Origin of the sequence: Zooshikella ganghwensis DSM 15267 (genome assembly GCF_000428585.1) — a bacterium.
In the GTDB taxonomy this organism is placed as follows: domain Bacteria; phylum Pseudomonadota; class Gammaproteobacteria; order Pseudomonadales; family Zooshikellaceae; genus Zooshikella; species Zooshikella ganghwensis.
Genome location: NZ_AUAF01000018.1, coordinates 1 through 57,671, shown reverse-complemented (window position 1 = coordinate 57,671; position 57,671 = coordinate 1). Strand labels below are relative to the sequence as shown.

General features: G+C 41.1%; 47 protein-coding genes and 1 pseudogene (1 of these 48 running past the window's edge). 33 read left to right on the top strand and 15 right to left on the bottom strand.

What is annotated here, in order from left to right:
- On the bottom strand, positions 1 to 690 hold the start of the coding sequence (locus F607_RS28420) for a sensor histidine kinase (protein WP_051311002.1). Its footprint begins 1,215 nt before the window's first position; 690 of the gene's 1,905 nt are visible here — the first part of the coding sequence; the start codon lies at positions 688 to 690; the stop codon falls past the left edge of the window.
- A 298-nt stretch (positions 691 to 988) separates the two neighbouring features.
- Here F607_RS28420 and F607_RS33980 point away from each other — a divergent pair, with 298 nt between their 5' ends.
- From F607_RS33980 to F607_RS0106420, 9 genes are all read left to right on the top strand, one after another.
- The gene (locus tag F607_RS33980; RefSeq protein WP_157365392.1) at positions 989 to 1,135 is read left to right on the top strand and encodes a hypothetical protein; all 147 of its coding nucleotides are present in this window, start codon (positions 989 to 991) and stop codon (positions 1,133 to 1,135) included.
- A 2-nt stretch (positions 1,136 to 1,137) separates the two neighbouring features.
- On the top strand, positions 1,138 to 2,541 hold the full coding sequence (locus F607_RS28415) for a cytochrome ubiquinol oxidase subunit I (RefSeq protein WP_338112610.1): 1,404 nt from the start codon (positions 1,138 to 1,140) through the stop codon (positions 2,539 to 2,541).
- 9 nt (positions 2,542 to 2,550) lie between these two features.
- Positions 2,551 to 3,552 carry a cytochrome d ubiquinol oxidase subunit II gene (cydB, locus tag F607_RS0106455; RefSeq protein WP_027707436.1) on the top strand — a complete coding sequence of 334 codons (1,002 nt, stop codon included), beginning with the start codon at positions 2,551 to 2,553 and terminating at the stop codon, positions 3,550 to 3,552.
- Positions 3,552 to 3,686, top strand: a complete 135-nt coding sequence (locus tag F607_RS35750; RefSeq protein WP_267910734.1) for a hypothetical protein — start codon at positions 3,552 to 3,554, stop codon at positions 3,684 to 3,686. Before cydB ends, F607_RS35750 begins: the two co-directional genes overlap by 1 nt.
- A gap of 614 nt (positions 3,687 to 4,300) precedes the next feature.
- Positions 4,301 to 4,555 carry a BufA2 family periplasmic bufferin-type metallophore gene (bufA2, locus tag F607_RS0106445; RefSeq protein WP_027707435.1) on the top strand — a complete coding sequence of 85 codons (255 nt, stop codon included), beginning with the start codon at positions 4,301 to 4,303 and terminating at the stop codon, positions 4,553 to 4,555.
- Between the two features lie 317 nt (positions 4,556 to 4,872).
- Positions 4,873 to 5,787 carry an MNIO family bufferin maturase gene (gene bufB, locus F607_RS28410; protein ID WP_084611136.1) on the top strand — a complete coding sequence of 305 codons (915 nt, stop codon included), beginning with the start codon at positions 4,873 to 4,875 and terminating at the stop codon, positions 5,785 to 5,787.
- Positions 5,780 to 6,541, top strand: a complete 762-nt coding sequence (locus tag F607_RS0106435) for an HvfC/BufC N-terminal domain-containing protein (RefSeq protein ID WP_027707434.1) — start codon at positions 5,780 to 5,782, stop codon at positions 6,539 to 6,541. The genes bufB and F607_RS0106435 overlap by 8 nt, the downstream gene beginning before the upstream one ends.
- Positions 6,542 to 6,779: 238 nt before the next feature.
- Complete coding sequence (locus tag F607_RS0106425) at positions 6,780 to 7,796, top strand: hypothetical protein (RefSeq protein WP_027707433.1); 1,017 nt, start codon at positions 6,780 to 6,782, stop codon at positions 7,794 to 7,796.
- Positions 7,797 to 7,913: 117 nt separating this feature from the next.
- Positions 7,914 to 8,447 carry a GNAT family N-acetyltransferase gene (locus F607_RS0106420; protein WP_027707432.1) on the top strand — a complete coding sequence of 178 codons (534 nt, stop codon included), beginning with the start codon at positions 7,914 to 7,916 and terminating at the stop codon, positions 8,445 to 8,447.
- Between the two features lie 88 nt (positions 8,448 to 8,535).
- On the opposite strand, the gene F607_RS0106415 is transcribed toward F607_RS0106420, so the two are convergent.
- On the bottom strand, positions 8,536 to 10,014 hold the full coding sequence (locus F607_RS0106415) for a DnaJ domain-containing protein (protein WP_027707431.1): 1,479 nt from the start codon (positions 10,012 to 10,014) through the stop codon (positions 8,536 to 8,538).
- A gap of 169 nt (positions 10,015 to 10,183) precedes the next feature.
- On the opposite strand from F607_RS0106415, the gene F607_RS0106410 reads away from it, so the two are divergent.
- The 8 genes and pseudogenes from F607_RS0106410 to F607_RS0106380 all read left to right on the top strand — a co-directional run bounded on the left by F607_RS0106410 (position 10,184) and on the right by F607_RS0106380 (position 23,293).
- Positions 10,184 to 11,359 carry a DUF5610 domain-containing protein gene (locus F607_RS0106410; protein WP_027707430.1) on the top strand — a complete coding sequence of 392 codons (1,176 nt, stop codon included), beginning with the start codon at positions 10,184 to 10,186 and terminating at the stop codon, positions 11,357 to 11,359.
- Positions 11,360 to 11,949: 590 nt separating this feature from the next.
- Positions 11,950 to 13,506, top strand: a complete 1,557-nt coding sequence (locus F607_RS0106405) for a condensation domain-containing protein (RefSeq protein WP_027707429.1) — start codon at positions 11,950 to 11,952, stop codon at positions 13,504 to 13,506.
- A 119-nt stretch (positions 13,507 to 13,625) separates the two neighbouring features.
- Positions 13,626 to 15,110 (top strand): annotated as a pseudogene (locus F607_RS35410) (amino acid adenylation domain-containing protein); the annotation flags it as partial.
- Between the two features lie 9 nt (positions 15,111 to 15,119).
- Positions 15,120 to 19,961: a non-ribosomal peptide synthetase gene (locus F607_RS0106400; protein WP_268967632.1), complete on the top strand. Its 4,842-nt coding sequence runs from the start codon at positions 15,120 to 15,122 to the stop codon at positions 19,959 to 19,961.
- 139 nt (positions 19,962 to 20,100) lie between these two features.
- Positions 20,101 to 20,742, top strand: coding sequence for an MBL fold metallo-hydrolase (locus tag F607_RS0106395; RefSeq protein WP_027707427.1), 642 nt, complete (start codon positions 20,101 to 20,103; stop codon positions 20,740 to 20,742).
- A 312-nt stretch (positions 20,743 to 21,054) separates the two neighbouring features.
- On the top strand, positions 21,055 to 21,960 hold the full coding sequence (locus F607_RS0106390; RefSeq protein WP_027707426.1) for a glycosyltransferase family 2 protein: 906 nt from the start codon (positions 21,055 to 21,057) through the stop codon (positions 21,958 to 21,960).
- A gap of 218 nt (positions 21,961 to 22,178) precedes the next feature.
- A complete protein-coding gene (locus F607_RS0106385) occupies positions 22,179 to 22,838 on the top strand; it encodes a hypothetical protein (RefSeq protein WP_027707425.1) in 660 nt (219 codons plus the stop codon).
- Positions 22,839 to 22,882: 44 nt separating this feature from the next.
- The gene (locus tag F607_RS0106380; RefSeq protein WP_027707424.1) at positions 22,883 to 23,293 is read left to right on the top strand and encodes a hypothetical protein; all 411 of its coding nucleotides are present in this window, start codon (positions 22,883 to 22,885) and stop codon (positions 23,291 to 23,293) included.
- Positions 23,294 to 23,438: 145 nt separating this feature from the next.
- Here F607_RS0106380 and F607_RS28405 read toward each other — a convergent pair whose 3' ends face one another.
- The gene (locus F607_RS28405; protein WP_051310999.1) at positions 23,439 to 24,842 is read right to left on the bottom strand and encodes a phosphatase PAP2 family protein; all 1,404 of its coding nucleotides are present in this window, start codon (positions 24,840 to 24,842) and stop codon (positions 23,439 to 23,441) included.
- Positions 24,839 to 26,608: a bifunctional alpha/beta hydrolase/class I SAM-dependent methyltransferase gene (locus F607_RS0106370; RefSeq protein WP_027707423.1), complete on the bottom strand. Its 1,770-nt coding sequence runs from the start codon at positions 26,606 to 26,608 to the stop codon at positions 24,839 to 24,841. Before F607_RS0106370 ends, F607_RS28405 begins: the two co-directional genes overlap by 4 nt.
- A 289-nt stretch (positions 26,609 to 26,897) precedes the next feature.
- On the opposite strand from F607_RS0106370, the gene F607_RS0106365 reads away from it, so the two are divergent.
- The gene (locus F607_RS0106365) at positions 26,898 to 27,506 is read left to right on the top strand and encodes a YiiX/YebB-like N1pC/P60 family cysteine hydrolase (RefSeq protein WP_084611135.1); all 609 of its coding nucleotides are present in this window, start codon (positions 26,898 to 26,900) and stop codon (positions 27,504 to 27,506) included.
- A 5-nt stretch (positions 27,507 to 27,511) separates the two neighbouring features.
- On the opposite strand, the gene F607_RS0106360 is transcribed toward F607_RS0106365, so the two are convergent.
- The 3 genes from F607_RS0106360 to F607_RS0106350 form a co-directional block, all read right to left on the bottom strand.
- Positions 27,512 to 28,324 carry a glycine/sarcosine N-methyltransferase gene (locus tag F607_RS0106360; RefSeq protein WP_084611134.1) on the bottom strand — a complete coding sequence of 271 codons (813 nt, stop codon included), beginning with the start codon at positions 28,322 to 28,324 and terminating at the stop codon, positions 27,512 to 27,514.
- A 922-nt stretch (positions 28,325 to 29,246) separates the two neighbouring features.
- Complete coding sequence (locus F607_RS0106355; RefSeq protein ID WP_027707420.1) at positions 29,247 to 30,011, bottom strand: substrate-binding periplasmic protein; 765 nt, start codon at positions 30,009 to 30,011, stop codon at positions 29,247 to 29,249.
- Positions 30,012 to 30,137: 126 nt separating this feature from the next.
- Positions 30,138 to 31,364: an EAL and HDOD domain-containing protein gene (locus F607_RS0106350; protein ID WP_027707419.1), complete on the bottom strand. Its 1,227-nt coding sequence runs from the start codon at positions 31,362 to 31,364 to the stop codon at positions 30,138 to 30,140.
- A 377-nt stretch (positions 31,365 to 31,741) separates the two neighbouring features.
- Between F607_RS0106350 and F607_RS0106345 the strand changes: the two genes are divergently transcribed.
- Entirely contained in the window at positions 31,742 to 32,107 is a 366-nt protein-coding gene (locus F607_RS0106345; protein ID WP_027707418.1) for a hypothetical protein, read from the top strand.
- Between the two features lie 29 nt (positions 32,108 to 32,136).
- Here the strand turns inward: F607_RS0106345 and F607_RS28400 are convergent, their stop codons facing one another.
- Positions 32,137 to 33,114: a LysR family transcriptional regulator gene (locus F607_RS28400; RefSeq protein ID WP_051310997.1), complete on the bottom strand. Its 978-nt coding sequence runs from the start codon at positions 33,112 to 33,114 to the stop codon at positions 32,137 to 32,139.
- Positions 33,115 to 33,252: 138 nt separating this feature from the next.
- Here F607_RS28400 and F607_RS0106335 point away from each other — a divergent pair, with 138 nt between their 5' ends.
- From F607_RS0106335 to F607_RS0106305, 7 genes are all read left to right on the top strand, one after another.
- A complete protein-coding gene (locus tag F607_RS0106335; protein WP_084611133.1) occupies positions 33,253 to 34,458 on the top strand; it encodes a multidrug effflux MFS transporter in 1,206 nt (401 codons plus the stop codon).
- Between the two features lie 287 nt (positions 34,459 to 34,745).
- Entirely contained in the window at positions 34,746 to 41,006 is a 6,261-nt protein-coding gene (locus tag F607_RS0106330; protein WP_027707416.1) for a transporter substrate-binding domain-containing protein, read from the top strand.
- Between the two features lie 118 nt (positions 41,007 to 41,124).
- The gene (locus F607_RS0106325; RefSeq protein WP_027707415.1) at positions 41,125 to 41,640 is read left to right on the top strand and encodes a chemotaxis protein CheX; all 516 of its coding nucleotides are present in this window, start codon (positions 41,125 to 41,127) and stop codon (positions 41,638 to 41,640) included.
- Between the two features lie 2 nt (positions 41,641 to 41,642).
- A complete protein-coding gene (locus F607_RS0106320) occupies positions 41,643 to 42,029 on the top strand; it encodes a response regulator (RefSeq protein ID WP_027707414.1) in 387 nt (128 codons plus the stop codon).
- 72 nt (positions 42,030 to 42,101) lie between these two features.
- Positions 42,102 to 43,037, top strand: coding sequence for a sensor domain-containing diguanylate cyclase (locus F607_RS28395; protein ID WP_084611132.1), 936 nt, complete (start codon positions 42,102 to 42,104; stop codon positions 43,035 to 43,037).
- 155 nt (positions 43,038 to 43,192) lie between these two features.
- A complete protein-coding gene (locus tag F607_RS0106310; RefSeq protein ID WP_027707413.1) occupies positions 43,193 to 43,699 on the top strand; it encodes a hypothetical protein in 507 nt (168 codons plus the stop codon).
- A 10-nt stretch (positions 43,700 to 43,709) separates the two neighbouring features.
- Positions 43,710 to 44,117 (top strand): hypothetical protein, encoded by a 408-nt coding sequence (locus F607_RS0106305; protein ID WP_027707412.1) that lies wholly within the window; start codon positions 43,710 to 43,712, stop codon positions 44,115 to 44,117.
- A 1-nt stretch (position 44,118) separates the two neighbouring features.
- On the opposite strand, the gene F607_RS0106300 is transcribed toward F607_RS0106305, so the two are convergent.
- Positions 44,119 to 44,601 carry an SUF system Fe-S cluster assembly regulator gene (locus F607_RS0106300; protein ID WP_027707411.1) on the bottom strand — a complete coding sequence of 161 codons (483 nt, stop codon included), beginning with the start codon at positions 44,599 to 44,601 and terminating at the stop codon, positions 44,119 to 44,121.
- Between the two features lie 352 nt (positions 44,602 to 44,953).
- Here F607_RS0106300 and sufB point away from each other — a divergent pair, with 352 nt between their 5' ends.
- From sufB to sufT, 6 genes are all read left to right on the top strand, one after another.
- Positions 44,954 to 46,402 carry a Fe-S cluster assembly protein SufB gene (sufB, locus tag F607_RS0106295; protein WP_027707410.1) on the top strand — a complete coding sequence of 483 codons (1,449 nt, stop codon included), beginning with the start codon at positions 44,954 to 44,956 and terminating at the stop codon, positions 46,400 to 46,402.
- A 12-nt stretch (positions 46,403 to 46,414) separates the two neighbouring features.
- Positions 46,415 to 47,155: a Fe-S cluster assembly ATPase SufC gene (gene sufC, locus F607_RS0106290; RefSeq protein ID WP_027707409.1), complete on the top strand. Its 741-nt coding sequence runs from the start codon at positions 46,415 to 46,417 to the stop codon at positions 47,153 to 47,155.
- An 89-nt stretch (positions 47,156 to 47,244) separates the two neighbouring features.
- Positions 47,245 to 48,606: a SufB/SufD family protein gene (locus F607_RS0106285; RefSeq protein WP_027707408.1), complete on the top strand. Its 1,362-nt coding sequence runs from the start codon at positions 47,245 to 47,247 to the stop codon at positions 48,604 to 48,606.
- A complete protein-coding gene (locus F607_RS0106280; protein WP_230400369.1) occupies positions 48,603 to 49,886 on the top strand; it encodes a cysteine desulfurase in 1,284 nt (427 codons plus the stop codon). The genes F607_RS0106285 and F607_RS0106280 overlap by 4 nt, the downstream gene beginning before the upstream one ends.
- Positions 49,883 to 50,329, top strand: a complete 447-nt coding sequence (gene sufU / locus F607_RS0106275) for a Fe-S cluster assembly sulfur transfer protein SufU (RefSeq protein WP_027707406.1) — start codon at positions 49,883 to 49,885, stop codon at positions 50,327 to 50,329. The genes F607_RS0106280 and sufU overlap by 4 nt, the downstream gene beginning before the upstream one ends.
- Before the next feature lie 12 nt (positions 50,330 to 50,341).
- Positions 50,342 to 50,977 carry a putative Fe-S cluster assembly protein SufT gene (gene sufT, locus F607_RS0106270; protein ID WP_084611130.1) on the top strand — a complete coding sequence of 212 codons (636 nt, stop codon included), beginning with the start codon at positions 50,342 to 50,344 and terminating at the stop codon, positions 50,975 to 50,977.
- Positions 50,978 to 50,985: 8 nt separating this feature from the next.
- On the opposite strand, the gene F607_RS0106265 is transcribed toward sufT, so the two are convergent.
- The 4 genes from F607_RS0106265 to F607_RS0106250 all read right to left on the bottom strand — a co-directional run bounded on the left by F607_RS0106265 (position 50,986) and on the right by F607_RS0106250 (position 54,397).
- Positions 50,986 to 51,339, bottom strand: a complete 354-nt coding sequence (locus F607_RS0106265; protein ID WP_027707404.1) for a hypothetical protein — start codon at positions 51,337 to 51,339, stop codon at positions 50,986 to 50,988.
- Between the two features lie 193 nt (positions 51,340 to 51,532).
- The gene (locus tag F607_RS0106260; RefSeq protein WP_027707403.1) at positions 51,533 to 52,027 is read right to left on the bottom strand and encodes a GNAT family N-acetyltransferase; all 495 of its coding nucleotides are present in this window, start codon (positions 52,025 to 52,027) and stop codon (positions 51,533 to 51,535) included.
- Between the two features lie 180 nt (positions 52,028 to 52,207).
- Positions 52,208 to 53,251 carry an SGNH/GDSL hydrolase family protein gene (locus F607_RS0106255; protein ID WP_027707402.1) on the bottom strand — a complete coding sequence of 348 codons (1,044 nt, stop codon included), beginning with the start codon at positions 53,249 to 53,251 and terminating at the stop codon, positions 52,208 to 52,210.
- Positions 53,252 to 53,929: 678 nt separating this feature from the next.
- A complete protein-coding gene (locus F607_RS0106250; RefSeq protein ID WP_027707401.1) occupies positions 53,930 to 54,397 on the bottom strand; it encodes a DUF6174 domain-containing protein in 468 nt (155 codons plus the stop codon).
- A 548-nt stretch (positions 54,398 to 54,945) separates the two neighbouring features.
- On the opposite strand from F607_RS0106250, the gene F607_RS28390 reads away from it, so the two are divergent.
- Complete coding sequence (locus tag F607_RS28390) at positions 54,946 to 55,752, top strand: substrate-binding periplasmic protein (RefSeq protein ID WP_051310992.1); 807 nt, start codon at positions 54,946 to 54,948, stop codon at positions 55,750 to 55,752.
- 7 nt (positions 55,753 to 55,759) lie between these two features.
- Here F607_RS28390 and F607_RS28385 read toward each other — a convergent pair whose 3' ends face one another.
- Positions 55,760 to 57,370: an LVIVD repeat-containing protein gene (locus F607_RS28385; RefSeq protein ID WP_084611129.1), complete on the bottom strand. Its 1,611-nt coding sequence runs from the start codon at positions 57,368 to 57,370 to the stop codon at positions 55,760 to 55,762.
- A 53-nt stretch (positions 57,371 to 57,423) separates the two neighbouring features.
- On the bottom strand, positions 57,424 to 57,671 hold a 248-nt coding region (locus tag F607_RS34560), incomplete at its 5' end, for a hypothetical protein (protein WP_038290350.1).

Genomic DNA, 57,671 nt, shown 5'->3' with positions numbered 1-57,671 from the left:
CACTACAAGCTGGTAGCGCACAATGCCATAGACCAGTAGTAAAACATAACTGGGCAGCAGTAACATAGGGTAGGGAAACCAGGCTATATCCAGTGATGGCAAGACAAAACTACTGGCGAGTACCAATCCCCAGCCACCAGCTAAAAATAATGCGACAATCGAGCGACGTTTATTGGCACTACTGATGTGCCATCCCCAGATTAAAATAGCATGGGCGATGACACCCACAACAATGGTGTAGAACAGGTTTAACCAACCTGGGGTATCTAGCACAATGAATGCAGGAAATACCAGCCAGGGAAGCAGAAATGCATCAGTTGTCTTAAAACTGACTAATGTGACAGCCAGGGCCAGTAAATACAATATGGCAATTGGCTTGCGCAAACGTTGCCTAAGTTGCTGAGGGTTATCTCCAGGCGCAATAAACAGCAAAGCAAAGTGTAAAAATGTGGTAGGTATAAAAGGATTTGCCAGTAGCCCCAAAAGGCCCAGTTGACTCATGACTGGATGGCTATGCTGGATGAGGACATGGCTTCCGCACCAAATAGCCATACCTAAACAAAACCCACCTAGTGGGCGAAGGGCGAGCTGTTGAGGTTCTTTAATACCCCAGCATAGCCAGCAACCAACGACAGTTCCTGCCAACGTTGTTATCAGCATCGCTGTGTTAAAAACAAGCAATAAAGACATTTGTTTTCCAGATTAAGTATTCCCTTAAACAAGACTATAGGCCGATCGCTATCAACACTGGGTGTGGCTGAAAGGTTCTGTGAGTCACTGTTATGGGTTGGACTGTGAACGGCGTTTACACTGACTAGTCTATCAAACTGTAAACAAGGTTTACAGATGGGTGGGTTTACTTTGTTGAAACTTGATATAAATCAGTGCAATTGGAGTATATAAGAGATATGGCATGATATTTGTATAAATGAAGAGTATTAAAACTTTTTCATTTATTACTTTGAAGTATAAGTTGTAGGAGAAGCATATGAGTTCTGCTCTTGTGTGGCAAGACCTGCTGACATTTGTTTGTATTATTAGTCTGGCACTCGTGCCTGGTGGTATAGCTCAGTGGCGCCATGGGCTGCAAAGTCGACGCGCTGATGTCGGGGTAGGTGAGCAAGGCAGGGGGTAACGATGATGGAAATGGATGGTGCATTGTTATCGCGTATTCAGTTTGCCTGGACAGTCAGTTTTCATATTTTATTTCCCACGATCACTATAGGCTTAGCAAGTTATCTGGCCATCATGGAAGGATTGTGGCTGAAAACCCGAAATCCCGTTTATCGTGCCCAGTTGTTGTTTTGGATAAAGCCATTTGCAGTAACCTTTGGTATGGGAGTGGTGTCTGGCATCGTTTTATCCTATGAATTTGGCACTAACTTTAGCGAGTTTTCTCAGGCGACATCAACCGTATTAGGCCCATTGTTAACCTATGAGGTTTTAACTGCTTTTTTTCTTGAGGCGGGTTTTCTGGGTATTATGCTTTTTGGCTGGAATCGGGTCAGTGAGCGAATGCATTTTGCGGCGACGGTTATTGTCGCAATAGGCACTATTATCTCGGCATTTTGGATATTGGCCGCCAACTCATGGATGCAGACACCTGCGGGTGCGGTATTGGATAAGCAAGGTGTATTTCAAGTAGTAAGTTGGATGGAGGTGATATTCAATCCTTCTTTCCCTTACCGTCTAGTGCATATGCTGCTGGCTTCCTTCTTAACAGTTTCGTTCTTGATAGCTGGTGTCTCAGCCTGGCATATACGTAAAGATCGACAAAATCCTGTGGCGCAGAAAGGCTTAAGTGTTGCTTTGTGGGCTGCCTTGGTACTTGCTCCACTGCAAGCTTGGGTCGGTGATCTTCATGGACTTAATGTACTTGAGCATCAACCTATTAAAGTCGCTGCTATGGAAGGCATTTGGGAAACTGAGCAGGGTGCAGGTTTACGCTTATTTGCGGTGCCAGACCAAGAGCAGGAAACAAACCACTTTGAAGTTAAAATTCCATACTTGGCAAGCTTGATTTTAACCCATGATGCACAAGGTACATTACAAGGTTTAAAGTCTGTGCCTGCGGATGAACGACCTCCAGTGGCAGTGGTTTTTTATAGTTTCCGAATCATGGTTGGCATTGGCATGCTGATGCTGTTAGCTGCTGTAGTAGGTGCATGGTTACGTTGGCGTGGTAATTTGTATAGTGCTAACTGGTTTCATAAAGGCTTGCAGTGGATGATTCCAGCAGGTTTGGTAGCAACACTGGCAGGTTGGTATGTTGTTGAAGTCGGGCGACAACCTTGGTTAGTCCATGGCTTCTTAAGAACTAATGACATGGTGTCAGCTCATCCGGAGCAGCGTGTGCTATTCACCTTGATTCTTTTTGTTATTGTCTACAGCCTGCTATTTGCTGTGTATCTTTATTTCATGCGTAAGTTATTAAAACGTTTGCCCTCAATAGATGCAACGGTTGATGAAAAAGAGTCCATAAAATCACAATCGGCTGAGTATTTAACAACTTCATCTACAACAACCGGCATACCATCCTAAGGAGTAATTATGGACTGGGCAATTGTTTGGTTTTTATTGTTGGGTTTTGGCGTCTTTATGTACGTTGTGCTGGATGGCTTTGATTTAGGGCTAGGGATACTTTACCCCTGGTATCAGCCTGATGAACGTTTGTTGATGATGAACAGCATTAAACATATCTGGGATGGTAATGAAACATGGTTGGTGTTGGGAGGCGTTTTATTGTTTGCTGCTTTTCCACCAGCCTACAGCTTAGTACTTAGCCATTTATACTTGCCCGTTATGATCATGTTATGGGCATTAATTTTTCGAGGGGTTGCTTTTGAATACCGGTTTAAAGCAACTACCAGTAAGCATTGGTGGGATTTTGCTTTTTTTGCGGGTTCTTCAATTGCAACATTCTGTCAGGGCTTAATGTTGGGCGTATTACTTCAAGGCTTAACATTAGAAGAAGGGCAGCTCACGATAAGCTCATGGAGCTGGCTAACACCTTTTAGTGTCTTTACAGGCTTTGCATTAATGGTGGGCTATGCCTTACTCGGTAGTTTATGGCTGGTGTGGAAAACATCGGGGGCTATTCAGCAGCACAGTCGTAAGCTTGCCATTATGCTGTTGGTGATTATTGCTGTTTTACTGTGTGTGGTGAGTGGTTGGTCCACTTTATTAGATGCACGCATTATGGATCGCTGGTTTAGCTTTCCCAACATGTTGTGGTTAGCACCTTTGCCTTTACTGACAGGTTATGCGCTCTGGCGTACATGGTGTGGCTTAAAACAGCCTTCTGAGCGTGAATGGCTGCCGTTTGCATGGGTTATCGCTGTTTTTGGTCTGTCATTTATTGGTTTGGTGGTGAGTGTCTTTCCATTTTTAATTCCCTGGCAGCTGACAATTTGGGAAGCGATTGCACCCGCCAAAAGTTTGAATTTTATCTTACCGGGAGTACTGGTATTAGTGCCGGTGATTTTGGCGTATACCTTGTTTGGTTATAAGGTCTTCAGCGGTAAACTGGATACCTTGGATGGGGGGTATTAATGATGAAAAAGTCCATTGAGCCTACTGCAGCAGATCAAATACGGCATCCTTGGGGGTGGTTTTTGTTGTTGTACCTTGTAGGAATAAGTGGCACCACATTACTGGCTTATGGTGTACGCTGGTTAATTTTCTAAATTGATACGTTACTCTACGGGTTAGCTGTCCAAGTTAAGGATAGCTAGCCTTTGTACTTTCCCTACCACAGTTACTATATCTTCACGTTGAAGAATTTTTTTTAGCTCACTGTTTAGACCATCCTAACGTTAACGATAATTATATATGAGTAAAACCATTGATTAATGGAACTAATTACATGTGTAAACAAAAGGGTATCTCTAAAAATACACAAACAAATTCAAGTATTGCCCACCTTCTTTTTGCTATACCCCAGTTTTGCTTAAGTCAGTAACAGTAATAGCTCAATATATTAAGGGCACTACAAAGGCTGGATTTAGTACCCTGTGTCGTAAAAATATTTTAAGTAGATATTAAACGTGCTCTCCAAAAAAAATCGACTATTTTCATAAGGAGAAAAAAATTGCTGTTACTAATGAAATTTTTTTCTTTCCTTAGCTGTCTTTAGTTGAAAGTCAATGTGAATGGCTTTTTACATGTGAACAAAAAACTGTAGCACAGCTTATTATGCCGTTTAGTCAGGATATAGACTCTGACTAAAGGAGGTCGAAAGTCTTGCTTTCTACATAAGTTGAGCTGCTAATGATTATTTGCAGAGTTTAGGAACTTTATTATGAGCACAATGAAAAAAGTGAGTGGTACTGCATTAGCCGTTGCTGCAGCAGGCTTGTTTACGATGGGCGCAGAGTTGGCTGTGGCGGGCCAAGCAGATCAGGTGAAATGTTGGGGTATCAATAGTTGTAAAGGGCACAATGATTGTGCGACAGCCACTAATGACTGTAAAGGTATGGGTTCCTGTAAAGGTCAGGGCTATCTGAATATGTCGGCTGAAGAATGTAAAGAAAAAGGTGGTACGGTTAAAGAATAAACGTTAGCGTTAAGCCTTTAATTTTTTGTGAGTGTTGAGTTTATGGTTTTTTGTTGAACTCAACGCTTAACTATACCCAATACGAATGGTTTTTAGGTGAGGCCATCGAGTGACGAAGCCCCATGAGCCTATATTAATAGGTGATTGGGCTGAGGAGTGAAGATAACAAAACCTATAAATCACTCGTGAAGGGTATATAACCGAAAAGTGATTTATGAAGGGTATAAATGTTTGCGAGTAAACCTGGATGTTATTTAATATCCAGGTATTTTTTACCACACCTGATTTGATAATGATAAAAATTGTGAGAGCATGCTGTGAAAAAAATATTCCATGGCTTCGGTTTAGGTTTGCGGAAAGATTATTATAGTGAAATTTTGGCCACACAGCCTGCTGTAGATTGGTTTGAGATTATTTCTGAGAATTACTTTGTTGATGGTGGCAAACCACTGTATTTTTTAGATGCTATTCGTGAGCAATATCCTATTGCTATGCACGGTGTTTCTTTATCGATCGGTAGTACTGATCCACTAAATAAGCACTACTTAAAAAATTTAAAATCTCTTGCAGATCGTATTAATCCTATCTTTATTTCAGATCATTTGTGCTGGACCAGTGTCGGTGGCATAAATAGCCATGACTTATTACCCCTTCCTTATAATGAGGCATCGATTAAACATATTGTTGAGCGCATAAACTTTGTTCAGGATTATTTAGGCCGGCAAATACTCTTGGAAAACCTTTCAAGCTATGTTTCATTTGCTGAATCAGATATGACTGAGTGGGACTTTGTAAGTGACGTGGTTGAACGGGCTGACTGCATGTTGCTACTTGATATTAATAATATTTATGTGAGTGCCCGAAACCATCATTTTGATCCCCTTGATTATTTAAAAGGTGTGCCTGCTCAACGTGTTATGCAGCACCATTTAGCGGGTCATAGTGATTATGGAGACTATATTATCGATACCCATGATGCCCCTGTGGTAGACCCTGTTTGGCAGCTGTATAAAGTGGCTGCTGAGTTATTTGGTCCCGTTTCTACGATGATTGAGCGGGATGATAACATGCCCACTTTTTCTGAATTGCTGGCTGAGTTAAATTATGCAAGGACACTCGCAGAGCCAATTTATAGCCAACAGCAAGCATCTGTCGTATTACCCGTAACCAGTCGTTATCAATTTACGAGTACAATACCATCAGTGGGTGTGCAGGAGCAGCACTATGGTTGAGTTGGCAGATTTACAAAAGATTTTTTTAGGGCATTTACAAGGTCAATCTACACCGATTACAAACTATGTGACAAAAGAGCAGCCTGGGTTGGCGATATATGCCAATGCTTATCAACAACGTTTAACAGAGGCGCTTGATGGAGATTACCCCTGTCTAGGTCTGTTGTTGGGAGATGCGCAATTCAACCAACTGATATCTGATTATATTGTACATCATCCGTCGTCAGATCCTTCTTTACGTTGGTTTGGTCAATATTTACCTGCATTTATTCGTGAACAAGTACATTATCAATCCATGCCAATTGTTGCTGAATTAGCGGAGTGGGAATGGCGTTTAAGATTAGCCTTTGATGCGGCAGGAAGTGAAATAGCCGTCATTGATCATGTACAACAGTTGACTGCTGAACAGTGGCCAACATTACAGCTTGAGTTAGTTCCTTCGCTGCAAATAGTATCCTGGCAAACAAATGCTGTTGCAGTATGGCAGGCCCTTGAGCAACAACAGACACCGCCAGCTATTGTCGAAGAGCGGACGGATTGGATTATTTGGCGTAAGGGGCTAGTGACAAACTTCCGCTCAGTCCATAAAGATGAACGTGTCGCTTTGGAGCTTAGTCTACAAGGACATAACTTTGCTTCTCTTTGTGAGCAGCTGTGCCAATGGCATGAGCCAGATGTGGTGGCTACACGTGTTGTACAACTCCTGCAGCAGTGGTTAAATGATGAGCTGATTCGAAAAGTGATTTCGCACTAACACTTCTCTCTTGCTTTAAGAGGGTGTCGCAAAAGGTTATGAGCGAAGCAAAGACAAGGCAAAAATCGGCGAAAAGGCGGAGTTTATACTTAATAAATGAGTACTTTGAGCCGATTTTTAACGCTGTATTTGCAAGCGCAGTAGTTTTGCGACAGCCTCTTAAGGTGGGGATGCTTGCTTTTGCCCTTTTAATCAGTAAAACTGCTCACATCTAAGTAATGGACATTACAGTGAGCTTATGTCTGGTCATATAACGACACCAAAATTTTCTGCTGAAGAGTCTTTTTTACGAGAGGCTGTCAGGATTGAATTTGAAAAATTATTGGCTATTTCCCAGACTGTGCGTGATCAGTTAGCCCATGATAGTGATTGGCGGGTATTCTGCGCTAGCCATATTCCCATTCGCGATCAAGCTGAAGTCCCTACCGCTATCCATGTTGAATCATTACCCCCAGAGTCGCATAATACGAAAGCGGCGATTATAGATATTTTAACGGATTTTTATAAATCACCTGAGCAAAACATTAATACTACGAAACGATTGACAGGGCTTGTAAACGTAAGTTTGCAAAGTTATCAGCAACTTCAGCTATTTAATATACAGAAAGAATGTTTACGCCAGGCTATGGCTGCGTTACCCCAACGAATACGACGTCATATGCATAAATATGTGAGAGGTCCAAGGCAAGAAACGGTCGTTTTTTTGCAGGCTTATCGTCAAGTGCCGTTGTTTTCACCAGAAGATGAAATAAGGCCTATGACAATTGCTAAAGTGCAATTCCATTGGCGTAGAAAAGGGGTAGGAGGAAGACAGGTTTCAGTAGGTGACTTTCGATCCAGACTCATTGCAGAAGCAGAAGCACACTATGGTAAAGGTGCTTGTAATAAGCCTTACTTTGATAACAATATAGCGCCTGGAAAGTTGGTGCGGTTAAGAATGAATGTAGAGGCTTTGGAAGGGTTAGCAGATAATGAGTTATTATTTGCGGATTATCGAGTTATCAGACCTCATCCACGAGGAAATATTTTTTATTATAAGGATAACACAACAGATAAAGTCCATCAGGTACCGTTGACGCCTGTTGCTGCGATGCCTTTTTTTGTGTGTCAGAAACAGTCTATAGCCGTTCAACCATTAGGTGATTTGATGCCTAAGGATTGGAGTAAAGAAGGCAAACAATTAGCAGATTACCCTATTTCTGAGTCGCCTTATGCATATCGTTACATAAAACCACGCTATGTCGTTAATGAATAGCAGCCACTTTCCCAAAAGATAATGCCACTTTATTTTGACACCTAAAAATGATTCATTATGGGTATACATGACAATTTAAGCAGTGGTATTACATTTGTAAAAAAGAGAAGTATGTAAATGGAAATTCCTATTATTGAAACATCGCGACTCCGCTTAAGAGGATGGTCATTAGCCGATGCGGATGCATTTGCTATGTTGAATGCAAACGCTGATTTTGCCAGATATATTGGTGGTGGCCAGCCAGTTAATAAAGCAGAAAGCTGGAGAGTACTTGCTATTCTTGCGGGACATTGGGTTTTAAAGGGATTTGGGTATTGGGTTGTTGAGGATAAAAAAACAAGTGACTTTTTGGGTAGAGTCGGAATTTGGGAGCCTGAAGGATGGCCGGGCATTGAAGTAGGTTGGGGGATTTCGCCTGATTATTGGGGTAAGGGGTATGCAACTGAAGCGGCACTGGCAGCAATTGAGTGGGGGTTCACTTATCTTGATACACCTGAGCTGATTAGTCTAATCCATCCGGAAAATAAAGCATCAAAGAGTGTGGCTCTAAAAGTAGGTGAAGTTTATAGCCATTTTCAAACCGTGATGGGGAAGCAGTGTGATATATTTAAGCTCACTAAAACTCAATATTTGCAAAATAAAAAGAGTTAAATATAAATACTTTGTCAATCTTTTAGTTAATTGTTGTAATTGAGAGTATTAAATTTGCTCTTGCTTGTCAGTAGCAATATCGTAAGCATTATAACTGTAGCTTTTGTTGGTTGCTAATAATGGTAAAGGGCTCTTTTCGTTCTTCTAAATTAGCAGTAAATGTGCGGCAGGCGTGGTTATAAAATTGACCATAGCGAATAATAATATTGTCAATTCGATTAGGTAAGCGTTGAACGTGGATTTGCTGCTGAGCGTAAATATAAACTAACTGAACGGTTTTATTTTGTTGTCTAAATAAAACAATTGCATCGTTTGTGTGTGGGTTATCGATGGATAAGCGTTTTTTTCCATTATGTTGTCCTAATAGCTCACCATTAAATGGGCGTGGACCAGGGTATTGCTGGCACTGGTAACGTTTTGCGATCGTATGATTGCCAAATCCTATAAGCTGTTCAGCAACAAACCCTTGCAAGCCTTTAGTTGTTGATAGTGTCACCCAGCCTTGAGGCCCTTTAGATACTACATTAACAGGTGCATATTGGCCTACTCGTGTAATAATGGCACTGTTAATATCTGGAGCAGAAAGTAAGGCGACAGCGTCAAGCGTATAATGACTTCCTAAGCGATGGCTGCGATAAAGAGCTTGATGTTGGGCTTCTGGTGCAATGGGATTTGCAGAAATGGGTGGTTTGCTGACTAATGCAAGTGGTTCAAAGGCCTGTTGCCATATAAGTATAGGTAGACTAATAAACAATATCATCAAGCTCAGCAAAATAAACTGACTTTTAAAGAAGTGAGTAGATTCTGGAGGCTGAGCGACAGCCTCGCTGGGATCACCCAGTTGATGCAATAGCTGATTGACTTTGTCTTGCATCGCTTGATTTTGACAATAGTGTTTCAACCAATACAAGTGACCGATTGCTTCATTAAATCGGCTTTTTGAAATATGCTGCAATGCCAGTCGATATTCTAATTTACTATTTTCGGCTAGCGGTGTTTTGCCTCCTAAAGTGTTTGTCCACCAGCTCCGAATGGTATGCCAAGGCCCGGTTATACTCCACCAACCCAGTAGTAAATTCCAAATATTAATTTTGAGTGCTAAGCGCAAGCTGCAATGCTGGCACCAAATACCTGACACCTGTTTGTGTTGAGTGATAATGATCAAACCAGTGACTTTTTGCCAACAGCGATAACGCAAACCTTGTCTATCTTTACGGCAATGCCGACAAACTATAGCTTGTTTGATGACAGGGTTAGGTATAGGTGGTGGCGGTTTGGGGGCCTGATTAGCAAATGATACAGGTGTGGTGATTTCTTCTTTCGTGTGATGAGAGGGCGGTTGGGCTGGCGGAGGCTGAGCTCCATACTGGTAGTACTGCACCAAAGTTTGGTAGGTATGTTGTAACTGTTGAAACGCTGCAGTCGTATCTTGCCCTGGGTTTTTATCGGGGTGTAATGATTTTACGCGTTGTCGATAAGCTTGTTTAACATCATGCAACGAAGCATCTGGAGATAGGCCTAATTGTTGCAGTAAGTCGTGAATTCTTTGCTTAGATTGCGCCGTCATGGCTTGCAATGGCTTCCAACTTAATTATGAGTTGTGAATGAGTATAGCAGTCTTAAAGTGTTGGCGGCGTATGCCGATAATGAGTATATAGAGAGGACTGAATCAGTACGTTCTTTAAGACATGTTCGATGGCGTCAGTGTCGTAGAGAGCGATCTGGAGGTTACATTAATGAATATCACACCAGGACATTTACTGAACTCAATGCGGCCAGAACATGCCGAACAATATCAGCAAGCGGCAACAAACAGTCAAGCTTTAATGCGGTCGTCTGCTGGGGGAAGTACACGTCAGCTGTTGCAGAATACGTTATTACAACGTGTAGGGCAGCAGCTAGGTGCTGAAGAACCATTAAAAGCTGAATCTTCCGGGTATCGACCAGAGCAGGTAGCCGATACTATTTTAAAATTTGTGGAGCAGCGTTTAGTCACAGAACAATCCGAAGGTGCTGATAATGAGCGATTACAAAATTTATTAGCGCAAGCAAGAGAAGGGGTTGCAAAAGGTTTTGCTCAAGCGCGTGAGGATCTTCAGGCTTTAGGCTTATTAAATCCCAACTTAGAAGCAGATATTGATACCAGCTTTGATCTGGTATCTGCAGGGCTTGACGAGCTACAGAGTAGGTTTACTGACTATGCGGATAAAATCTCGTTAAGTGATATTGCCCTAGGGGGAGAGCCTCAAACGACGAGTCTACGTAGTCATCAACAGTATTATCAGTTAGATAATCAGTTTTCCTTTCAGGTTACCACGAAAGAGGGCGATGTGGTGACGATAAATGCATTTAAACAGTTTTCAGCTGCAAATGGATACTTGCAACAAGGACAAGCAGCGGTCAGCACTAATCAAACACAGTACCAAAGTGGGTTTCAGTTGAGTGTTGAAGGGGATTTAAATGAGTCTGAGTTAAATGCGATTAATGCTTTATTAGCTGATGTAACAGCATTAGCTAATGATTTTTTTGAAGGTAATGTCAGCAGCGCATTTGATCAGGCTTTGTCGTTGGGTATTGATGCCTCTACGCTCAGTGAATTTTCACTGACATTGCAACAAACTGAAGTACAACAGATGCAGCAGGCATATGCCTCAGCTAACGGTGGAGGCTTTGAAGCGTTGAATAATCGCTCTCCTATTACCCAATTAGCTGATTTTGGTCAACAGCTCCAAAATACATATCAAAAGGTAGGGCAGTTGTTTGATCAACCAGGTAAACTGCTAGCCAAGTTACTGAGTCAGTTAGAACCTGTCAAATTAGAAAATAATAAGCGCCAGGAAAGCGTATTAAATGACGAGTTAGTGAAGTTGCAGGAAATAACAGATTATTTTCTATCTTCGTTAGAAAGTTGATACCACATGTAACCTATCTACCTATTGAAAAAGGTAGATAGGCTTTTACGTTTGTGAAAAGAAATGCAAACGCTTTATATCTGTAGCGTAGCCGCTACTACGACATTGCCTGATACATATCAATACGCAGTTTGATACATTTCGTATTTTACGGATGGAAATTCAGCTGATTTCTGATAGGCTTCACTTGTTTTATATGCCCAAAACGATGAGTTTTTAGCGGTGCTAGTCTAGTCTGTTAGGACTTACGAGCGCAACCATAGTTGTTTTATTAGTTGTTTTAATAGCGCTGACAACAAACCCTAAAAATTATTCGTAAAGGGTATATATGCCTTTCACCAAGGGCCACTTTTTGTCCAATAATTAAGCTTTTTTTAGGATTAGTGGTTACCTGTAGTATGCACAACAGGTGAGCATCAAGGAGTTGATCATATGATAGCCTTTTTCTTCTTTTTGCTAAAGAACACGTCAATTACTTTTTGTACCTATGAAAGTATGGCTGATTCAGCCATATTCGCGTTTTTGCTAAAGGTATAGCAAACAATCTTAACGTAGCTGTTGATTGTGCTTGAATTTATTAGGGAGTATTTATGAAGTATACACATTATCCACTTCACCCAGAGCAACAAGCTATTTATTTCGATCAGTGTCAGGAAACTGATTCAACAAAATATACCGTCGGTCTAATTATTGAGTTGCAGGGTTTATTGGATAAAGAAGCATTATCAAAAGCCGTTAATCAAGTATTTCAGTCATTAGATTTTGTGGGGCTTCGATTTACACTCGTTGATGGTGTACCAAAGCAGTATAATGTACAGCAATACCCTGAGCTTTCAACAATTGACTTTAGCCAAACCTTAGATCAGAGTCAGCAGTTACAAGCATGGTTAAAGAATGAACTCCCATATGCATTTTCTTTGGACCGCGGTGACTTGGTTCGTGTGGTGTTGTTAACTGAGTCAGATCAACGTCATGTTTTCGTTGTTTTAGCGCATCATATTGTGGTTGATGGTTATGGCATCGTAAAGCTTATTAATAAATTGGGTGATGCCTATATTTCTAATATAAAAGGGGTTGAGTGGAAAGGAAATACTCAGCAATATTTACCTTGTGTTATTGAAAGTACAGAATATTCAAAAACCGAAAACTACTGCAAAGTTGAAGCATACTGGAAAAAAACAGTCCATTTGCACTCGCCAAAAATTAACTTTTTACCTGCAAAGTATTTGGGTGAAGTAAGTAAAGGCGTGGCGAGTTATTGTTGTGCTATGCCTCGCTTGATGAAAGAAGGTATGTTTGAAGCTTCACAGAGATTAAATATTGGTGGGCTACTTGCATTATGTTTGGCTGGTTTAGCACTTCATTTTTCAATTTACCAGCAATCATCTACTGTTGCATTGGGTTCAGTATTACATAAACGGAAGGGAAAAGCACAACGTGATGTTGTTGGAATGTTCTCGGGTGTATTACCATTTTATATTACTGTTGACCAGGCAAAAACGTGTAGTGATTTAATCAAATACGTTGCCCAAGTCATTAAACATGTTTATCGTCATCAGTGTATTTCTACTGCACAGATCAAACATGCTAGTGGCCATAATGACCGATTATTTGATGTACTATTTTCTTATAACTCCTTTGCCCTAGATACAGACTTTAATGGGTTATTACATCGATTAGAGGATATATATACAGATGATTCATCCTATCCGTTAAATATTAGGGTTCTGGATCATGGTGACCGTTTTGGGCAGCAGCTTTCTATCACTTATCGTGAAGATTATTTTGCGCCCATGGAAGTCTCATTGTTGGCAAAAAGGCTGTTAAAAATCTGGGCGTTCATGATCGAAAATACTGATCAGCTACTTGAAGCGCTTCCTATTTGTAGTATTGATGAATATCAACAACTGCGCAGCTGGTCAGTTAACGATTTTGATCCAGTTAAATCACTACCAAATATAAATAAAAATAAGCTTCATCATTCAGAAGTTTACAGAAAGGAAGTTTGCAAACCTAAGGGCGACTATGTACATCAGTGGTTAGAGCATAATGCTGTGGTATTTCCCAATAATCCCGCTATGTACTTCTTGGAAAATACTATTACTTATACTCGACTTTGGCCATTATTGAATACATATGGCAGCTAAAAATAAGCTATTAGAAACAACAGGCTAGAATTAATTCATATCATGGTTTTCATTAGACATGAGTTAATTCAGGCTATAATCTCAAATAGTATTGCTCTACCTACAATGCCTTAGCTTCTAAATGGCCAAAGTCGAGTTATAAAGAGTTTAATGAACAAGCGAATCAACTTGCACACTACTTGATTCATCAAGGGGTAAAGCCTAATGAGTTAGTCGGTATTTATCTCGAGCGTTCTCCTGCTTTATTTATTTCAATAATGGCTGTAATGAAAATAGGTGCTGGATACTTACCCCTAAGCCAAGAACTACCAGAAGAACGTTTAAAATATATTATTAAAGATGGTCATTGTCAGTGTGTTATTTCGGAAAAAAACATTTCATATACGCTTGAACGACTATTAATAGATAACCATGATACTTTCCTTTGTGTCATTGACGATGATATTACCTTTGCCAAGATACAACAGCTACCCAAAGAAAATTTACAGTGTGAAAGGCCCATACCTGCAGATAATTATGCATATGTTATTTATACCTCAGGTACTACAGGGCTACCAAAAGGCGTATTGGTTTCTCATGCTAATGTGGTAAATCTCTTTAAATCAGCTTCGGTTTTTAATATTGACGCTAGCAGTCGTGTATTACAGTTTGCAGCAATAACATTTGATGCATCTGTACTTGAGTGGGGGATAGCATTTTATGCGGGTGCTTGTCTTTACTTACTGCCAAAGTCAATTAATTATGATCCAAAGTTATTAAACCAAAAGGTAAGGGAGTTATGTATAACCCATGCTTTCTTAACACCCGGTTTACTGCTTTCTCTGGATGTAGAATATTGGTCGGGATTACAACAACTGTTTATTGGTGGAGAAGCATGTAATGTTCAAGTAGCGGCAGAATGGTCCCAAAAAGTACCGTTAATCAATGTATATGGCCCAACAGAAATAACAGTGTGTGCGACGCTAGGAGCTTATCAGGCTCAGCAAAATAAGTTGCCCATTGGTAAACCATTAAAGCGCTACTCTCTCTATGTACTGGATAAGCAGCAGCATTTATTACCGATGGGGGCTATTGGTGAGCTATATATTGGTGGTGATGGTGTTACCCTGGGTTATCTTGGCCAACCTGCGTTGACCGCAAAAAAGTTTTGTTGGTTAAGCCCATTTGCAGAACTATCAATGTTTGATTGTGAGCAGGAGAAGCAGCGGTTATATGCAACAGGTGACTTAGTTCGTTGGTTACCCGATGGTAATCTTGAATACGTAGGAAGGATAGATGATCAAGTAAAAATACGTGGTTTTCGGATAGAGCTAGGAGAAATCAAATATCAACTGGAACAACTTGCTGGTGTTTGTCAGGCAGCTGTTAGCAGGGATATTGAGGATAAGAGTCGCTGTTTGGTTACTTTTATAGTGTGTGATGTCGACAAAATAGTAAATGACATTGAGGGAAATGAGTCACTGAATAGTAAAGATGAAAATCAAATTATTCAATTGTTAAGAGAGCAGTTACAACAGCAGTTACCAGACTATATGTTGCCAACGAAATGGTACATTGTTGATAAGCTGCCGTTAAACGTAAATGGTAAAATTGACTATCGTACCCTTTCACAAATGGCTGAAAAGAAACAGAAAGCATTAGACGTTGACGAACCTAATGTGTTTTTTAACTTGGTTGAACGCCAGTTGTGTGAAATTTGGAAAACATTATTACCTCATCAATCACGTATAAAAAGGATGGACAATTTTTTTCGTTTAGGAGGTCATTCTTTACTGGTCATGAAAATGGTGGCGGCAATACGTAATGCATTTTCGGTGGAGCTGGCTGTAAGTCATATTTTTGCCAAGCCTACAATAAAAAGCATTGCTGAGAAGATTCTTTGTGCTCGAAATAAAAAAACAGCTCATGGCGTAATCACGCCTGTTGACAGAAATGAGAAGCTTTATGCGTCTTATGCACAACGAAGCTTGTGGTTTCTTGATCATATGGAGCAGGGTAGTACACATTATAATATGCCTGCTGCTTACCATATTCGGGGGAAGATTGATGATGATGCTTTAAATTACGCATTGACTCAAATTATTACTCGTCATGAAACTTTACGTACTCGCTTTACCCTTGAACAAGGTGATGTTTTACAAATAGTGTCGCCTCCGCCTTGTCAAAATCTCATCGAAGTCATTAAGTTAGGAAGTTGCGACAGTTTTAAAAAAACGAATAATGAAGCTCTATGGGATGAAGTTAATAAACTTCGGTATGAAGAGATTTATCAGTCATTTAATTTAACGGATGATAGTTATTTAATTAGAGTGAAGCGTCTGGAGCTTGGCTCTGACCAAGGAAATATACTACTTATTACATTTCACCATATTGCCGCCGATGGTTGGTCTGTTGCACTCTTTGTGAAAGAGCTGCAGTTTTTTTATCAGCAATTTTATGAAAAACAAACACAAAAACAGTTACCGTTGCCTTATCAATATGTAGATTATTCGGCCTGGCAGCGGCAATGGCTAAATACTGATGAGGCTAAAATACAAGCTGATTTTTGGCAACAACAGCTTGCTGAATTACCTAAACTGCACCAGTTACCATTAGACTTTGCTCGACCTGATCGTTTACTGCATGAGGGGGGATTGTTTCGGGCACAGATCGCTTCAGATAAATTAACCCGCTTGCAAAAATTATGCGAGCAACAAGGCGTGAGCTTATTTAGTGGCGTATATGCGATATTTGCTGCGTTTTTATACCGTTTTACGGGTGAGCAAGATGTTGTGATTGGTACCCCTATGGCGAATCGTGATAACCCAGCATTCAGTGAGTTAATTGGCTACTTTGTGAATACAGTAGTTTTGCGCTGGCAAATAAATGGAAATCGCTCTCTTAACCAGCTACTTAATGATGCTATGTTGGTTGTGAAAAACGCATATACACACCAACACTTTCCTTTTGAGCGTGTTGTTGAGTTAGTACAACCAGAACGTTCTTTAAGTTTTCATCCGCTTTTTCAAATTATGTTAACGGTTGAAGATGATAATAATACGATGTTTACCCTGGGTGAGCAGTCTGCTACTGCATTACCTTACCCTGAACTGCCTGCTAAATTTGACTTAAGTTTACAATTTACCAAAAGTGATAAAGGTGCAGAGTTACTTTGGGAGTTTAATCGAGAGTTGTTTAAGGAAGGTACCATTAGCCAGTTTAATCGGTGCTTACTACAGTTATTCGAGCAATGGACTGTAGCACCTGACCTCTTACTAGACGAGTATTTATTACAGACTAATCGCCAACAGCAGCAGTGGTTAACCCAACATTTTGACCAATGGTTATTAGCTTATCCAAAAAGCATTTGCGATTTATTTAACTCACAGTGTCTTATTCAAAAAAATAATATTGCTGTACAAGCAGGCAACGAGGTAATCACTTTTATTCAATTACAAACCTGTGCTTTACGTTTAGCACGTAAACTTATCCTTGCTGGTATTCAGTCAGAAGACACGATCGGTGTATTAACACATCATTCGATAGACTGGGTAGTTACCATGCTGGGTATTTGGTATGCCGGTGGTGTTTATGTGCCACTTGATCCGAAGTATCCTGATGAACGATTACATTTTATGTTGAAGGATGCCCAAGTTAATTATGTTATTGCTGAGCCTGGGTTAATAGCTCGAGGTCATAATTTAATATCAATGTCTAATACAGTAATAAATACGCGTGATGTATTAGCGGGCTATTCATCCATTAAATGCGCTGATGAGGCAGGTGATTTACTGCGTGAAGTGAAGCAACAGGCTCAGCTGGCTACACAACAACTGGCTTATATTATTTACACTTCAGGCTCAACAGGTACACCTAAAGGTGTATTGATTGAGCACCATTCCTTTGCTCGACATATTCAAGAAGTGATTGATTGGTATCAACTGAGTAGCTCAGACTGCGTATTGGCCTTTGCTAATATTGGGTTTGATGCGTCACTAGAGCAAGCGTGGGAAGCACTTGGCATTGGTGCTAAATTAGTGATGCGAGAGGAATCATTATGGTCAGCAGAAGCCTTCCGGCAGTGGTTGATAACACACCAGATTACCCATATTGATATTCCACCTGTTTATGCCCAGGAAGTGTTTACGCCAGTATTAGAAGATGTTGGTTTTTGGCAACAACAAAGTTGTTTAATGCGCGTGGTTGTTGGTGGAGAAGCTCTGAATGCTAACTTTGCTCAGCAATGGGCAGCCAGTGCCGCAGTATGTCATTGTGATTTATTAAATGCTTATGGACCGACAGAGGCCACCATTGCTGCCAGCATATATAAAGTGCCAAGCGGTTTTAAAGGGGAGAATGTGCCTATAGGCAAGGGATTATCGCATGTTCAGCTTGTGGTCTTAGATAGCCAGCAACGGATTGTACCAGAAGGTGCAGTTGGTGAGCTGTACATTGGTGGAGAAGGTGTTGCTAGAGGTTACTTAAATCGGGCATCACAGAATAACACAAGTTTTATTTCCTATGCTGTTGCCGACCATCTAAAACAGCGTTTGTACCGAACAGGCGATTTAGTCAGGGTCCTCGCTGATGGCAATATTTGCTTTTTAGGCCGTGTTGATAATCAGGTTAAACTGAGGGGATATAGAATTGAGCTTGGCGAAATAGAATCAGCGTTGACCCAGCAAGATGTGATCAGTCAAGCCTGTGTTGTCTTACATGCTCCGAACACACAACAAGCACAGCTTGTTGCCTATATTGTTGTAAATAATGCAGCGAGTACTGAAAATCATAAGAGTGTGGTTGAAGACAAGGCTGCGATGATAACGGCATTGAGAATGAAGCTGGCTGAAACCTTACCTCGGTATATGGTTCCTGCTGCCTTTGTGACGATTGATGCTTTGCCGTTAACCGTTAATGGTAAAGTTGATCATCGCTTATTACCAGTGCCTGAACAGGCGGACTTTTATATTAGTCAAAGCTATGCAGCACCTACAGATGCATTAGAGGTTTCACTATGTGAAATTTGGCAACAGTTGCTGGGGTATGAGCAGTTAAGTATTACCGCTGACTTTTTTGAGCTGGGTGGGCACTCTATGTTAGCAGTTAAAATGGTGTCAGCAATAAAGCAACACTTAAATGCCCAGATTACAGTACAAATCGTTTTTGCGCATCCTACTATACAACAGTTAGCGCATTACTTACGTCTGCATGTTCAGAAAAACAGTAATCAGGACTTTACTAATAATAGCCGCCAGAATGCAGATAGGGTTACTGCAGACGACTGGTTACAACGTGTAAAAGATCGTTTACTCCCTCTAGCAAAAGTCGATAACAACTATGTGGCAGGCGCAATAAAATACGCACTATTAACGGGAGCGACGGGTTATGTGGGTGGTTATTTATTGCATCAGTTGTTAGTTCAGAATGAGCACCTGCACTGTTACTGTTTAGTTCGAGCAGAAGATGAGATTAGCGGCTTAGTAAGAATCAAAACACATTTACAGGCCTATGGCCTATGGCAACCACAATTTGCTGATCGTATAACAGTTTTACTAGGTGATTTATCGTTACCCAAGTTGGGGTTAAACGATATTCAGTGGAATACACTTGCCAAAGAACTGGATCTAATTATCCATAATGGAGCACGCGTTAATCACTTATTACCCTACACTTGTCTTGAGGCAAGTAATGTGGGATCAACTCTGGAGCTGTTGATACTTGCGGCAAACCGTCAAAAATGTCGTTTGGTCTTTATTTCTACTTCTGGTGTGTTTAACGCTGCAACTGACCACCCTTATGATGAGTTATCTTCAGTACAAGAGCAGCAGCATTGGCAAAATAATGGTTATTTAGCATCTAAATGGGTAGCTGAGCAGCTTATTGAGGAAGCGTATTGTCATGGCATGAATGTGCAATTAGTACGTTTAGGAAGAGTGGGTGCTCCTGCTCAGTGCCCTCAAAGAGGCAATACGACAGATGTGATAGCTCGCTATTTGCAAACCTGTTTAATGCTTAAAACTGTACCTAAACTGACGTTTAAAGAACATTTTATTCCTGTTGATTATACCGCAGCAGCCATTGCTACCTTGAGTTTGCAGCAAAGTTCTGAGCATAGTTTCCACTTATTGGGAAGCCAGCAAATCGACTGGAATTTATTACTGGTTGAGCAGCAAGGATTAAAAGAAGTGAGTGTGGCTGAATGGCAATCAAAAGCTGAGGCATGGATCGCCTCAGGAAAAGAATTACCTTTTGCACCTTATTTGTTTAGTGGGATATTTGATAACGAAGGGTATCAGGCTGTAGAGATAAAGGAACAGAATACTCGAGACAGGTTACATAGGTTAGGCTTACAACAGCCTATCTTGTCTAAAGAAGCCTTATCGGCTTATGTGGATTTACAATTAGCCGTTATCAAGCAACAACCACTAGAAAAAGACGCTGTTGTAAAAGTGGTAGAAGAAGGTCTGGTGTCATGATTTAACTTGATGTTTTAGCTGCTGTGTACTTGGGTAAAATTGCTAAACCTTACTGGATACAGTAAGGTTAGCGCTATGTGGATATTAACACAGCCTTTTTAGATATTGGATTCAGATGACCACTAAAGCATTAGCCCCGATGAAAGTTCTTACAATTCCTGTTACGCCTTTCCAACAAAACTGTTCGTTAGTGATTTGCCAACAGACAATGCGTGCAGCGTTAATTGATCCTGGTGGTGATACAGATATTCTAAAACAAGCCATTGAAGAAGCCGGTGTGACCGTTGAAAAGCTATTATTGACTCATGGTCACCTGGATCATGTGGGAGGCACCGCCAGTTTGGCAGAGTATTTTAATGTACCCATTGAAGGCCCTCATGAGGCAGATCGTTTTTGGCTTGATCAATTACCTATGCAAGCCTCAATGTTTGGCTTTCCACCTGTGCGCAGCTTTCAGCCTGATCGTTGGTTGCAACAAGGGGATGAAGTACTGGTAGGGCAATTGACGTTTCAAGTATTTCACTGTCCAGGGCATACCCCAGGCCATGTGGTCTTTTTCCAAGCGGATAGTAAGCTGGCATTTGTGGGGGACGTACTGTTTGCGGGCTCCATAGGTCGAACTGATTTTCCCCAAGGTGATTTTGATACATTAATCCACTCAATTAAATCTGTACTCTTTCCTCTGGGGGATGATGTAGAATTTGTGCCAGGTCATGGGCCAAACTCCACGCTGGGCAGAGAACGTCGCTCAAATCCTTTTGTGAGTGGCGAGTTTGGCTGAGTTGATACATTTTTCTTTGCGTGATGAGATGTTTGATTATTAGCTGAAGTAAGGTGTTTAACAGAAGGAACCTTTTGACACAACTTTTGTGATTTCTCTTGTTAAATTAACAACTTTTTCTAAGCTAGTTCACGTTTTAATAGGTTAAAGCTAGCCATAAATTCAATATTCTGGAAACTAACCGTACCCTTTAGTCGCTGATGCGGGATTGTGTTAGTTTTGGAATGTTTTGGGATAAAGTAGGATTACATAATTCATAGCCTAGACGCCTTATTATCATCACCTAATAGTAGTAATCACGGAATAAAATGCATGAAGGACTCAAATCCTGCCCTCGCAATTGCGGTTTTTGCTTATAATGAATCTGCCCGCATCACTGCTTGCTTAGAAAGCATCCGCGTTAGCATTATTAATTCACCTTGTAACGCATTACCTGAAGATTCATTCCAGTGTTTTGTATTGGCAAATGGCTGCTCTGATAATACTGCACAGGTTGTTGCGGAATATCAAAAGCAGTATTCATGGGTCAATTTAGTCGATATTAAGGAAGGTGATAAATCAAATGCATGGAACGTATTCGTGCATGACGTTGCTGCTGAGGCTGAAACCTACATTTTTATGGATGGTGATTGTGAGGTGGTAGGGGATTCGTTATACCAGCTATATCAATATCAAAAAATGCATCCTAACAAGAATGCATTGGCAGCCATTCCCATGGATATTGGCCGAGGTACCAAACAGCAAATTATTACGATGGTTACTCGCGGTGGTTTGGCGGGTAATTTATATGCCTTGCCCCATCAGTTTATTAAACGTGTTCGAACTGAAAATATTAAGTTACCTATAGGTACTATTGGAGAAGATAGCCTAGTGGGTGCGCTAGCTTGCTTTGATCTTGATGTAACGAAAGGTTGGGATCGAACGCGTATAGGCGTCTGCGAACAAGCACGTTTTACTTATGAGCCAATGGGGTGGCTATCATGGCGGGAGTGGAAAGTATACTATCGACGCAAGCAGCGTTACAGCATCCGCCACTGGCAAAACAAAATGATAAAAGCCATTTTAACGACTAAAGGTCCTCATTACTTGCCTGGCGATGTAAAGGATATGTATCAGCACTATTTGCAGGAAATTAAGTTAAGCTGGCGTGGGCTTGATACCTATTTTGATATGTTGGCTTGGAGACAGATTAATAAGGATACTGAACAAGTAAAATAGCGTTATTAATTTTACGTTATCAGCAAGCTTTGTTTCGCGTTTTCTAAGAATGGTTGACCTGAAAGTTATTGGGTCAGCCATTTTTTATATGTATAAATAATTATTTATTATAAAAAGCTTTTGATGAAGTTGTAATAATGCCTAAAGGTATTGATTGAGTAGGCTACGCTTATAAAATATTCTTACACAACAAATCATGTTTGAACGTTATGGTGTTGATGATAAACCTTTTGCTGGTTGGCAATGGAAGGCTTGAAAATAATCATTGGTGTTGTTTGATTCGAGTATTATGGTTTTTTATTTTAATACCTGCTTTTGCATACGGTAAGGCTGACATCCCAGCAGCCTGTCATGTTAGTCATTCCATTTCTCCTTATTTTGATTCAGTAACCTTTATTAAACAAGGACCTGACTGGGTTTTAATGCAAGGCGTTATTGATTCTTCTATTGTGAAAAAAGTTCAGGTAATACTGAATGATCCATCAATTAAGCTGGTAGTGATGGGGTTTGTTCCAGGTTCAATTGATGATGAGGCAAATCAGCGGGCGGGTATGTTCCTTAGAAAGTCAGGCATTTCGGTATGTCTAACAGAAAAGAGTAGCGTAATATCTGGGGGAGTAGATTTTTTTCTCGCGGGTAAACAACGTTTTGTTCACCCAAAGTCACAGTTGGGTGTCCACTCTTGGCAAGGTGTGAGTGGTAAGCAAGGTTGGGAGTTTACTGCTAAGGCCGTGGAGCATGAAAGATTTGTAGCATACTATCAATTTCTAGGGATAAATGAAGATTTTTATTGGTTTACACTGCGTTTCCCTTTTGAAACAGTCTATTGGTTAGCACCTGGTGATATTTATTATTGGTCTCTTGCAGAGATTATGTGATTCTTAACTCGTCGGGGGTACTTTATAATATGAAGGTGAAGCTAATGCAATTCGATTTCAGCCAATTAAAAAAGCAATCTTTAAGTTACATAGCATGTATTATTTTGTGTAGTGAAATAAATATAATTTATGCTAAAGAGGGTGAAGTTGCTGAACAAAAAATACAGAGCGCAGTTGCAGAAAACTATTGTAAACAAGCAATGAGTAATATGAAGCGTTTCATGCCTAATATTCTTAAGAAAGCAAAGCTGAGAGCTGCTGAGCAAGGAGTGGACTTGACCAAAGATAAACAAGTTCAGCAGCTAACGCAGGCTATTAATAACACTAATGAATTAAATAACTTGATTTTAGATTGCCAAATGCGTTGGGAAAAATATCAAGCCTCTGCTATTTGCATGTCGGGTGCCGAAAGTGAGTCTGATTTTGCATTATGTATTCCTAAATTACCTGAGTAGTAAAAAAACTAAATAATATACCCAATACGAATGGTTTTTAGGTGCAGTCATCGAGTGACGAAGTCCCATGAGCCTATATTAATAGGTGATTGGGGTGAGGAGTGAAGATAACAAAACCTAGAAATCATTCGTGAAGGGGATAACGTCAGCAGGGACTAGAGATTGTTTTAGATAATAATGCTGTTGAAGTTTCCATCTTACGGGATTGGTTGAATGAGTTGAGTGTATGGATAAAGTTTTGTTTAAGTACCGTGTTGGGGCGTAATTCTTGCAAAAAACGTATGGCTTCATCTGTTGTCTTAACACGTCCGGTTGCTAACCAGTAGGCAATAATTACAGCAGCACTTCGAGAATAGCCCAGGGCACAATGCACTAAGACATGATAGCCTTGCTGTTGATAGTGGTAGATAAACTCAGTAGCTTGAAGCAGCTGCTCCTTATTCGGTGGTGTCAGATCCATAATACCAAGTGACAGGTAAGGTATTTGGGAGTTTAAAAGCTGAGGATGCTCACTGTATTCGCTGGCTAAGTCTACAATTGCTAATGGTTTTAACGCCTCCAAATTGTTCAAGTCTGATGTTTTTACTCGGCGGCCTATGGATAACTGCTGATCAACTTCTTGATAAGCAGGTTGATTTTTTGTATACCAGTGCCAAGATAATAAAGCGCCTAAATGATAGGGAAGGAGTAACCAACGAGCTGCAGGTTGAGGTGCTCCTTGATTCTTTTGAAAAATATTAGCACCTAAGCCGGCATAACCAAGACTAATAATTGTCAGAGAACAAGCTGGCCATAATAAAATAAGTGTTAGCGGAGGGTTAATAAAAGACAACCCCACACATAGTAATGCAAATAATCCATAAATAATGCAATAGCCTGAGTGGATGAGTCCTTGCCACTGCCAAAAAGAAAAACATTTTGCGCTTTTAGAATGTGGGTTATTAATTGAACTATTTATAGTGGGAAACAGGTAGCAGCTGAACCAACCAAGTGCTAATCCAGTAGGAATATCAATAAAATGGTGCTGATAAGTAAATAATACAGAAACTAAGATTAAGCTAAACCAGATGTTGACTAAGCCTTTAAAAAGGCGATTACAAAGTGGTAAAAAGTGTACCCAGAGAATAACCAATAATACAATATGTAAAGAAGGCGCCTGATTAAAGGGTTGATCAAATGCATACAGTAAATTAAATAGGTCACCTAATAAGCCACCCATTTCTGGTCGAGGAAAAGCAAACTGCAATGGATATATTAGAAAGCAAAGGACTGCAATTAAAATGGCACTTGCCAAGCGTTTAGAAAGCGTAAAAAGTGCTTGTGACGACTTACAACAAAAGAGAGATAGGGCAAATAAAATATCGATGCTCCAATAAGGAATAATCATCCAAGGAATCACTGGAATCACCTTTTCCCACTCAAAATATACAGAGGACACAGGGGCACGCAAAGAGGTCACATAGTTGGCAAATCCATAGCTGATAAAAAAGAGTGGCCCTAAAAGAGCCAGTGAATAACATGCTTGTTTGAATAGGTGTTGATTTTTCATGGTAATTGCGGATGACACTGTGGTTTTTTTACAGCCGTTGAAACACTAAAAATACCATACTTCTCTATGGACATATTGACTTTATAAAACCCAGCTTTATGGACTAGTTGATCCATTTCTTGTTGCGTTCTCCGTCTCATAATCCATGGTTTTCCACCTTGATGACTGGTTAATATCCGTGCAATTGACTCTAGCTGAGGGTGCCAGGGTTGGTTTGTATAAATGAGTAGGCCTTGGGGGGCTAGGATAGAGTAGAGCGCGTGTAATGACTTCATTACTGCGTCATTATCACTAAATAGCTCATACAGTCCTGAGACAATAATAATTGAGGGACGGAAGCTGAGTTGCTCAATAGTTTCTGCATCAAAGGCATCACCACGCTGAAATTGCGCTTGGGCACTTAAGTTGAGTTGAGCTATACGCTGTTGGCCCTGTTCTACATTTGCTTTGGAGTAGTCTTGTAATAGCACATGTAATGGTTGGTCTTGATATTGTTGAATCACATCCAATACATAACGTCCATGACCTGCAGCTACATCAAGAATGGCTACTTCTTTAAGCTGGGTGAGCTGTTGTTCTATTGCATGATGTAATACCGCCTCAGTCAGTTTACGTCGTAGCCGAATACCTCGCCACCCTATGGCATTGAGATAAACCCAGTCTATCCACTTACCTATTAAAAATTTTCCTGAGGGTTTATTAGCGTAGACGTAGTCAAGCATATGGCCTGAATCAAAGCCATCTTGAATACCAATACGAATTCCATCACTGAGAGAGCCAATGGAGTACAGGAGTTTTTGTTGTAGCTTAAACCACCAGTATTTGGGGTTGGTTTTGGGTAATGGTTGCAGTAGTTTTTGGTACTCTTCATAGGTATAACCCTGTTTATCGGCCTTGGTAAGATCGACATCAGGGGTAGGCCGCGCTAATAAGTCCTGAATAAACATACGAGCTTTAGCAATAGGCAAATGGCGATTGACTTCGTTAAAGGTATCATGAAAAAAACCAGGAAAAACCTGCATTTCTTTGCGTAAATTCGGCAAATGATTATAGAAACGACGTTGTGCTTGTTGTTTGACCACAAAATCTGCACCAGAGCAAAGAAGCAAGGTAGGAACAGTAATTGCGCCAGCATCTTGCATTAATCGAGTACCTGCATCGTATAAATCAACCAGTACGTTGACTGCAATTGCAGGACATATCAAGGGATCATTGTCATATTGGCTTATTTTTTCAGGATCATGGGTAAGTAAACGCCCTTTGACATAGCTGCTGATAAACGATTTGGGGCGGTATTTTAAGAGAAGCCGCAGTGCAGGGATAGCAAAGGGAACATAGAGACGGACTCGAAGTGCAGGACTGCCTAGGATCAAACCCCGGATTGCTGGGGCATAGTCATGGACCCACGTACTGGCAATGACACTGCCTACACTGTGACCCAAAATAATCATTCGATCCATTGAAATCTGATAGTCTTTCTCGATATGACGGATAAAGCTATCAGCATCTTTGACAAGCTCATTAAGGCTATTCGCATAACCTCGCTCACCAGGTGATAGTCCATGGCCACGAGCATCCCAGGCAAACAGGTGAAGGGTAGGTATATTGAGTTGATCAACCATCTCTTGCCAACGCGCAGAATGCTCATGGCCTCGGTGAAAGAGGATAATGGCATAATGTCCTGTGGGATGGGGAGGCCAGTACCGATAAAACAGTTGAGTATTGTCCCAGCTGTTGAAGTTACGTTCTAACGGTGTGCGTGTCATGGGTGGATCTCCCTTTTACCGTTTTCTTTTTAGGGAAATAAATGTGAATGGAAATAAGTATGTGATGCCTTTCATTGTTAAGCCAGTTTCTCCTAAACTGACTGGAAGAACTACTTGGAATAGACACTTCTCATCTCATAGGGTCTTAAGTATCACTATATAATACCTTAATAGCGGTGCTGTGTTATAAGTGCTTTAGTGGTTACAGTAAATTTAACTTCTATGCCTCATTGATTGAGCTCATGGGGGGAGAAAGTTGGATTTATAGTAATCAAAAAGGAGAGGGCATATGCAGCAGGTACTTGGCAAGGCAAATGATTCACTGACTGATTTTCATGATCATGTAGCACGACATTTACAGGGAGGTGACTTAGTTTTTATATCGATAAAAAGTGCACTTTATAAGCAGGTTGCCCAAGCGACAAATACCTGGACATCCCATGTTGGTATTGCTATTAAAGAAAATAATGAGTGGTGGGTAGCAGAAAGTGCGGTTCCTTTTAGCCGAAAAACACGGTTAAAAAAATATTTAAAAAGAACGATAGGTACGCAAGTATGCATCCGTCGTCTTAAGGGTGGCGTAAGTGAAGAACAGTTATTACAGCTAAAAGCAAGCATAAACAGTCGTATGAGAGTTTTGTATCATTTAGGTTTTGATTTTGATGCTACGCGGCAATATTGCTCAAAGTTTGTTCATCATGTCTATGCTGAAGCATTAAACATGCAATTGGGTGAAGTGGTTACATTTGAAACGCTATTAAAAAGTAATCCTAATACTAAGCTATGGTTTTGGCGGTTGTGGTATTTTGGACGCATCCCATGGAATCGAAAAACAGTGACCCCGCAAAGCCAGTTAGTGGACCAGCAATTAGATACAATATTACTGTCTGAACATTAAGCGGCTTACTTTTTCACAATATTAATCAGAAAGTCAGGTTCATAACAATGGAATGTTTCTTTAAAATCGCCATATGTTTTTTGGTATTTGAATCCTGCTCCGCTCAGTAATTCCGTCATTTTACAAGAGCGGAGTGGATTGAGGTTTAGATGGTGTTGGGAGCCATCTGAAAAGGCGTAACAAAATCGAATTAAATGTTCATCAATATAGACTGGTTGGATTGTGACGCTTTTTCCACAGTAATAATGCTCATGTGTGACTCTGAAACCGGCATCTAAAATAGCGTCATAATTGCGTTGATCAATGATGAGTATGCCATTGTTTTTTAGGCAATAATAAAACTCAGTTAACGATTTCTTTTGATCTATTTCTGTAAATAGATGAGTAAATGAGTTACCTAAACATATAATAGCATCAAATTTTTCATGAATTATCCGACTTAACCACCGCCAATCAGCCTGGGCTGTTTTTATTTGAACACCATATTGGTTTGCATTCTTGTAGGCTTTTGTCAGCATATTGGCACTGCCATCAACACTGACGACATCAAAGCCAGCATTTAAAAGTTGGATGGAGTGAAAGCCTGTGCCTGTTGCAACATCAAGTACACGCTTTACTCCATATTTATGTAACGTTTTTATAAAAAAATTCCCCTCACTTTCCTGGCGACGTTTCCAGTCAATGATTTCATCCCATTTATCGACGAAATCATCTTTATACTCCTGTTGATAGCAATTAATGTAGCTGTCAGAAATGAAGGGAAGGCTTTTTTCAGTGATTGAATGAGCTGTAGCTGACTTTGTGGCTAGTTGAGACATTTGATACCTCCTTGGTATCTATGTATACCCATCACGAATCATTTTTATGCGCGAGATCCATAGTGCTTATCTTCATGGACCTACCAACGTGTTTAAAAAAACTGTGGTTGCTATCGCTCGTCTTAACAGAGCAGGTTAGCTCCACTAAAAACCCTTCGTGTTGGGTATAGCTTTCCTTGTAAAGGTTTTGCGGAATGCTATTTCAATACTGAATATTTTTGAATGACTGCGTCTAAAAGATACTGGCATGCGTGAGGAGGCTTTCTTTTGTGTTATATACCCTTCACGAATCATTTTTATGTGCGCTATCCATAGCGCTTACCCTAACGGGCCAGCGAAGCTGTTCTAATGTGTTCCCGACACATTAGTAGGGTTTGTTGTCAGCGCTGTTATATCAATTAAAGTGGCTACCGCAAGTTTCACAGCAGTAAACTTGCCCAGGGGCTTCATCGCTTGACGGCCGCACCCTTGTGCCCTTGGGGTATAAAAACCCTTCGTTTTGGGTATAGGCACCTTCGACTTATATACTCTTAAACGTATTTTAGCTAAAAGAAGGCGAATAGTATCGCTTACTTTATGTTAACTAATTATGAAGAAATATATGAAAGGAATTAGGTGATAAGTAGGTTTACTGAAAGAAAGGAAGTGTTTGCCATCCTTGGCTAACGGAAAATAATAAGCTTTATAATGTATGGAAATATAGCCTTTGCGAATCAGTTTTATGTGCGCTATCCATAGCGCTCACCCTAATGGGCCAGCGAAGCTGTTCTAATGTGTTCCCGACACATTAGTAGGGTTTGTCGCTGGCACTCTTGACCACTAAGGACGGTGGGAGTGTAGTTTATGCAGGCGCATTTGACAGCCGCCCCTAAAAATCCTTCGCTGTGGGTATAGTAATAATGTGTTATGTTTTTGCAGAGTATTAATTGATGCCATATTTAGTGAGTATTTCTTGATATTTTTCAGTTGTTTTGAAAGCACTCAGTGCCTTATTAAACTTCTCCATAAGTTGTAAACCACGTGTATCGTATTTATTAAACATTAAGTGAAGTTGTGCATGATTAAATGGCTTTTTTAGTGTAGCAAAACGTTGCTTTGCATCAGGGAATTTTTTAAGTAATAAATTCCAACCAACTAATTCTGCAAGTGGTAAAAAATCGTGCTTTCCTGCAGATAGCTCAGTAAAAGCAGTTTCTTCATCTTTGGCTAGGCTGACCTGTAGGTTGGCTGCACGTAACTTGTCTTCGTCTGCGTAGCCATTAGGAATTACCATACGGTATTGAGTAAAGTCTGACAGGGACTGCCAGTTATGAGGAGGGGATTGAATATTATCTTTTATATAAAAGAAAACCGTATTAGAGTCTGCTATGGGGTCAGAAAAAGCGAAGTGATTTTCCCGCTTTTTATTTCGATAGTAAGGGTAAATTGCCCTGACTTTACCGTAGCGTAAATGAGCTTCACAGCCACGCCATTTCATAAACTTTATTTTGGGTGTAATTTGCAGTTGGGTTTCTAACGTTCCTTTAATTATTTCAGTGATAAAGCCATTGCCGGGTTTTAATTCTGTTACATAGGGATCCCATTCACCTGAGGCTAACTGAATGGTATCGCTTTGGTAGCTATAACAAGCGAGCGGGAAAAGAAAAAAAAAGAGACCTAACAACGTATTTCGTAGCGAACAGCACATACTACAGCTCTCCTTTGTTAAGCACTTAAATATTTTTATTAATGTGTGCTGTTTCGGATAATACGTATACAGAAAGCAGTTTTCTATAAAGGTGTTAGAATAATTTGTAATAAAAAGTAATCAAGATTATGGCCTGCTGGCTACATGTAACCATTGGTTTGTTTCTTGAATCGCGTTGACGTAAGCCTGATTTAAGTCTGCAAGACCTGCTTGAATTGAGTCCAACGTTGACATCTGAATGTAGTCCCATAAAGCTTGTTGATAGTAAGAAACCGCTAGAATAGTTTGTCCAAGCTGGCCTTCGTAATTAAGGATGGCTGATTTCAGCTTGGTATCGATGGGTAATTTTTCGAGGACATCAGCCTTGGGCTGATCAAAAAAAGCGTCGATTAGGGACAGTAATCCTCCTAAGAAATAAGACGCTGAGGGTACGTTTAAATGGTGTTTGGCTAACCATTCACACATACTGGCTCGGGTTAATGCCATTTGACAAAGGATAGAAGGCTTTTCTTGTAAATCGCTTAACGATAATAAAGTGACAAAATTACGTACTCGATCAAGGCCCAGTTGTAGTATGGCTTGCTTTATGGACTCAATTTCTTTGCGACGACGGTATAAAGGGCTGTTTACCCACTTTAATAGTTTGATAGAGAGTGTAGGATCTTGCTTTATAATTTGTTCAATATCATCGATTTTACAGTTAGGATCTTGCAACTGTGCAATCAGGTTCATTACTGCTAGAGCGCTAGCATTAAGTTCTTTGCCTGATAAAAGTTGGGGCTTGCTGAAGAAAAAGCCTTGGAATAGTGAAAAACCTAAGGATTTACAAAAATGAAACACCTCGTGATCTTCAATTTTTTCGGCAAGCAGGGTAATGTCATAAGGCTTTAATTGTTGTATTATTTGTTCAATTTCATTTGGGCTTAAATGTAGTACATCAACTTTCACAATATCCACAAGTTTAAGTAGAGGCGATAGACGCTCTGTATCAATCACATCATCCAGTGCAAGTGTGAAACCTTGTTTTTTTAAGTCAGCTATGGATGCCAGCACAGCATCATCTAATGGCACTGTTTCGAGTATTTCTATAACTGTATTATCTGGTGATAAAGAAGGTGGGTTGAGTAGCCAAAAACGCGTAAAATTAATAAATGCTCGACTATTATCAGTAATTTCTTCAAGGGTAAAGGTTGTTAGTAAACGATCAATCAATCGAGACGTTGATTTATCGCCACTAATATCTGTAGGGCTTAGGTGGGCATCTCGAAATAATAGCTCATAGCCTTGAATTCGATAGCTTGTATCAATGATAGGCTGGCGTGCCATTAATATTTGTGCTGCTTCTTCATTCATACTACTAATCTCTAATACACGAAAAACTATAGCACATGAGGATTTTCAGTCTGGATAATGTGATCAGCAAGGGACAAGAGGTATCAAATTTGACTTTAAGCTTGCTGTTAATAGCTATAACCAAGACGAAGGGTTTTAGCTGAGATTGTCTGGCCTGTTAAAACTGGCCTCGCAAAAAAGATTGCAGAATGGTATAGCAGTGCTGTTTGGTAACGTTATGGAATAAATCCTAGCTATACTATTTACAGGCACCCATTAAATGAGCATGTTCTTCAGTTTTGCAGTAACCAGGGGGGGTCATATACAGAAAGCACCTCATCAATGATGTAGGGGGGGAATCAACAGTCCATTAGGGTGTGTGGCAAGGAGCTAAGAATATGACGACATTTCGTGAGTACTATCTAGAGCCACCACCTACGGGTTTGGAGGAAGCGGGAAGTATTCGTTACCCCACAAAAAATGAAATGGAATCACTCTTTGATCAATTTCAGCACTTGCCTAACCATCAAGCCCGGCAGCAGTTTCTGCAGCAAAATTTTCCCTACCACTGGCTACCTGATGATATTCTAGAGTGGTTGGTTGATGAGTGGCGGTATCGTCTTCCACCTGAACATCCTCTATTAGAAGCCTTCATGAATCCTAAGATCGACTGGCAGCAGTTGGCTACCTTGGCTCGATCCCATGGATTTAATCAGTTTTATGATCAACTGATGACGCTCCTTAGTTATCACCCTAAAAAATAGCGTAGTTTTATGTGTCAGTGGTTTTGTTTTCACTTTCCTTTCTGGTCAAAATTTAACGTTGATGCCTGATCTTCACGAATATGCCGATAAAGCATTTCACGTAGCCACTTATGACCTGGATCACACTCGAAGCGCTGATGCCAAGCCAACAGGTAGGTAACCGTATCCAATGCAATGGGTAGGGGGAGCAGTGTGAGTGGATAATTTTGAACAGCATGCCGGGCAAAAATCTGCGGGCAGGTAAACACTAAATCACTTTGTCGGGCGATTTCCAGTGCGGCGTGAAACTCGGGCACCTGAACAACGATCCGCCGTGATTTGTTTTGCTTCGCTAACGTGATATCCAGTGCCCAGCGGTCATGTCCTTCACAAGAAGCCTGAACATGGGAGAGTGCCAGGTAATCTGATATCTGCCACGATGCTTTGGATAAAATAGGATGGCCTTTGCGAACTAGACAGACAAAGTTATCTTCTAATAGATGTTCAAATTTCACTCCATGGGGGAGGGGATCTTGTTGATGTCTGGAGTCAGTGGCATTTTCTCTCGCAGTAATACCAAGATCAACTTGTCCCTGTGCAAGTCCCTGAAGTGAGTGCTCAGACCAGTCTTCGAAAGTTAACAGCATATTTGGGGCTGCTTGCATTAAGGGAGCAAAAAAGCTCGGCAAAAAGAGCTGGTAGGCACTATCTAATGTGACAATCTTAAAATCTCGTTGAGTTGTTGCGGGATCAAACTTGGGTGGCTGAATAAGTTGCTGAATATCTTGTAGTGCACTGGCAAGCTGGGGTTGCAGATTTTCAGCTCGGGGGGTGGGGCGCAAGCCATGGGCTGAGCGGATAAACAAGGGATCATCAAAGAGATCACGGAGCCGAGCCAGGGTTTTGCTCATAGCGGACTGTGAGACATGAAGGCGTTTAGCGGCTTTGCTGACACTTTGCTCTTCAAGTAACACTTGAAGATTAATTAGTAAGTTAAGGTCATATCGTGATAGTTTATCTAGCTTCATGGCTATGATATTCCATGGTGGAAATATTACCTTGAATATTAGTCATTTGAAATCATATCTTAATCATACTAAAGTGAACGCGCAACCACCTCGTGTGAGTTGATTTTTTTAACCTCTTTCTGCTTAAAATACTGCAACATGAAGTCTAAAGTTGTAAGTCAATTTTTTATAGCGGCCCTCGTGCCGCTTGTTTTATTTGGGCCAATGGGTATTGATATTTATCTGCCCTCAATGGCATCACTCGTCAACTACTTCCATACCAATACCAATCAGGTGCAATACACGCTAAGTGTATTTTTGTTTACGGTGGGTATTGGCCAGTTGGTTGTTGGCCCATTATGTGACCGTTTTGGTCGGCGTCCCGTCGTGCTTGTTGGAATTGTCTTGTATTTGCTCTGTAGTCTGGCGGCTGCTTGGGCACCGACGATTAACTGGCTAATTACTGCGAGAGCGATACAAGGTTTAGGTAGCTGCTGTGCGTCTGTTGTAGCCTTTGCTGTCGTTCGAGATGTGTTCTCTGCTGCACAAGGCGCTAAAATGTACAGCTACCTCAATGGTTGTGTTAGCGTCGCACCAGCACTTGCACCTATGCTGGGGGGCATTCTCGCCACACAGTGGGGTTGGCAAGCAAGCTTTTATTTTCTTGCTGGCTTTGCGGCTCTGGTAGGGGTGATGGTCTGGTTCTGGTTAGATGAAACTCGGCCCAGTGATACTGCCAAGGTACATTGGCATTGGCGACCTTACTGGGAAATCCTTCAACATCGTCGCTTTCAGTTCTATTGTTACTGCTGTATGGTCGCACTGGGCATGATTTGTAGTTATGTTTCAGTTGCCAGCTTTATCATGATTGAAACATTAAAGCTGACCCAAATTCAGTTTGCTCTTTGTTTTGGTGCGAATGCATTGGTCATTATGGCTTCTAGCTTTTTACTTGCGCCTAAGCTGATGACCTATTTGGGGCGCCACCGTTGTGTCATGTTAGGCTGCTTGTTGATTGTTATAGCAGGTCTGCTCATGCTGCTTGGGTTTATAATCCATGGCACAACGTTACTAGGATTTTTATTGCCAGTGATGCTCGCTGGTTGTGGTTTTTCTTTAATACTCGGTTCAGCTGCCAGCTATGCGTTAGCACCCTTTGGCAAAAGTGCGGGTACTGCTTCTGCGACGTTGGGCTGTTTACAGATGGTGATGGCGTCAGTGGCAAGTATTATCACGGTGCAGATGCCATTCTCACATTTGATGTCACTGTCACTGGTGATGATTACTTTAGCGATAATTCCATTACTATTAAGTAAAAGCTGGCTAGGTCATGCATTTCCAGTAGAAAATCATAGCTGCGCATAAATTATTGTTTGACAGAATGCCTTACCATTAAACCGTACTTTTATTCGTGAGTACGGTTTTTTTTGCCTTATTGAATGGGCAGAAATCACTCCATTCAAAAAAAACGAAAGCTCATTTATTAATTCAATGGCTCCAGCTATTACTTCGGCAGTGAGAAGGGAATCTGGCTATAATTTAGCCATATGCCAAGCATATAGGATAAGGCTACAGACCAAGCCATTATTTGATTAAAAGAATGCTGGCAACATACATCGACTCATCAGGGTATTCCTGAGGCAGTGAGTTTAATGGTTTTTTTTCAGCAATTAAGCAAGCTTCGTGATTACTTACACTGTATAAAACTGATGCGGTATATTTACCTGTGGCTATGGCTGATTCAATGTTGCACCTTATTACTATTATCTTCCTCATTGGTTTTGGCCGCAGAACCCATTTCGCTTCACCATGTAAAATTAAAGATTAATGGTCCTCACCAGTTTGCTTATGCAGGGTACTATGCTGCCATTGATAAAGGTTATTTTCGTGCTTTTGGTTTGACGGTTTCTATCGAGGCGGGGGATTCAGATCACGATGTTATTAACCTGGTGAGTAATCAGCAAGCAGAGTTTGGTGTTGCAGGCGCTAAACTCATTCAAGCACGGCTAGCCAATAAGCCAGTATTATTATTGGCCAATATATTCAAGCAAACTCCGAAAGTGATTGTGTTACAGGGGGCTGATAAATCACCTCAAGCATTAAAAGGTGGGCAATTAGCCGTTGCAAATCCCTATAACCTCGACTTGGTAACACGCGTTTTTTTGTATCAACAGGGTATACCTCTTGATCAAGTCAAACTGGTTGTTGAGCCAAACCCTTTACAAGCGTGGCAGCAGGGAAGAATTTCAGGATTTACCTCAAGATTAGATCAACTTGCGGATGTGCAAGCGTTGGGTATTCCTCACACAGTACTCCATATGAGTGAATGGGATGTACATTTTTATGAGGGAAACTTGTTTACATCAGAAGCTTATGCTGCCAAACACCCGCAGTTGGTGAGAGATTTCATCGCAGCTTCACTTCGGGGTTGGCAATATGCGTTAAAGCATCCTGAAGAAATGGCACAGCTCATCCAGCGGCACTATTTGCCTGAGCTGAGCACTAAAAAACTGCAACAGCAGGCTGAAGCGCTAAAAGATATTATTTTAGAAAAAGGGGAGCTTGAGGTTGGTAATGCAGACTGGGGAGAATTACGAAAAATGGGGCGTGCCCTTTTGGCGATGGGGGTGTTCGGCTCAGATGTACAGTTAAATGAAATGCTCTTTGAGAGTTTGCAGGGCAAACAAGTGCGTCTTGCATCATTGGAATGGCCTCCATTTGTAGGAAAAACGCTGCCAGAGAATGGTCTAACATCAGCTATTGTCGTTGATGCTTTTGCGAAAGTGGGGTATCAAGTTAAAGTTGATTTTTTACCGTGGACTGAAGCTGTACGACGTACGGCAAATGAAGAGTATGATGGTTATTTCCCGGAATATTATGATCCTGAATTAGCCAAGCGTTTTATTTACTCCAAGCCTGTTGGCCAAAGTTACGTTGCGCTTGCTCAACGTAAAGCCTACCCCATTCATTGGCGCATTATTGATGATTTAGAAAAATATCGTATTGGAGTTGTTGAAGGATATTTAAACCATCCATTATTGGATAGAAAAATTTCGTTAGGTGAAGTTGAGACGTATAGCAGTTTAGATGATGCAAACAATCTACAGGCGTTGTCAAAAGGGTTTGTTGATGCCAGTGTGATTGATCCTGCAGTGTATTATTATTTAATGCAAACACATCCCGAGTTACGTGGTGATAAAGAACTATTGGAAATTAACAGGCGTTGGTTGGGCTCTCAGCAACTGCACATTACCTTTGCAAATAATGCGCGGGGAAAACAATTTAATAAAACTTTTTCTCAAGCGTTTTCAGCCGCGACAGCGGCTAAGGAACAACTGGCGTATATCACTCAATATCAACATCAATATCCCATTCTAACACAAGCATTACTGAGCTTGGAGGCAAGTACCAGGCAGCGCCAGTTAGAAGAAATAAAGCTGTCACCAGAACAGCGAAACTGGATTAAAAAAAATCCAGTTCTCAGCGTTCCTTTGGTTGATAATCAGCCACCGTTTGTATTTAAAAATCAGTCAGGAAAATTTCAGGGGTTCATCGTAGACTATATTACACTGTTAGCAAGTAAAATTGGCCTGCGTGTTAAGTTTTTTCCTCATGATTCTTTAATGTTATTACGTCAGCAGTTTGAGCAGGATAATTACTCGTTGATGATCAGTGATGTTCCTGGTTTATTAGCAACGGATAACGCTTTGTTCAGTCCGATTATACTCGCGGATCAATGGGTGCTGGTAGGGCATAGAGAAAAAAAATCGTTGACTCAATTAGAGGATTTAGAAAAAAAAGTGGTAGGGGTCGTAAAGGAAACTACAGCATATCATTTACTGGCTGAAAAATATCCGCTAACTGAATGGAAGGTTTTTCAAGATGCTCAGACTTTATTGAATGCGGTGAGTAAGCAAAACGTTGATGCTGCTATTTTACATGAAGCGACGTTTAATTATGTCACTAGAAATTATTGGTTGCCGGATATCAGTATCACGGGTAAGCCGCAAATAAAAGCATTGAAAAATAGCACCTCTTGGCTATTCATTGTCTCTGAAAATGAGCCAACGCTATTTGATATTATCAACGAGGGAATGCAACAAATATCACCTGTTGAAGTGCAACAGCTACAACGAAAGTGGATAAAACTTCCAAGACTTGAACCAAGTTCAAGAATGAAATTGGTTTTAACGGATGAGGAGTTACAATGGCTTCGTAAACATCCATTAATAAGAGTTTCCAATGAAACCGATTGGCCACCTTTTGATTATGCAGAAAATGGTGTACCAAAGGGTTACTCTATTGACTTGATGAATTTACTGGCTAAACACTTAGGTCTTCGGTTTGAGTATATTACAGGGCCTCCATGGCAGCGCTTTTTGGAGATGATACGTAGCCATGAGCTGGACTTATTGCATACAGCATTTGTTTCTCCGGAGCGTGAACAATATATGCTGTTTTCACAGCCTTACCTTATTTTGCCCATGGCTGTTGCTGCAATTGATAAAACGCAAGTACAGCAAGCCATGCAAATAAACCTTAAGCAGCAGCGAGTGGCCATTGTTAAAGGCTATAACTACGAGCGTACGTTAAGGGAATATTTTCCTGAGGCTGAACTGGTTTCTGTCAGTGATCCGGTAAAAGGGTTACAAGCGGTATTGTTTAATGATGCAGACATGTATATGGACTCCAAGCCGGTACTGTATTACTTGCTGGAGCGGCATAATATGCATCAGTTGCAAGTTGTGGATACGCCTAGCAGTGTCAATATTGATAATGATGAGTTAACTATTGCCGTCAGAGATGATTGGCCAATATTAAGAAATATAATTAATAAAGTGTTAACGAATATTTCAGATGCAGAAAAAAAGGTGCTCAGTAGTCGTTGGTTACAATCTACAGTGACAGCGCAGCAACAAACAGTACAGCTTACACCCGAAGAGCAGGAGTGGTTAAAAAGTAATCCGGTATTAAAAGTCGCGAATGAGACAGACTGGCCACCCTTTGACTTTTATGATGATGGCAAACCGCAAGGATTATCGGTTGACTATATAAATCTATTAGCCAAAAAAATAGGCTTTACTGTTGAGTTTATTACAGAATCATCTTGGAATAAGTTACTAAATCAGGCTTATGAGAACAGCTTGGATATTCTGGTTAATATTGTTAAAACCCCTGAGCGTACTGAGCATCTTCTATTTACCAAACCTTATGCAAAGCTACCCAACATATTAATTAGCCGCCAAGAAAATAATTATCAGGCTTTGCAGCAACTTAAAGGTAAAGTGCTAGCATTTCCTGAGGGGTTTTATGTCGGGGAATTTTTAAAAAAATCTTTTCCTAAAATAAAAATAAGACTAACCCATAGTAGCCGTGAAGCGTTAAAGCTGGTGAGTACTGGTGCGGTGGATGCAACCATTGAAAGTGGTGCTGTAGCAAAGTATTTAATAGAAAAAGAAGGACTAACAAATCTGGTGCTTGCGAATAACGTGCTGGAGCTTGATAAGCGGCATGAAGCTTTACACCTTGCCGTGAATAAAAAAAATAAGATTCTGTTAAGTATACTGAATAAAGGAATAAGCGAGTTAAGCCTTAATGAAGTACAGGAAATTAATGCAAAATGGATCGGTGATTATTCTCATGCTGTAATGGAAGGTCTAAGGTTAGACTTATCAGCTGAAGAGAAGAAGTTTGTCGCTAAAAAACGTCCAGTCAAGTATTGTATTAATAAGCATTGGCAACCCGTTGAGTTTGCTACCCCAGCGGGAGAGCATACAGGGATGACAAAAAACTATTTACAATTAATTACTGAAAGGACGGGTTTACATTTTTCTCTGGTGACCAGTAAGGATGACATGAATCCATCTTGTGATGTGTTGATAGCCGCGATGGATTTACCTTCATTGCGAGATAAGTATAACTTTACACGGCCACTATTTCGTTTGCCATTAGTTGTTGCGGTTAGGCTGGAAAAATCCTTTATTGATACTAGCTCTTTACAGGGGTTACATATTGGTGTGATTGCGGATAACCTAACAAAGGAAATTTTGCAAAAAAATAATCTGGATATTCATATTACAGAGTACGAAACAGTTGAAAAAGGTCTTAAAGATGTTGTTTCAGGTGATATCGATGGTTTTGTGGATGATCTCGCTGCAATTAGCTATTGGCTGCAAAAACAGCGTGCTCACGAAATTAAAATAGCAGGTAGGCTCGATATTGAAAAGGTAGTGAGTATTGCAGTCAATAAATATTACCCTGAATTACTGAGTATCCTAGATAAAACGATAGAAACGTTTACAAATCAGGATCAAGAGCAGATTTACAATCACTGGATGAAGGTTACCATGGAGGAGTATGTTGATTATGGTTTACTATGGAATTTCCTGCTCATTGTGGGAGGAATTATCATTGTGATTATTTGTTGGAATAGAAAAATTACTACACTCTACCGACAGCTACAGTATAAATCTAATCAAATTGAAAACCTGTTACATAATTCTGGTCAAGGGTTTTTAACCTTCAATGATCAACTCCTTGTAGAGCCTCAATATAGTATTGAGTGTGAAAGAATTTTACGTTGTGTTCCTTCGGGTAAGAAAATAACATCACTGCTACCATTGGTCAATGATGTGGAAGTGAGTTTGTATGAGCGTGTACTTACTCGACTAAAAGGAACGGCTAACCCTCTTAAAAGAGAGGTGCTGCTTTCTCTATTGCCATCAAGCTTTTTGATAGCAGGTCGTTTTATTGCTGCAGAGTACCGTTATGTGCAAGAAAAGATCATGATGATCTTGACGGACATGACTGAAGAAAAAAAGCTACAGGAAAATCTCGAAGAAGAACGGCGAAACCTTGAATTTGTGGTATCAATTTTAACCGACGGTCAGGATATATTTTATTTGTTAGATGAGTTTGAACAGTTTATCGCTAATTTACAGCAGCTATATGCATCCTCAAAAGTGCTAGCATTGAGTGTAAATGTGAGACAGGTGTTGCAGGAGTTTCATACTTATAAAGGAATATTTTACCAGTATGGCTTTAAACGATTACCCGATGCTATCCATGAAATTGAACAAAAAATTATAAACTTGCCAGATAAAAAGGACTATAAAAAAGTATTAGCTCAGGTTGCTGAGAGTGATCTAATGAAGTGTTTGGATCAGGATCTTAATGTTGTGCGCCGAATGTTTGGAGAGGCTTTTCTCGTCAATAAAGGGGGCGTTGTTATCGGTAACCAGCAATTAGAAGCGTTGGTGAACAAGGCAAGGCAAGTGTTAACAGATGGCACAGATACAGAAAAAATAAAGGCGCTTGTTGGTTGTGCACTCAATATGAAAGTTGTTGATTTGCATAGCATGTTAGCGGCTTATGAAAAAACAGTTCAACGCTTGGCAAAACGTTGTGCCAAAGAAGTAAGGTTTGTGTTAGTGGGTGAGTCGATAACGGTTAATCCTGATCGCTTTATTAAGTTAATCCATAGTTTGATTCATTTATTTCGAAATGCAATTGATCATGGCATTGAAGCTCCTAATGTGCGGCTGGAAGCTGGCAAAGATGCTTGTGGTGAAATACTCTGTACATTAGCGGTACAAGAAGATTTGTGTTTTATCACAGTGGCAGATGATGGGGCAGGTATTTCCGTTACATCGTTACGTACTCAGTTACAAGAGCGATATATAGGACGTGTAGTAGAATTTGCAAAAATGGATCAGGCTGAATTATTACCGTTTATTTTTGAACATGGTATCACAACATGTTCAAGTGCTGATGAAATATCTGGTAGAGGCATTGGTTTGGCAGCAGTAAAAGACGTCGTGGATGAGCTAGGTGGTACCATTGAAGTCTCAAGTCAACAAGGAAAAGGGACTCAGTTTAAAATTACTGTTCCTCTTCGACAGGAGGATACATAAAGGTATCTTTGTTGCACTAATGAGTGGGTTATTACCTGCATTTATAAAAAGTAAAAAGATATGAATACATGCTTGAGATGAAGTGAACGGTGTAAACTTCAGGTCGAAGGGTAATTATATGACAAAGCCATTGGATATAGGCCATGTAATGGTGCTCATTGCCAATCGAGCGAAAGAGATACTGGTTGATGAAGCTGCTATTGAAGTACAAAGAACAGAGTTTGTATTGGAGGATGTGCAGCTATTAACGCTGCGTGACTATACTTCAATTTTAAGTATGGGTGGCCCCGTCAACATGATGATTGCATTTAGTTTTGATGTGTCACTACTGCATTACTTGATGGACTGTTTTATGTCTGGTATTGACTTTCCCCCTGAAGAGAAAGAAGTGTATCTGGAAGAAACGGGGAGTGATTTGTTGAATACAATTATTGGTAATTGTACTGCACTTCTCGGTAGCAAAGAGCTTGTTCATTTTTCTCCCCCAGTTGCATTTTCAGGGGGTAAAAGTCTTGTTAAGCATCGTCATGCACGGTTCTATCGGACCTCTTTACACACTCAGTTTGGGGATTTAGTGATTATCTGTGTTGGACCTAAGGATATGTTTGATCAATATTTAAACTATCTGGAGTGAATATGACAGGGTTGCGGGTGATGGTTGTGGATGACTCGCTCATTACCATCAATAAGCTAACTAAAATGTTGACAGAATTAGGCTATGAGGTAGTCAGCCAGTGTCGAAGTGGGGCGGTGGCCGTAGCAAGTTACCCCAAAGTCAAACCTGACATAGTGACGATGGATATTACCATGCCTGATATGGATGGTATTGAGGCAACCAAGGCGATTATGGCCAGTTATCCTCAAGCTAACATTATAATGGTAACCTCCCATGGCCAGGAACAGATGGTACTTGAGGCGATTGATGCTGGAGCACAAGGCTATGTGTTGAAACCGGTAAAAGAAGTTCGGCTGCAGGAGGTGATTCAAAAAGTCCTGAAAAACGACAGTGATGATGAAGAGTAATTAAATTGCTGTTGTGCTAAAAAAGGTGTGCATGGTGTTCAGTCAGTAAGGTTTGATAACGGAAATTCGTCCATGCTGGATGATAGTATTTTTGAGGCATTGTTTGATGCAATTCCATTTGGAATTTATGTGGTTGATGCAAATTACCGCGAGGTTGTTTATGTCAATCATGCATTTAAACAAGCTGTTGAGCACAAGCCAGGTTTAAAATGTTGGCAGCAAATTTACCAGCAGGATCAGCCCTGTCTTTTTTGTAAGATTCCTGAACTGGTTGACGGCTCTGGCAAACCCAATGGTAAGGTAGTTGTTTTTGAGTACTTTAATGACACCAATGATTGTTGGTATCAGCTGCAAGAAAGTGCGATGATTTGGCATGATGGAAGAGTGGTAAAATACTCAATCTCTGTCGATATTAGTCAACTCAAAGAGGTGCAAAACTCATTAGCAGAAGCTCATGCCGAATTAGCCTTAAAAAATCGTGAGCTGGAAAGACTCGCCAATTTAGACCGCCTTACTTCATTGAATAACCGCTTGAAGCTCGATGAAATCCACCATCAAGAAGTACAAAGAGCAGAGCGCTTTAATCACCCTTGCTCAATTATGTTAATAGATCTTGATAATTTTAAAGAAGTAAATGATCAGTATGGTCATCAAATGGGGGATAATGTTTTAGTTAGTATTGCTGGGTTGTTGAAAGCAAACTTACGAAAAGTGGATACCGTGGGTCGCTGGGGGGGGGAAGAGTTTTTAATTATTTGCCCTGAAACGAGTACTCAGCAGTGTGCTTTTCTTGCAGAAAAGTTACGTCGTGCGCTGGAAAACTTCAACCATGGCCCTATGCAATGTACGGGTAGTTTTGGTATTACAGGCTACATTTCGGGTGATCGACCCGAAACAATGGTAAAACGTGCAGACAATGCGCTTTATTTAGCAAAACATGCTGGGCGAAATTGTGTGCGTGTCATTGATTCCAATAATTTAATTCCCCTTCGCGAAATCCCTGGCTAGTCACCTATTAGCGGCTATCAATTGTTGACTATGCGACAAGTTACCCCTGAACAGAATAGCAATGTGATTTAATTGATTTTTCTATCTTTCCCAAACGCTGGGAGTATTTTGGTTAGGAGCATCAGTTGAAAATATCGAGTTTTTTTGGGGGGCTAATGATCTTGTTCAGTTCCAGTATATTTGCTTCTTCCACTGATTTATCCTTGTCTTGTTACCAGTCAAATAATACCAATGAGGTCATTGAGTGTTTAGCAAAGGCCATGGTGAAAGCGACTGTCACAGGTGATTTTACCGAAGCGGCTGCTTACATTGATCCTGATACCTTAAGTGCGTTGCAGCAACAGTGGCCATCGTCACGTGAGCAACAAGGTGTTTGTCGGCAGTTAAGCGTTAAACCTTGTCAGTGGCCTACGTCAGGTGAAGCATTACTCGTGTGGTTAGCCAAAAGAACCTTGGAAAAAAAGCCTTGGCAATATCATACTCTCAAGGTTATTAGTACATGGCATAATGATCATCAGGCACAAGTCAGTATAAAGTGGCAACCAGCAACGAATGTAAAAAGCGCGTCAAATGTCGTTAATGTTGAATTAACTTACAAAAAGCAACAGTGGTATCTCTTGTTACCGAGTGCTATGGTCCATACATTGATATCATTAGAATAGATCAACTACTATGGCAAAAGGTTTCCAAAGGGATGTGCTGAGAAAACAGCAGCTGGAAAACTTCACAAGGGAATTAGTGCGTCGTTACAGTGCGCAGTGTGAACTTTGTGGAGCACGAAAAACGAAACTGACGGTATTTGAAGTTCCTCCAGTATCGACTGAAATTGACATTGAGCACTGTATTTTACTGTGTGAAACTTGCTTGCAGCAGATCAGTCATCCCAAACTTCGTAATATAGATCACTGGCGTTGTCTTGCGACTGCGGTATGGAGTGAGCACCTTGCTGCTCAGGTCATGGCCGTCATGTTAACGCGCTATTTTGCTAAGCAATATGACTGGGCGGCCAATTTGGAAGACACATTGTACCTTTCCCCTGAAGCAGATCAGTGGTTATCAGAAATAGAGTCCTTTGTATGAACTAATCAGTGTTGATTGGCAAAGGCTCTACAGGCGTGGTATGTTGCGAAGCTTCCAATGTTACCGATTGACTGGAAGTGGCTGAGCTGTTGATGCTGGTGAGTTTTACCTGTTTAAGGGTTAAATACAGCTGTTGATTAATCTGTTGCCAAGGGTTTTTTAATTGGCAATGAGATGATAGCTCACATTGACAGTGGGCAGTGGCTTTAGCGCATTCGGTTAACGCAATAGGACCTTCAATCGCTTCAATAACATCCGCAATCGAAATATTATCGCCTGATCTTGCCAGAAGGTAGCCACCTCGAGCACCTCGAACTGAGGTGACAAGCTGATGCTGCACCAGACACCTTAATAACTTTCGTACTGTAGCCCGTGGAATTTGCGTATTATCAGCAATGGCTTCCAGGCTGATAAGGTTAGCCTGCTGTTGTAGATGATGCGCAATAATCAGCGCGTAATCGGCTAAGCGGCTGATACGAAGCATATTTTTACCCTTCTTTGTCCTGAGCATCACTGACAACGCTGTCAGCCCCAATAGTGAGTTACAGTCTGCATCACCCTCCTTGAGTAGGAGTAAAGCTTTACTGATAGACTATTCTATACCAAATTAGTATTGATTTTAAATTGATAGAGGATTACGCTGTAAACATAAAGTTTACTATTTTAGTATGGTATTTGGTTGATAAGGGTAGTTGAGGGAAGAACATGCTTTTGAATAGGCATGAGTTGCTACGTTGACTATTGTTTAAAGACGCACAGTGTTGGTGAGTAATTAATGGCTTGCTAATAAGTGAGTTAAAAGTGATAGAAGGCTTAAGTGATAGAGGAAGGTCACTATGTGTGCCGCAAATACAGATTTGCAACAGCATTTGCAACAACGCTACAGTGCAGGGTTTGTGACTGATATTGAAACAGATACCTTGCCAGCAGGTTTGAATGAGACTGTTATCCGGCAATTGTCGGCTAAAAAACAGGAGCCGGAATATATTTTAAATTGGCGACTACAAGCGTTTCAGCGCTGGTGCAAAATGAAACCGCCTGCTTGGGCACAAGTGCAACACACGCCAATAGACTTTCAAAGTATTGTTTATTACTCCTCACCCAAATCCCTTGCAGATCGCCCCAAAAGTCTTGATGAAGTTGACCCTGAGTTACTGCAAACGTATGAAAAATTGGGTATTCCATTATATGAACAGGAAATGCTCGCAGGGGTAGCCGTTGACGCCATATTTGACAGTGTCTCTGTGGCAACAACCTTTAAGGATACTTTGGCCAAAGCGGGTGTTATTTTTTGCCCAATTTCAGAAGCAATCCAACAATACCCTGAATTAATCAAAGCCTATCTTGGGCGTGTGGTTCCTCCAGGTGATAATTTTTATGCGGCATTAAATGCTGCGGTATTTAGTGATGGCTCCTTTGTCTATGTACCTGAAGGGGTTCGCTGTCCACTTGAGTTATCCACTTACTTTAGAATTAATGCGGCTAATACAGGTCAGTTTGAGCGAACACTGATCATTGCTGAAAAAGGCAGTTACGTCAGTTATCTCGAAGGCTGTACAGCCCCTATGCGGGATGAAAACCAGTTACATGCGGCTGTGGTAGAACTAGTGGCCTTAGATGATGCTGAGATTAAGTACTCCACAGTGCAGAATTGGTACCCTGGTGATGAACAAGGCCGAGGCGGGATTTATAATTTTGTGACCAAACGGGGGCTTTGTGCGGGGACTCGCAGCAAAATAAGCTGGACACAAATTGAAACAGGCTCAGCCATTACCTGGAAATACCCGAGTGTGATTTTGCGGGGGGATCATGCCATTGGTGAATTTTTCTCTGTGGCGGTGACGCGAAATTACCAGCAAGCGGATACAGGCACCAAGATGATCCACGTTGGCAAAAATACCCGAAGCACGATTTTGTCGAAAGGTATTTCTGCAGGGAAAAGCCAAAATACCTATCGCGGCCTTGTTAAACTCAATCCTACTGCCACTGGTGCCCGCAACTATACACAATGTGACTCCTTATTAATTGGTGATGGTTGTTCTGCAAATACCTTTCCTTACATTGAGGCTGGTGAATACTCTGGTACGGTAGAACACGAAGCAACAACTTCAAAAATTGCGGATGAACAGCTTTTGTACTTGCAGCAAAGAGGGTTAGAGCCTGAGCAGGCTGTGGCGTTAGTCGTTAATGGTTTTTGCAAAGATGTTTTTGAGCAATTGCCAATGGAGTTTGCGGTAGAAGCTAACCGTCTCATGCAAGTGAGCCTGGAAGGTTGTGTGGGTTAAAAGGGGGAAATAATGCTGGAGATTCAATCATTAGCGGTCAGCGTGGCCAACAAAACCATTCTTGAAGCCATTGACATAACGATTAATGCTGGGGAAATCCATGTGTTAATGGGACCCAATGGCGTCGGCAAAAGTACCTTAACCCGAGCACTTCTGGGGGATACAGGCTACACCATCGAGTCAGGCTCGTTGCGGCTGGGAGGACTGGATTTATTGCCACTGTCCATAGAGCAACGTGCTCACCAGGGCTTGTTTGTTGCTTTTCAGCATCCTGTCACTATTCCGGGGGTGAGTAACTTGCAGTTTTACAAGGCCATGGTGAATGCACATCGGCAAGTGCAGAATCTGGAGCCATTGGATGCCATTGAATTATTAGCCCAAGTCAAACAGGCTGCAAAGCAATCCGGGTTAACCGAGGACTTCTTATACAGAGGGTTGAATGATGGCTTCTCTGGCGGAGAAAAAAAGCGAAATGAGTTATTACAGATGTTGTTGCTATCACCAAGGATTGCTGTCGTAGACGAAATCGACTCCGGGCTTGATGTCGATGCCTTGAAAATTATTGGTCAAGGTATACGACACTTACAGCAACAAGGCACAGGTTTTTTGCTAATTACCCACTATCCGCACTGGCTGGAATATCTAACACCTGATCAAGTACATATTTTATTGGCAGGACGTATTGTCCAGTCTGGTGGTGTTGAGCTTGCAGACCAAGTGGCTAATCAAGGGTTTCAGGCTTTTGCCGCATAAGTTTCTGGTGTCTGTGAATAAGGGTATGAATTTAACGCCTTCCATATATACCAAACATGAAGGCTTTAATGACACAGAGGGCTTCGTGAATGAGTATGATGCGCCAAGCAATTTCTGAGCATTGCCAACAGCAGTGGGATACAACCATACAGTCTGCAGCTGAAGGTATTTCACCAATACGACAGCGTGCTTGGCAGCGGTGGCAGCAGCAGGGGTTACCTACTCGCCACCAAGAGTCTTGGAAGTATACTCGTGCTGAGCAGTTTTTTACTGAGCCGCTATTAAATAATGCGCTAAAAAAAACCAGTGTTTTGCCTCAAAAAACCGGTAATCCTGTTATTGCTGACATAAAACAATTGTCGGCTAGTATCAACCTTGATTTGATTCATAAAGCGATTAGCCCCCAAGCAAACAGTGTACTGTTGTATTGTATCGATGGTCAGTTTTACAGTGATCAAACCAATACTTCTCTGTTTGGCGGGCAATTAGGTGACGTATCAGATCCCTCATTGTTTATACCGGCCCAAGATTTATTGGATGAAGACAGTGATGGTTTTGCATTACTTAACCTTGCATTATCACCTGAGACACTACAGCTGAGCATTCCTGCGGATAGCCAACTAACACTCCACATTGCCTATATTGCTGCAAGGGCGGGCTGGTATCAGCCGAGTGTTCGTATACATGTGCAACCTGGCAGTCAGTTGACATTGTTAGAGCATACTGTTTCTCCGGCTGATTTGTCGGTAAGTGATAGTTTGTGGAATAGCTTGACTCAGCTGCATGTTGCCCCTTCAGCAGAAGTTATTTATGTGAACCTTAATCAGTGTGCTCCATCATGTCAGCATGTCCACCAGCTACTGGTTGATCTGGATACTTCAGCACAGATACAGAGTTGGCTTGCTGCGTTAGGAGGGAATGCTTCACGCTTACAAATTATCCAGCGCTTAGCGGGGCGGGGGAGTTCTGCCACAGTGAATGGGCTACTACTCGGGCAAGGCCAGCAACATCATGATCATCGTGTGGTTTTTCGCCACCTGGCAGAAGAAACCAAAAGCTACTGTTTACATAAAGGTTTATTGGCAGGAAAGTCAAAAGGGGTCTTTAATGGCCGAATATTAATGACACCTGAAGCTCATCAGGCTGAAGGCAACATGTACAGTCGCAATATGCTACTGAGTCAAGGAAGCCGAATGCACACTAAGCCTGAACTGGAAATCTATCATGATGCTGTTCGTTGTGCTCATGGGGCGACGGTCGGTCAGCTTGATAGGCAGGCATTACAGTATTTATGCAGCCGGGGGATTGCATCAGAGAGTGCACGGCAACTGTTGCTGGCAGCTTTCATCCAGACACTCTGGCAGTCACTGCCAAAACCATTATATGAATGGCTTACACAACAGGTTACACCTAGTTTTGCATCAGTGAGCGAACAGATGGAGGCGATATGATGGCTGAGCAGCCTTCTCAACAGCAGTTTCAAAGTAGTCCATCAGCCTTGGTTTCTGATGGGCGTTGTTTGACGGATGAAGTCCGCCACCAGTTTCCCACACTCCATCAACATGTCCATGGTCAGCCACTGGTTTATCTGGATAACGCCGCAACAACCCAGAAACCTGAAGCTGTTTTGCAAGCACTTGATCACTACTATCGTTGTGATAATGCTAATGTGCATCGGGGGGTACATGCTTTAAGTGAGCGTGCAACCTGGGCTATGGAGTCGGCCAGAGATAGCATTCAGCAATTTATTAATGCCGCCAATCGAGAAGAAGTGATCTTTGTCCGCGGTACAACGGAAGCTATAAATCTCATTGCTCATGGGATTGCAGAGAGTATTTTGCAGCCTGGCGATGAGATTTTGATTTCAGCCATGGAACATCACGCTAACATTGTTCCCTGGCAATTGGTATGTCAACGAACTCAGTCTGTTTTAAAAGTTATTCCTATGCTGCCATCAGGTGAGCTGGATTTAGAAGCATTTCCATTGTTGTTGAGTTCGCGGACGCGATTATTAGCCGTTAGTCATGTTAGTAATGCGCTAGGCACAGTTAACCCTGTGGCGAAGATGATTGCTATCGCCCATGATCATGGTATCCCTGTGTTAGTGGATGGTGCGCAAGCAGTGGCTCATACGCCAGTTGATGTACAAGCACTGGATTGTGACTTTTATGTATTTTCTGGGCATAAAGTGTATGGCCCAACAGGCATTGGTATTTTGTATGGTAAGCAAGTGTGGTTAGATCGCTTTCCGCCTTATCAAGGTGGTGGTGAAATGATTCGGCGGGTTAGCTTTGATCATACTGAGTTTAATAATCTACCTTATAAATTTGAGGCTGGCACCCCTGCCATTGCAGAAGCGATTGGTTTGGGCGCAGCTCTTCAATGGTTTAGCCATTTTCGCCAACACACACTGTGGGAGCATGAGGCGACATTGCTCTATCAGCTCCATGCTCAGCTGAAGGCGGTGCCGGGTGTGAAGATCATTGGTAATGCAAAAGAAAAGACAGCGGTTTGCTCCTTTACCGTAGCAGGAATTCATCCTCATGACTTGGGAACGTTGCTAGATCACTCTGGAATCGCTGTACGCGCAGGACATCATTGTGCGATGCCTGTGATGGATTTTTTTAATGTGCCTGCAACAGTGCGTGCTTCAGTGGCTATTTATAATACTACTGAGGATATTGCACGATTGATCAATGGCTTAGAGCAAGCACTGGAGTTTTGGCAATGAACCCTGAGCTGAAACAGTTATATCAAGAACTTATCATGGATCATGGGCGTCAGCCTCGTAATTTTCGTGTGCTTTCTCCCTGTACTCATAAGCAGCAAGCCGATAATCCTCTGTGTGGTGATCAACTTACCTTATACCTTGATGTGAAAAATGGCGTGGTTCAGGATATTGCATTTCAGGGGCATGGCTGCGCTATTTCAATGGCTTCTTCTTCCATGATGACCCAGGAGGTTAAGGGGAAATCGGTTGATAATGCGTTAGCGTTATTTAAAAAATTTCACCAACTCATTATGTCCGGTGAGAGTGCAGAAGACATGGGGCGATTGGCGGTGCTAGGTGGTGTTAAGGCATTTCCAATGCGGGTGAAATGTGCCACCTTGGCTTGGCATGCTCTGGAACATGCATTGTCTGCGAATGATGGGCAAGCGGTTACCACCGAGTAATAGGGGTAAAGCATGACAAAAAAGGTTTCTACTGTTTCTTTAATTCCGACACACGTCATTAATGTAGGGGCATCGAATGCTTTCCCTACAGGTCGAGGCTATCCCTTGATTGAGTTGCAACGTGCCTGTAAAGCTATCCATGTACCAGCGGGTGATGCTGTCAGACTCAAAAAAGGCACGGAAGTTGAGTTGGTACAAAGTATGGGGCTGTCTTTTACCGTAAAGGTGCGTGGTAATCTGTTTCGCATAGCCGGGGAAGATGCTGATGCTTTGGGCAAAAAAATACCTCAACTGTCTTTTCCCAATACGGATGATGAACATTTTGAGGATGGAAAAGTTAATGAGGCTTATGTTTGGGAGGTACTTCGGCACTGCTATGATCCAGAAATTCAATTGAATATCGTAGACCTTGGACTTATCTACAACGTTAATATTATTCAGCGTAAAACGGGTCAACAGGTTGTGCATATAGATATGACATTAACAGCTCCTGCCTGTGGCATGGGCCCTGTATTGGTGGATGAAGTGAAACATCAAGTAGAATTGGTGCCCCATGTCGATGCAGCTCATGTCAATTTGGTCTTTGATCCCCCTTGGGACCGCAGCAAATTATCAGAGGTGGGGAAGTTACAGTTAGGACTCATTTAATTGGGTGTTTACTGACAAATATAGCCAGTACCTGTGACACCGGCACAAAAACAAGGTGTGCCAACAGGGCCAGGATTTATCACAATTTGACACCATTTATTACCATATAAATCGCAACAATAAAGATTATAGGCACTGTTATTTACTGGAGGAGAGCCTGTTGTCCGCGTGGTTGGGTAAACTGGCTCATAGTCATCAAAATCTACAGGATCTTCTGCTTTAGTGTTATTAAGTGGTAAGTTAGTACGGCCTGTGTCTTTGAATGTACATTGTTGGAGTACAGTAATGCTACTGACCAGGGCCGTTAGAAATGCAGTGATAACGGCGAGTTTACCCCAGAATGATTTGGGTTCATCAGACATTTACAACGACCTTACAACGTAGTCTTTTTAAAGCGCGCGATGGAGGAATCATCGCTTGGTAAACAGTGAGCTGTTAAATTGAGTATATACGCTTTAGGCTGGGATATAATTTTTTTGTTGGTTAAAGAGGGAGGGCGTTGTTCAAAAAAATGACTCGTGAAACAGCGCGTTCCCTGCGCTGTGTTTGTATCCTTTACTTCTCAGCTAGTTGACTCAGGACGTCTCCAGTTAGGCGATAAACAGTCCACTCATCCTGGGGTGTAGCACCTATAGACTCATAAAAGTTAATGGCAGGTTGATTCCAGTTCAAGACCGACCACTCTAGTCGACCATAGTTTCTGGCTTTGGCTATTTGTGCTAGTTGGCGTAATAAGGCTTTGCCAATACTATGTCCGCGCAATGACTCGTTGACATAAAGGTCTTCTAAATACATGCCAGGCTGTGCCAAAAATGTTGAATAGCTGGAAAAATATAAGGCAAAACCAGCGGGCTCATCATCTAAAAATGCAATTATTACCTCTGCGGCAGGCTGTTCACCAAATAGAGTAGCCCTGAGCTTGTCTTCTGTCGCCACCACGGTATGACTTAGCTTTTCATATTTAGCGAGATTTTTAATAAAGGTAAGAATAGTAGGAATGTCATCACTGGTGGCAGGGCGAATGTTTAGCGATTGGTCATTATGGCTCATTTACTGCTCCGTGCTAGCTTAAGGTCATCGTTAAAAATACGTTAATTTCTAATATAAAATAATGAGTAAATGTTATTTTAACGGAATAAACGTTTGCAAGAGCATAGTAGCGGACTTAATAAGCGATGTGAAACCCCGGCTTCAACGAGTTGTGAAGTATGAGTTGAAGCCGGGGCTGGACTAGTGTCTAGTTAAGGATGATAACCGTTGAATAATATCATTGGCTATTAAATGGTGTACGGCATCTGTTGGATGTAAACCATCCCAAAATATATATTGTTGTGGATTGTTTACAATTGTATTTTGAGTAAAATCCCATGCTGAGTCAGTGTAGTTTGTGAGTGTTATATTAAGTGCTTGGTGGTTATATTGACCCTGTTTATCAATAGTATCCATTATTTTTTTAAAGGCTGTGTGACTATCGTAGTAGCAAATGTTGACAGCTTGCCAGCGCTTATCTTGCTGTCGTTCACTGATACCCAAGGCTAAAACGGTATTGAACCTATTAATGTACTTTTCTGCTTTAGCACGGTGTTCTGCTAGCAAAGGAGCATATTCTAATGCAGGGATATTGCTGACTAGAATATGTCTTGCACCTAAACGATGTAACTTATCAATATGCGTCAGCAGAAGCTCTGCTGCTTGTTTACCATTATGATTTAAGTCGCCAAATAAGGTGAACCATAAATTATTGGTACCGCCTTGGATACTGATTAACTCATCCCTTTTAAAATAACTATTTTTTTTCGCCCAGTCGTCTATTTGCTGACCAATATTTGGCATCACCACAGCGCCATCAAGCAGCTCGACATCAGTAGTGACGTCTATATCTTTAAAGTATCCTGGTCCTACCTGAGCGCCACCAATAGCCCAGTTTTGTCCTTCATGGGCGTTAATAGTAAAAGGCAGGTGCAGATCATTATCGAATATTAATGTACCTTGTACGGATTGACGAGCAGATGATAAGCCACCTTCAAAGAAATGACTCCACAGGTAGTCAGTCCATACATAATGGTTGGAAAAACGCCCATTAAAGTAGGGTGCTTTAGCACGAATCCCTATCCGTAGATTTGAGGCTTTGGCCAGGGCTGCTGTGACTTGGTGTTTATTACCCGTATCTGAAAGGCTGTCACCAAAAAAAGTAATTTTCGAAAATGGTGAGCTGGCCACTGCGAGTATAGGAATAATACTTAAAAATAAGAATACTGCTCGAATTAACTTCATAATGATATCCTAATCATTTGAAAAGCATACTGACTGTATTTATAGAAGTACGTTTAAATGTATCACGGCTGGGTATAAATAGTAATAAATATAGTGTACGGGACATGCCGTGTAAAAAAAACTGTTTTAAGTCAGTAGCGAGTGATGTCAAAGAAGTGAATTTTTAGAGGTTCACCGTAGTATTTTTAGCTTAACGTTAGATTATTGAACAGAGCCATCGTACAAATAATTTGTGACGTTAAGACACGTTCAAATTACTGTGGTCCAAGGTGTGTCGAGCGCAGTATGAAGGCATCCCTGGAGGCTAGGTTGCGGTTTCTTGTGGTAAACAGTATCCGGCTTTAGTCTTGTCAGATAGATATTTGGAGCACTATAAACAGTAAGGGATCGAAGGCGATAGGCGTTAAAATGCTATTTATACCCTTCATGAATGATTTCTAGGTTTTGTTATCTTCACCCCTCACCTCAATCACCTATTAATATAGGCTCATGGGACTTCGTCACTCGATGGCTGCACCTAAAAACCATTCGTATTGGGTATAGCATATTTTTAGATATGGAAAAGCGACATTTCATATTAATGAGTGATGTCGCTTCTCTACAAAGGGCCAAATTATCACTGACATGTGGTCAGCTTTTAAGGCCGTAGGCTATCTTATTCTAAATAAAACCGACTGATTATGGCATCATAGGATATATTTTAGATATTGTGTAGCCAATCTCTTCGTCAGCAATTTGAGGGTGGCGGTCAATATACACTGATTTTGGGTGGCTCCAGCGTTTGTCAAATTTGGCATTAATAATGTGGGCATTGCCATTGGCTTGCATTAGCTCAGCAAATAAATTATCAATGGTTTTAAACATACCCCGTCTATCTTCTGGTACAACTGCACCAGTACTGGTGTTAACAACATTTTTTACTTCATTGTTAAGTACATCAACTCTGAAAGGAATTCCGGCATCTATACAAAAACAAGAGTAGGTATAAATATAGGAGTAGTTAGTGATATCTTTTTTATACCAATCAGCATAAGCACCATAAACTTGAGGTTTAAAGTCTTTGGTGAAGTTATCCATAGGGTCTGCAGAAACAGCACTTGCGGTAATAGACAGTAATGCGATAGGTAAAATGTGGCGTAATTTCATGTTGAACTTCCTGTCCTAAACAAGAGGATTTTAGGAGATAATTTACTTCTAACTATCATTTACATAAGCTTTTTTAGCGATACGTTGGTTGTGCACAATCCAATTTTAACATCGTGCAGCATCCGTGATATTTAGAAATAAATCTGTTGTTATTAAGTATGTTAAACGTACGGTACCTGTACATCTTGAGCTTAGTATAGTCAAAGCGATAACTGTTCTTCGCTAGTACCGCTTTACTCATTTAATATCAAGTCTAAGCCTAAGATAATTGCTCGAGTAACTTCGTCACCAGAGTGGTGACTGGGGCCAATAATACATATTTTGTCGTCTAAATCAACCGTTGGTTGTGATGAATAGAAATCAATAAACGTTAGCTTTTTGCAACACAATGGTTTTAGTCATTACATAAAAATGAGTGAAAAGTAGGCGCTGATTAAAACGTGGCTAAAAATCTTTAGCTATAATCATAAAGGTTATAATGAGTTGATTTTTCTTTAGGATAAGGGTTGTAGTGAATATTTTTTATATGAGCGTTTGAATGGTTCATTATGTTGACAGCTGCCTGGCTTTTTTTAACAGCGAGTTTGAGTGTTGACTCAGCTCCACCACTAAAGGTGGTAGGAACTCCAGAGATCCCTTATCGCTATCACGATGAGGCAGGAGAGCTGAAAGGCATTGATATAGAGATCATTCAGCTAATCATGCAATCCTTGGGCTTTAATTATACGATTCGCTTAGTGCCAGTAGGCTCTCGTATCATTAAAATGGCTCAGTCTGGTGATGTGGATATTGTGCTGAGTTTTTCAAAAAAAACAGACCGTTTGGCTTATTTAGTATACCCCAAGCAATACTATAGCCAGTTCACCTGGAATTTTTTTATTCGCCGTGAGGATGCAGAACGTATTAATTATCAAACGCTAAAAGACTTGGAGTCATTGCGAGTGGGTGCTACACAAGACTGGTCCTATACAGAGGCGTTTTGGGCTGCACCATTAAATCTACATATTGAAACTAATAATCTTTTACATATTGAGAAATTATTACGTAATCGAATTGATGTTGTACCAATGAATACTTTGACTACGCTGATTGAACTGCACCAAAGTGGTTTAAGTCAACTTATAAGCTATCTACCCAAACCATTGAGTTCAAAGGCTTACTATAACCCTACTAGTAAACACTCAGCACACCCATTACTGCCCAAGTGGCGCGTTAATTACGATCGTCTACTTTATTTGTGGCTGAAAAATGGTCAAGTAAAAGCAATTTATCGTCAGTATTTTCCAAAAGATATAATCACGAATGATTTAATACCTGCTCCACAGGAAATGGAGCAGGTGCCTACTGATAATTGAAAATGAACTAATCTCGAGCTGGCCAGGGAGATTTAGGTGCATCAAGCTGTGGCTTGCCTAAGACGGGACTGCTTAGCAGATAAAAACCATGATTGGTAAATAGCCAAAATAAATTACGATCATATTCAACATACACACTATGTGAAAGATTGCCCACGGCTGATGGGTGTACTCGTTCAGGTGCATAGGGAGGGACGAAATACGCACTGATAAAAGGTTTTTTAGGATTGGACACATCATATACTTGTAAACCAGCATTATAAAAATTATAGGGAAGAATGCCCTTTCGACTGATGCCAGGTTGTGTATATGAACCTGTCCGTTTTGGGCCAAAGCTGCCTCTGCGTTGGCAATAATCAGTAAACAAGGCTGTTTTAGGGGGACGAGGACGAGGTAGTGTACCTGTTATTTGGGGGTGGTAAGGGTTGCTAACATCAATCTGATAAATATGTTTATAAGGTTCCCAGCAATCTTCATTCAGAGGATAACCACTGTAATAAACGTGTCCTGAGTGATTAATTTGGCTGATATCGATAAAGTCGCCTTCTGTGCCTGCGACACTTGGAGGAAATGCTAAGTGAGCGACGGTTTTCATATGTTTTGGACTGGTGATATCAACAATATAAAAACCAAGACCGCCCATTGCTGCGTAGCCATATTGTTGATGATGATCTGATGAGGAAGGAATAAATAACGACATACGGGCCCCCATCCAGGAGGTTCGATTTCCTGCGCGAGGATTTTGTTGGTAAATATGCTCATGCCACTGATTATTAACTTGCTGGCCAGGAACGGTGAGTTGATCAAGAAATACTGGACTTTCAGGATTACCCATGTCCCAAGACTGGTAGCCTGCGCTGTACAAATCATTGGGGTATTCCGTGAGTGCGTAATCAGCACTAGGCGCTGAAGCAACAAACATATAACGCTTTCCGGAAAAACTTGGAATATCTCTAACCCCGGAGCCTTGTTGCTTGCCAATGGGGGCTTCAGGATGGGTAATATCTGTTGTACATGTCGCCAATAGCTCCCATTCGTGGGGTAGTGGGCCATGCATCGCATAGACCCTGAAGCCTTTTAAATGTGGGGCAGAGCGGATGGCTTCAACTTTGTCAGGCTCCTGGTATTTATCATGGAGTAAACCAAATCGCTGCACTTCATAAGCTTGGACCATAATATAGCGTTGTCGCACTGAGTCCCATTGAATAGTACTAGCACCTATCATTTGTCCTGGTGGAAAAGGATTAATTTCAGGGCTTGGTCCTTCTTTTCCCCAGGTGCTGCCTTTGGTGTGCAGTAACTTGGCCTGTTTAGGCTGAGTGATATCAAAGATCTTTAAATCACGACGTACGTACTGATATAAATAACGGCGGCCATTGAAGTCAACAATATTTTGCCAGGTATGGAATGGCTCAACAGTAATGGGGTAATAGGCTTCAACTGTCATATTATGGATGTAAGCATTGACATCCCAGTACTTAAGTTGTCCAGGAAAAGGTTGCGGTCTTGTTTGTTCAGGTGTTTGGCTTGGGTGTTTAAACTCACATGTCTTACTATCTAACCCGTAACTTGAAGGGGTAGGAGGGAGAGGTTTGCTTTCAGTTGTTATATTGACCAATCTCTTTAACTCGATTCCGAAGTTTTTTTAGGTTGACAAAGCTGTATATTTATTCAAGCTGCCATTCGGTGCTGTAATGAAGGCGTCGGCTCTTGCCTACCAAGATCTAAACCCGCCAAATGTTTTTTCGAGTTACGCTCGGGTAATACTTTTTTTAAAGCCTTTGTAAAAGCTATCAGCTCTTTTTGTGGTTCATCCGCCATTACGATTTCTTGTACGGTTTTTATCAGGGCTTCAACTTTGAGACGTTCAGTTAGACAGCCAACAGGCAACCCGGGCTGTTTGTTTTCAAGGCGGGCCG

Coding starts and splice junctions, on each gene's coding strand:
- sufB (WP_027707410.1), top strand. CDS start 44,954: ATGTGTGCCGCAAATACAGATTTGCAACAGCATTTGCAACAACGCTAC.
- sufT (WP_084611130.1), top strand. CDS start 50,342: ATGACAAAAAAGGTTTCTACTGTTTCTTTAATTCCGACACACGTCATT.
- F607_RS0106310 (WP_027707413.1), top strand. CDS start 43,193: ATGATCTTGTTCAGTTCCAGTATATTTGCTTCTTCCACTGATTTATCC.
- F607_RS0106260 (WP_027707403.1), bottom strand. CDS start 52,027: ATGAGCCATAATGACCAATCGCTAAACATTCGCCCTGCCACCAGTGAT.
- F607_RS0106365 (WP_084611135.1), top strand. CDS start 26,898: ATGCAGCAGGTACTTGGCAAGGCAAATGATTCACTGACTGATTTTCAT.
- F607_RS28415 (WP_338112610.1), top strand. CDS start 1,138: ATGATGGAAATGGATGGTGCATTGTTATCGCGTATTCAGTTTGCCTGG.
- F607_RS0106335 (WP_084611133.1), top strand. CDS start 33,253: ATGAAGTCTAAAGTTGTAAGTCAATTTTTTATAGCGGCCCTCGTGCCG.
- F607_RS0106360 (WP_084611134.1), bottom strand. CDS start 28,324: ATGTCTCAACTAGCCACAAAGTCAGCTACAGCTCATTCAATCACTGAA.
- F607_RS0106410 (WP_027707430.1), top strand. CDS start 10,184: ATGAATATCACACCAGGACATTTACTGAACTCAATGCGGCCAGAACAT.
- F607_RS35750 (WP_267910734.1), top strand. CDS start 3,552: ATGATGAAAAAGTCCATTGAGCCTACTGCAGCAGATCAAATACGGCAT.
- F607_RS0106380 (WP_027707424.1), top strand. CDS start 22,883: ATGCAATTCGATTTCAGCCAATTAAAAAAGCAATCTTTAAGTTACATA.
- bufA2 (WP_027707435.1), top strand. CDS start 4,301: ATGAGCACAATGAAAAAAGTGAGTGGTACTGCATTAGCCGTTGCTGCA.
- F607_RS0106420 (WP_027707432.1), top strand. CDS start 7,914: ATGGAAATTCCTATTATTGAAACATCGCGACTCCGCTTAAGAGGATGG.
- F607_RS0106350 (WP_027707419.1), bottom strand. CDS start 31,364: ATGAATGAAGAAGCAGCACAAATATTAATGGCACGCCAGCCTATCATT.
- F607_RS0106330 (WP_027707416.1), top strand. CDS start 34,746: ATGGTTTTTTTTCAGCAATTAAGCAAGCTTCGTGATTACTTACACTGT.
- F607_RS0106385 (WP_027707425.1), top strand. CDS start 22,179: ATGATAAACCTTTTGCTGGTTGGCAATGGAAGGCTTGAAAATAATCAT.
- F607_RS0106395 (WP_027707427.1), top strand. CDS start 20,101: ATGAAAGTTCTTACAATTCCTGTTACGCCTTTCCAACAAAACTGTTCG.
- F607_RS28405 (WP_051310999.1), bottom strand. CDS start 24,842: ATGAAAAATCAACACCTATTCAAACAAGCATGTTATTCACTGGCTCTT.
- F607_RS0106355 (WP_027707420.1), bottom strand. CDS start 30,011: ATGTGCTGTTCGCTACGAAATACGTTGTTAGGTCTCTTTTTTTTTCTT.
- F607_RS33980 (WP_157365392.1), top strand. CDS start 989: ATGAGTTCTGCTCTTGTGTGGCAAGACCTGCTGACATTTGTTTGTATT.
- F607_RS0106265 (WP_027707404.1), bottom strand. CDS start 51,339: ATGTCTGATGAACCCAAATCATTCTGGGGTAAACTCGCCGTTATCACT.
- F607_RS0106435 (WP_027707434.1), top strand. CDS start 5,780: ATGGTTGAGTTGGCAGATTTACAAAAGATTTTTTTAGGGCATTTACAA.
- sufU (WP_027707406.1), top strand. CDS start 49,883: ATGAACCCTGAGCTGAAACAGTTATATCAAGAACTTATCATGGATCAT.
- F607_RS0106405 (WP_027707429.1), top strand. CDS start 11,950: ATGAAGTATACACATTATCCACTTCACCCAGAGCAACAAGCTATTTAT.
- F607_RS0106425 (WP_027707433.1), top strand. CDS start 6,780: ATGTCTGGTCATATAACGACACCAAAATTTTCTGCTGAAGAGTCTTTT.
- F607_RS28395 (WP_084611132.1), top strand. CDS start 42,102: ATGCTGGATGATAGTATTTTTGAGGCATTGTTTGATGCAATTCCATTT.
- F607_RS0106255 (WP_027707402.1), bottom strand. CDS start 53,251: ATGAAGTTAATTCGAGCAGTATTCTTATTTTTAAGTATTATTCCTATA.
- F607_RS0106300 (WP_027707411.1), bottom strand. CDS start 44,601: ATGCTTCGTATCAGCCGCTTAGCCGATTACGCGCTGATTATTGCGCAT.
- F607_RS28400 (WP_051310997.1), bottom strand. CDS start 33,114: ATGAAGCTAGATAAACTATCACGATATGACCTTAACTTACTAATTAAT.
- F607_RS0106250 (WP_027707401.1), bottom strand. CDS start 54,397: ATGAAATTACGCCACATTTTACCTATCGCATTACTGTCTATTACCGCA.
- F607_RS0106285 (WP_027707408.1), top strand. CDS start 47,245: ATGAGTATGATGCGCCAAGCAATTTCTGAGCATTGCCAACAGCAGTGG.
- F607_RS28390 (WP_051310992.1), top strand. CDS start 54,946: ATGTTGACAGCTGCCTGGCTTTTTTTAACAGCGAGTTTGAGTGTTGAC.
- F607_RS0106390 (WP_027707426.1), top strand. CDS start 21,055: ATGAAGGACTCAAATCCTGCCCTCGCAATTGCGGTTTTTGCTTATAAT.
- F607_RS0106370 (WP_027707423.1), bottom strand. CDS start 26,608: ATGACACGCACACCGTTAGAACGTAACTTCAACAGCTGGGACAATACT.
- F607_RS0106305 (WP_027707412.1), top strand. CDS start 43,710: ATGGCAAAAGGTTTCCAAAGGGATGTGCTGAGAAAACAGCAGCTGGAA.
- sufC (WP_027707409.1), top strand. CDS start 46,415: ATGCTGGAGATTCAATCATTAGCGGTCAGCGTGGCCAACAAAACCATT.
- F607_RS0106280 (WP_230400369.1), top strand. CDS start 48,603: ATGATGGCTGAGCAGCCTTCTCAACAGCAGTTTCAAAGTAGTCCATCA.
- F607_RS0106400 (WP_268967632.1), top strand. CDS start 15,120: ATGGCTGAAAAGAAACAGAAAGCATTAGACGTTGACGAACCTAATGTG.
- F607_RS0106415 (WP_027707431.1), bottom strand. CDS start 10,014: ATGACGGCGCAATCTAAGCAAAGAATTCACGACTTACTGCAACAATTA.
- F607_RS0106320 (WP_027707414.1), top strand. CDS start 41,643: ATGACAGGGTTGCGGGTGATGGTTGTGGATGACTCGCTCATTACCATC.
- F607_RS0106345 (WP_027707418.1), top strand. CDS start 31,742: ATGACGACATTTCGTGAGTACTATCTAGAGCCACCACCTACGGGTTTG.
- F607_RS0106325 (WP_027707415.1), top strand. CDS start 41,125: ATGACAAAGCCATTGGATATAGGCCATGTAATGGTGCTCATTGCCAAT.
- cydB (WP_027707436.1), top strand. CDS start 2,551: ATGGACTGGGCAATTGTTTGGTTTTTATTGTTGGGTTTTGGCGTCTTT.